Genomic DNA, 55,241 nt, shown 5'->3' on the forward strand with positions numbered 1-55,241 from the left:
TGATCCGCGAACACGTCATCCTCAGAGACCGCACCTGCGTCTTCCCCTGGTGCGGCAGGCCGGCCAGGGGTTGCGACGTCGACCACGTCATCGCGCACGACCACACCGCCGCAGACGAGGCCCGACCTCAACCCGGCCCCACGAGCACCGCGAACCTCGCCGCGCTGTGCCGATTCCACCACCGGCTCAAGACCCACACCGCCTGGCACTACCGGACGACCGAGCCAGGGGTCTTCGAGTGGACCAGCCCCCACGGCCACCGCTACCGACGCGACACCACCGGCACCACCGCGCTGGACCCACCCGACCCGCCACCGCCCCAGATCCCACAGCCCCGCCGACCCTGACCCCGCCCCGCACCCCGCCGACCCAGCATCAGCGGGGCCGCAGGCGCGTCTGGGCTGTCAACCAATGACGGCGGCGTTGATCCGGTCGACCAGCGCCCGGCCGTCCTCGACCGACAGGTACAGCCGCGCGAACGGGGCAGCGTCGAGCTCGATGACCACCGTCTGGCCGCCCCGACGGACGTTCCAGTAGGTCCGCTGCCCGTCACGGAAGAAGGTGCCGACCCACTTCACGTTCGGTAGCGCCAGGCCCGGCGCGCGCAGTCCCTTGCCGGCGTAGAAGGCTTCGGGGTCGTACGTCGCCCCGCGCACCTGCGCCAGCGGCACCTCGATACGCCGTCGCAGGCCCCACAGCTTGTCGAGGCCTCGGGGCTCCACGACCAGCCGGTCGCCGGCAAGGGTCACGTCGTTACGCATCTCAGTCGTCCTTCGTCTCGTCCAACAGGGCGCGGGTCAGCAGGCGTCGGCCCAGGTCGGTCGCGGTGACGCCGCGCCGACCCAGGTGCTCGCCGAGCAGGCCCCGGACCTCCTCGTCGCGCGGGGCCAGCTCGAGCAGCGCGACCAGCACCAGGTCGGTGGTGTCCTCGCTCTCGGGGTGCTCGGAGAGCTGCCAGCGCAGGCAGCTGACGAACAGCCCCCGCTTGCTGCCGAACGCCTGGTAGAGGCTTCCGCGGTGGAGGCCGGTTGCGCCCACCAGCTCCTCGACCGACGTGCCCTCGTAGCCCGCTCGCAGGAAGGTCGCCGCCGAGCGGTCGAGCACGTCGCCCTCGTCGTACCCTCGCTGCCGTCCCACGCCGTCAGCGTAGTTGATAACCGACCGTTCGTTCAAGTTATGAAGCCCAGGTCGACCACCACGACCGTGTGGTTGTCGGGCTCACCTGCCTCGCCCACCGCGACGGCGACGGCGTCGGCGACCGCTTGCGGTGCAGCGGCCATGGTGAGCAGCGGAGCGAGGTCGTCGACGAACGAGTGCACACCGTCCGTCGTCAGCACGAGCCGATCATCCCGGCGCAGGTCGACGACCGACTCGTCGGCCACCACCCCCGGCGTCAGGGCACGGTTGAGCAGGTTGCGGTGCGGGTGGGACCGGGCCTCGTCGACAGTCAGCTGGCCCGCCTCGAGCAGGCCCGCGACGACGGTGTGGTCGTGGGTGACCTGCTGGAGCTCGCCGTCGCGCACCAGCCAGACCCGTGCGTCGCCGATGTGGGTGATCCGCGCGGTCGCGCCGTCGAGCGCTACGGCGGTGAGGGTGGTGCCGGACGACGGCTGGTCCGGCAGGGCCGCGCCGACCCCCTGCGCGATCTCGGAGACGGCACCGGTCAGCCCCCCGACCGCGAAGGCCGCGAGCGCCGCCGGTGCGATGTCGTCCCGGTCACCGAAGCCGTCGGCGACGGCGAACAGCTCGGGCGTGGCGATGAAGGCGTCCTGCTGCAGGTCGCGGCGCCCCTGGCGGTGGCTGGCGCCGTACGCGGCGTGGAGGGTGTGGGTGGATGTGGTCATGGTGCGTGCCTCGTTCCTCAACTGGTGGACGAGGGTGGTGACGATGTGGCGGCGCGTGGCCGTGTCGGCCTCGACCTGGGCCCAGTAGGCCTCGACCTCGCGCGCCGCCGCAGCAGGCCGGAGGTCGACGAGCCGCTGGATCCGCGCGAGCGGCATCCCCAGCAGGCGCAGTGTGGCCACCAGCCGGGCGCCTTCCAGCTGGGACGGTGCATACCGCCGGTAGCCGGAGTGCGGGTCGACCTCCGCAGGAGGCAGCAGGCCCAGGTCGTCGTACAACCGCAACGCCTTCGCCGTCAGGCCCGCCGCGCGGGCGAAGTCGCCGATGGTGAGAAGCGTCTGCGGCTCGGTCATCGTCTCCATCCTCCCCGGTGGACCTCACCGGTCCGACGACCGTGGTGCCTGCCGCTGGGGCAAGGTCAAGCCCGCCGGTGACGGCCGGGCCAACAGCAGCCGAGACCTCGGCCAACCCCCCGGGCTCTCCTTCCCCAGCCGCGCGCCACCGTCGTAGGTTGGCTCGACCCCCTCTCGGAAGGTTCCAGCCATGCGCTCTCGATCCCTACGCCGTCGCCTCGCCCCCGCCGTGGCCGTCCTCGCCGCGGCGGCGCTGACCACCCCGGCGCTCACCTCCCCGGCGACGGCGGGAGGCGGCCCGGGCCACGACTACGGGCACGGACACGGACATGGGCACGGACACGGGCACGGACACGGCCACGGCACGTCCGGCGAGGTCCGCTTCGCGACCTTCAACGCCTCGCTCAACCGCAACAACGCCGGCGACCTGGTGCGCGACCTCTCCACGCCGGACAACGCCCAGGCGGCGGCCGTTGCGGAGACCATCCAGCGCACCGACCCCGACGTGCTGCTGATCAACGAGTTCGACTACGTCGAGGGCGGCCGGGCGGCCGAGCTGTTCCGTGACAACTACCTCGAGGTGCCCCACAACGGCGCCGCCCCGGTCGACTACCCCTACTACTACGTCGCGCCCGTCAACACCGGCGTGCCCAGTGGGCTCGACCTCGACAACAGCGGCACCGTCGGTGGAGGCAACGACGCCTACGGCTTCGGGCTCTTCCCCGGCCAGTACGGCATGGCGGTCTACTCCAAGTATCCGATCGCCGCCGACGACGTGCGCACCTTCCAGCACTTCCTCTGGAAGGACATGCCGGGCGCACTGCTGCCCGACGACCCGGCGACCGCAGCACCCGCGGACTGGTACTCCCCCGCCGAGCTGGACGCCGTACGGCTGTCGTCCAAGTCGCACTGGGACGTGCCGATCCGCATCGACCGCCGCACCGTGCACTTCCTGGTCTCGCACCCGACGCCGCCGGTCTTCGACGGTCCGGAGGACCGCAACGGCACCCGCAACCACGACGAGATCCGGCTGTGGGCCGACTACGTCCGCGACCGCGCCGACTACCTCTACGACGACGAGGGCACGTACGGCGGCCTGGAGCGCGGCAGCCGGTTCGTGATCGCCGGTGACCAGAACTCCGACCCGCTCGACGGCGACTCGCTGCCGGGCTCGGCCCAGCAGCTCCTGGACAACCCGGCGATCAACGCCACCGTCCGACCCCGCAGCGACGGCGCCGTCGAGGCGGCGCGGCGCGACGGTGGGATCAACCTGGAGCACCGGAGCGACCCGGCCTTCGACACCGCCGACTTCTCCGAGCCGCCGGGCAACATCCGCGCCGACTACGTCCTGCCGGACCGCTCGACGAAGATCCGCGACGCCGGCGTCTTCTGGCCGGAGTCGACCGACCCGCTGTTCCGCCTGGTCGGCACCTTCCCGTTCCCGGCGAGCGACCACCGCCTGGTCTGGATCGACGCGCGCGTCACGGGAGCGCACGGGCACTGATCACGTCCGTGCGGGTGCGACGTCCTCGTGGGCCGGACCGGCCCGCGCCAGCCGGGCGCGGAGCCGGTCCACCTCGTCCTCGAGGTCGAGCACGCGGGCGATCCCGGCGAGGTTGAGCCCCTCGGCCAGCAGGTCGCGGATGCGCAGGAGGCGGGCGACGTCGTCGGCGCTGTAGAGGCGCGTGCCACCCGCCGTACGGTCGGGCTGCAGCAGGCCGCGACGCTCGTAGACACGCAGGTTCTGGATCTCCATGGAGACCATCGCGGCGGCCACCGATATCGCGAACACCCCGCGGCTGCTGCCCGTCATCGTGGCTCCTCTCGGCTCCGCACATTTCTTGGTCGAAGGGCTTGATCCTTGCTGATTGTTTGACTATAAGAAACCTGTAACGACAAGTACAGGTCGTGGACCACTGGTCCACCGGTGAGAATCAGGAGGAGCCGATGTTGCTTCGCACCACTGACCCGTTCCGTGATCTCGATCGCCTGACCCAGCAGCTGCTCGGCACCACCAACCGTCCCGCGGTGATGCCGATGGACGCATGGCGCCAGGGCGACCGGTTCGTCATCGAGTTCGACCTGCCCGGTGTGGCACCGGACAGCATCGACCTCGACGTCGAGCGCAACGTGCTGACCGTGCGCGCCGAGCGCGTGGCGCAGAACGGCGACTGGGAGGCGCTGGCCGCCGAACGACCCAAGGGCGCCTTCAGCCGTCAGCTCGTCCTCGGTGACAACCTCGACCTCGACCGCATCGAGGCGGCGTACGTCGACGGTGTCCTGCGGCTGGTCGTCCCGGTCGCCGAGAAGGCGAAGCCGCGCAAGATCCAGATCGCACAGTCCGGCGGATCGGACAGGTCCGGCGAACCCGCTCAGCTGAGCAGCTGAGTCCCGGGGCGGGGGCAGACCCTTGCGCAGCGTGTGTGCCCCCGCCCCCTCCACCCCGGCGTCCTGACGGTCGGCCCGTGATCTGATCTCCGCATGGGCACCGACCTGCGCACCCGAGGACCGGTGCACGCCCGTCGACGGCTTCGCGTGACGCGACCGCTCGCGACCACGAGCGCGGTCGCCTTCGTCTCGGTGGCGCTGCTGGCGGTGGCTGTCGGCGAGGGCTGGCTCGGCCCGGATGTCGGTCGCGGTGCCAACTTCTGCGAGGCACCGCACGACGGCTGGATCCGCCAGCCCGCCAACACGCTCTCCAACGCGGGATTCGTCATCGCCGGGCTGCTGGTCGCCCTTCGCGCCGGTCGGGACCGGCGGCCGGACGCGGTGATGTCGACCGGGGTGGCGACCTTCTACGCCTGCGTCGTCGTGCTCCTCGGCCCCGCGTCCGCGGCGATGCACGCCACCCAGACCGAGTGGGGCGGCCACCTCGACATGCTGAGCATGTACCTCATCGCCGGGTTCGCCGCGGCGTGGGCATGGGTCCGCTGGACGCGCCGAGGCACGCTCGCCCTCGTGACGGCGTACGTCGTGTGCGTGGCGGCCTGCGAGGTCGTCGGCCTCTGGCCGGACCCCGTGCCGGTGGTCCACTACGCCGGCAACCTGGCGTTCGGGCTGCTCCTGGTGGTGGCGGTCGTGCTCGAGACCCAGCGGTGGCGCCGCGGCGAGACGGTGATCGCCTTCCGCCAGGGCGTCCTCGCTCTGGTCGCGATGCTCGTCGCGTTCACCATCTGGCTGCTCAGCAACGCCGGCTGGTGCGACCCGACGTCACTCCTGCAGGGCCACGCCGCCTGGCACCTGCTGTGCGCCGTGGCGGCCTACTGGCTCTTCCGGATGTATGCGTCGGAACGTCAGGCGTAGTCCTTCGCCACGTAGCGGCCGTCGGGGGTGACCGGGTTGTCCTCGTTGATCGCCACGACGTTCTCCCCGGGCTCCGGCAGCTCCACGGGCCGGCGGTCGAGGTGGACGCCGGCGATCATGCAGCGCACCGACCCGCCGGCCAGCTCGATGGTCGGGATGTCGACGGCGAGGATCTCGCACGACTCCTCGATCGCGGCGACCTGCTCGGGGCGCAGCGAGCGCTTCGCCCGGGCCGACATGGTCATGACGTAGCGGCGCTTGCCCTCCGGCGTACGCCCGCACATCTCGACGGCGTTGCCGGCGAACTCGCGGATCTGCTCCTCGGTCAGCTCGATGATCGTCCGCCCGGTGACGGCGAGGCGCTCGCGCACCTGCTCGCGCCGGACCTTGTCGGGGATCATCTCGAGCGCGATCATCGCGACGTGCGTGCCGACGCAGGCGATGACGTTGGTGTGGTAGACCGGCACGCCGTCGGAGTCGACCGCGTCGAAGGCCATCGGCTCGTAGGTGAAGTCGGTGCAGAAGCGCTCCAGCACGGCCACGTCGGCGCGGTGGCTGCGGGCGGTGTAGGCCACACGGGAGATGTGGTCGAGCACCATCGCACCGGTGCCCTCGAGGAAGATGCCGTCCGGCTCCAGGCCGGAGTAGTCCACGATCGCCTGCACGCGGTACTCGGACTTGAGCATCTCCAGCACGTCGGTGCGCCGCTCGTGGCGGCGGTTGGAGGCATACATCGGATAGACCGCGACGGCACCGCCGGCGTGGGTCGAGAGCCAGTTGTTGGGGAAGACGCTGTCGGGGCGCGTGTGGTCGTCGTCGTCGAAGACGTGCACGCGCACGCCGGCCTCCCGCAGGGCCGCGGCGAGGGCGTCCATCTCGGCCAGCGCGTGCGCCGACGTCGCCTCGTCGGACTGCCCGGCCGGGGCGTCGGACTGGAAGGCGTTGTCCGCGGCAGTCGCCGGGTTGGGGACGAAGCTGGTCGCGCGGATCAGGATGACAGCAGAAGGGGCCTGGGCACTCACGGGAGGAGGTTAGGGCATGTCTCCCGATGCTTCGCCGTCGCGAGTCCGCTACGTGCCGGCTGGACCTTCCCCGACGGCCGCAGCCATCAGACCGGCCACCTCGGCCGGATCGTGGCTGACTGCGGAGTCGTAGCAGGTCAGCTCGGTCTCCACCCAGCCCGGCACCTCGGCGTCGCGCCACAGGCCGGAGGGCACGATGCCACGCTCCTCGGTGAAGGCGACGACGCGCTCGTTGACCTCCTCGGCCGTGCCGGGCGCGTAGGCCAGGAAGGTGGCGATGTGCGGCACCTCGGGGAAGGTCCTGATCCCCTGCTCGTGGAGTGCGGCCGCGAGCTCGATCGCCCAGGCGCGGTAGTCGCCGAACTTCGTCGGGTGCTCACGCAGCCCCATCAGGCCGCCGACCGCTGGGGTGGTCAGCGAGAAGGGCGTGCCGCCCATCCTCGCGCGCCAGGTGCGCAGCTCGCCGGCGAGGTCCTCGGGGCACACGACCAGCGCGCCGCTCGTCCCGCCGAGGCCCTTGTAGAGCGAGACGTACATCGAGTCGACGAGGTCGGCGGCCTCGGCCAGGCTCCGGTCCCAGTGGGGCACGGACTCCCAGATGCGAGCGCCGTCGGCATGCAGGGGTACGCCGCGCTCGCGCGCCGCCGCGGAGAGCTCGACGAGCTCGTCCCAGGTCGGCAGCAGGCAGCCCGCGTCGCGCAGTGGCAGCTCGACCATCGCGGCGCCGAGCCGGCCGCCGATCCTGGCGAGCGCCTCCGCGGTCGGGGTCTCCCGACCGGTGGTCAGCCACTCCAGCTCCAGGCCGAGCACGCGGCGGGGTCCGTCCTGCTCGTAGCGGACCAGGTGGGACATGTCGGGCAGCGCGACGCGTCGGGAGCCGGACCGGTCGCACCAGGCGCGGAGTACGGCCTGCTGCGCCATGATCCCGCTGGGGAACATCACGGCGGCGGGCTTGCCGAGCAGCTCGGCGACCTCGCCCTCGAGCTGGGCGACCGCGCCGCGCTCGCCGTAGCGGTCCCACTCGACCTCGTGCTCCTCGGCGAACGCCGCGAGGTCGCGGAACATCGCCGCCGGGGTCGAGGGCGCACGCCAGAAGATCGCCTCCGCCGTCGCCTGGGCAGCGCGGAACCGGTCGTGGATCTCGGTCACCAGGGCGTCAGGCCTGGCGCTTGAACCAGTAGATCGTCTCCGGACCGGGGATCACCTGCACCAGCTCCCAGCCGTTGACGCCGAGCGTGGAGAGGAGGTCCTCCCACGACTCGGTGCCTTCCACGAGCGCCTCGGGGTCGGCGTTGTAGCCGCCGACCTCCACGTCGCCCTGGTCGTTGACGGTGATCTCGAGGTGCGCCCATGAAGCCATGCCGCGATCCTGCCACGCCGCCGGGAGGGCCGGTCAACCGCCGTCAGCGCCAGCAGCGGGTCCAGGAGCCGCGACCGAGACGCTCGGAGCGGCTCTCGACGCGACGGTAGGCGTCCGTACGCCGGAAGGGGTCGTTGCGGTAGACGTAGACCTGCGCCTGGCCGGTGGCGATCTGCACCTTCCCGACGTCGCGGCCGCGGCCCTCGACGTAGCGCAGCAGCCGGTCGTAGCGGTCGCGGTCGGCCTGGGTGGAGTCCGAGACGAGCAGCACGCGCGAGCCGACCGGTGCCAGCCGCTTCATCGCGCGGCTGGCCGCGGCGCCGCCGCACTCCGTGCGCCCGTGGACCTCCGGGGTGTCGATGCCGATGAGGCGGACGTACTCCTCGACCCCGTCGGCCATCCGCACCTTGAGCGTGTCGCCGTCGGTGACGCCTACGACGACCGCGCGGTCGCGGCGGGTGGGCCCGCTGTTGCCGGAGCCGTAGGGATCCGTGTTCGAGGTGGGCGCCGGGGTGGGCGTCGGGGCGGGCGTGGGTGTCTGGCCGACCAGCGGCACGATCGTGGACGAGCAGGGGCACGGGTTGGACTCGCACGCGCTGCCGTCCCCGTCGCCGTCGAGGAGGTGCGGGTCGCCGGGGCCGGCCGCGACGAAGAACGTCTGGGCGTCGGCCTGGGTGGGGAAGTCTCCGCAGTCCATGTCGGCGGCGGCGGCGGGCTGGGTGGTCAGCAGCGAGGCGCAGAGGAGGGCGAGGACGAGGAGGGCGATGCGACGCATGGGAGAAGCGTGGGCCGTCGAAGGCGTGAACGGAGGTGTTTTGGCCGAATCAGCCCCCGAGCCGCCACTCGTGCATGACGTGGCAGTCCCCCGACTCCCACCAGGCGAGCTGGAGGCGGTCGAGCACGCACGCGACGGGTACGACCTGGGCCAGCAGCGCCGCGGTGGTCGCGAGGTTCACCTCGTCGGAGGCTGCGTCCACGGTCAGGTGGGGCCGCACGGCGTCGCCGAACTCACCGCCGTACGGCGGCCGGTCGGGGAACGCGGCCACCAGCCGTGCGGTCAGGTCCCGCAGCCGGTCGGCGGGGTCGGGGACGAGGTGGATGATCCCGTTGGGGAACTGCGCGAGGTCCGCCAGCCGGACCGGGATCGGCGGCGTCGTCGCGGCCAGCTCGGCGATCTCCCGCAGGCGGCGGTGCGACGGCGTCGGGTCGAAGGGGCCGAGGGCCGTGACGTGCGCGTGCCCGAAGCGCGGGTCGTGCGACACGAATCCGGCGTCGTAGTGGGCGGTCCGGGCGCGCACCCAGTCCTCCAGCTCGGGCACCGGCAGCTGCAGGACGGAGTGGCCGGGCACCGGACCAGACTGGCATCTAGGCTGGCGCCGCCATGGACCTGACACGCATCGCTCCGCCCCCCGCCGAGATCGCCGCGCTCGCGCAGGAGCGTCTCGCCGGCCTGGCCACCCCGCCGGGTGCCCTGGGGAGGATCGGGGAGGTCGGGGCCTGGCTGTGTGCCGTACAGGGCGAGGTGCCGCCGCACCCGCTGGACGACGTACGCCTCGCGGTGTTCGCCGGCGACCATGGTGTCGCCGCCCACGGGGTGTCGGCCTACCCCGCCGCGGTGACGGAGGCGATGGTGCGCACGATCGTCGCCGGGCGCGCCGGGGTCTCGGCTCTCGCGAAGCAGCACGGCGTCGCGGTGACCGTGCTCGACATCGCGGTGGACGCCGACCTCGCCGACCTTCCGGCGGCGGTCACCGCCCGCAAGGTGCGGCGCGGGTCCGGCGCGATCCACCTCGTCGACGCCCTGTCCCGCGACGAGACCGAGCGCTCTCTCGCCCTCGGCGCGGACGTGGCGCGGGAGATGGTCGCGGACGGTGCCCAGCTCCTCATGACCGGCGACCTCGGCATCGGCAACACGACGCCCGCGGCCGCGCTGGTCGCGGCGCTGCTCGGCCTGCACGCCGACGAGGTGACCGGTCGCGGCACCGGCATCGACGACGACGGCTGGGCACGCAAGCGCGACGTGGTCGCGCAGGCGCTGGCGCGGGTCGAGGGCCGCACGGGTGACCCCGTCGACGTCCTCACGGCCCTGGGCAGCGCGGACCTCGCGGCCACGACCGGGTTCCTCGTCGAGTCGTCCGCCCGCGGGATCCCCGTGGTCCTCGACGGGCTGATGTCGCTCGCGTGCGCCGTGGTGGCCGAGGCGCTCGCTCCGGGCGCGAGCACCTGGTGGGTGGCCGGGCACCGCTCGACCGAGCCCGCCCAGACCCACGCCCTGAAGTCGCTCGGCCTCGACCCGCTGCTCGACGTCGGGATGCGGCTCGGCGAAGGATCCGGCGCCGTCGCAGCGTTGCCGGTGCTGCGCTCGGGCATCGCGGTGCTGCGTGACGTGGCGCTGCTGTCCGAGATCCTGCCGCCGTCGTGATGCTGCGCGACGCCTGGCTCCTGGCCGCTGGGACCCTCACCGCCGTACGCGTCCCACCACCGGCCCGGGTCGACCAACACGTCGCGGGTCTGGCGATGGTCCTCGCGCCGCTGGCCGTGCTGCCCCTCGCCGCCGCGGCTGCACTCGTCGTGCTGGTCAGCGACCTGATCGGGCTCCCGCCGCTCGCCACCGCGTACGGCGTCGTGCTGGCGCTCGCGCTCGGCACCCGCGCACTGCACTGGGACGGGCTCGCCGACACCGCCGACGGCCTCACGGCCTCCTACTCCCCCGCGCGCTCGCTCGAGGTGATGCGCACCGGCCCGGTCGGTCCGGCCGGCGTCGTCGCGGTGGTCCTCGTCACCGGGCTGCAGGCCGCCGGGCTCACCGCGGTCGTCCGCCACGACGACGCGTGGTGGGTGGTCGCCCTCCTGGTCTGTGCCTCCCGTGCCTGCCTGGCCCTCGCCTGCCTGCGCGGCGTGCCCGCGGCGCGCGCCGACGGCCTCGGCGCGAGCGTCATCGGCGCGGTGCCTGTCATCGGTGCTGCAGCCTCACTCGTCGTGGCGGCGCTCGCACTCGCCCTCGCCGGGCGCGCGCTCGGATCGGCGTGGCCGACCACGATCGGACTGGTCGTGATGGTGGCTGTGGTGCTCGCCCTCCTGCTGCGCTGCGTACGTCGCCTCGGCGGGATCACCGGTGACGTGCTGGGTGCGGCGGTCGAGATCTCGTTCGCGGTGCTGGTGCTGGCCGCTGCGACGGTCTGACCGGGGAGCTGTTGCGGGAGCTTGCGTGAACGGCGTGCCACCGGGTGCACGACGCAGTCAGGGTTGCGGAAGACCTTGTGGCGTCGCGGGTCCACGGCGAGGCAACGGTGGAGGTCGCGGCGCTGAGCCGCGACAGCCTCGGCAGCGACGCTGGATCGCTTGTACGGGCGATGCGGGCCGAACTCCGCATCGACGTGCCAGGCGCTCCGGACGAAGATTCGCCCCCGGATCGGTGCGCTCATCGCGGCATCCGGATGCGTTCCCGGCTCCCGTGGCTCGTCGTCGAATGCCTCCTACTGCGAATGACGTCTGGACGACAGGCTGCGCACCCAATCGACCGTCGCGCTCGGGTAGAGCGGGAACGGCTCATCTCGATCGTCGATCGGCCGCCAGACAACCGGCACCGCGGTGCCGTCGATCTCAGTGAGCGACGCGTCCCTCAGGGCAGGTGAGGGATCTAGTCGACCCACGTAGAGGAAGACGATCTCGTGGCCAACGTGCCATCGATGCGGAAGATGCTCTCAACAGCAGTCAGGAACGCCGGGTCCCGAATGGTTGCGCGGAGTTCTTCGTCCACCTCGCGCACGATCGCATCGTGGTGTGTCTCACCGCTTCAACCGTGAGCCACCCAGGCATGGCCGACCGACGCGGAGCTCGGTCGGCCGAAAGTACGAGACGCACAAGCTCTGGAGCCGATTCGCTCGACGTCCAAGTCAGCAATCGTGCAGTCACGGATCAGCGGACTGCAATGGAGGAGCAAGAGATGAGATCTCGGCAGAACACACCGCCACCGCGCTGGAATCCCTGCACGTGCCCGGGGGCGCGGCAACGACAGGGGCCACCGCGACCCGAGCGCTCTACCACCGGGTCGTGGGCGCGACAGCGATCGCGTTGGCGGCATCGGTGGCGATCCAGAACGTGGTGGTGGTCTGGGCCGGGGCGCCGAGCTACGGGGACCCGATCAAGGATGTGCTTGCCTTCCACGCGGAGCATCGGGTCGCGGTCGAGATCGCGGTCGGTCTGGAGGCGCTGAACCTGCCGCTGCTGCTCGGGTTCCTGACCGGTCTCCACGGCCTCGTCGGGCGTCGCGGGGGTGCGGGCGCGGACTGGTCGCGCCTCGCGCTGGCCGCGGGCGCGACGCTCTCGGCGGTCTTCGCGCTCTACGCCGTTCTGTGGAACGGTGTGGTGCTGTCCGCGGGCGAGCTCGCCGCGCCGAGCCCCGAGTTCGAGCTTGTCTGGCAACTGCATGCAGCAGCGTTCGCGCTGGCGCTTCCGGCGCTCGGCGCCACATTCATCGGCGCTGCGCTGGCGGCGCACACGAGCCGGCTGACGCCGCCGTGGCAGCGTCTGCTCGGAGTGGCAGGGGGAGGCCTGCTGCTCGCCGCCGGGGCGGCGAACCTCGCGATCGCGGACGGCTCGGCGCTCCTGTTCGTGGGGTTGCCCGGCTATGCCGCCTGGCTCGTGTGGCTGCTTGCGACCGGCGTACGGCTGGTGCGCGCTCGAACAGCTGACCGCACTGACGACGCATCGACCTCCACCGAGGAGGAATGACGGGAGCTGGTTCCTATCTGCGTCGGTGAAACCTGAGGTCGCCGTCGGGGAGGCGGTCGGCGCGGTAGCCAATGTCGTGGATCCGGTGGTGATGGTGCGAGCAGAGCAGGACCGCGTTAGCCAGGTCGGTGGGTCCGCCGGTGTGCCAGCGATCGAGGTGGTGGGCGTCACCAGGTGCCGGGGGTGTCGCAGCCCTCGGCGCGGCAGGTCTGGTCGCGGATCAGCAGTGCCTTGCGCTGCGCCGGGGAGAACAGCCGCTTCGCACGTCCGAGGTCGATCGGCAGAGAGTGGCAGTCGAGGACGGTGGGGAGGATCTTCGCGGTGCACGCGAGCCGGCGGGCCTGGGCGGCGGTGATCCGATCGCCGGTGAGGTCGTCGCCGGGAACGGGGCCGGCACCGATGAGGTCGGCGACACCCAGCTCGGCCCGCAGGGAGGCGAGCGGGACGGTGACGATGACGGTGGTCGCGTCGCCGCCGTGGATCGGCAGGCGGGGAAGATCGGATGGATGCTGGTCGGATCTGACGCCGCGGTCCTCCTCTCGTCGGGCGCTCCCCCGCTGCGGGGAGCTTGTGTCCGACACTACGCTCCATCGTGTGTTATAGAACACACGCTCGATCAATATTGGGTCATGACAGCCTCAGGCGTCGAGACGGGTCCTTGAAGGTCGCGACCGGTGCTCGTCCTGCCGCGACGTGTCAAGGGTGCGCAGGCTCCGCGCCAGCACCGGGATCATCACCGCCGCCGCAACGAGGTGCAGCACGACGAGTGCGACGCTCGTGGAGCCCGCAGCCCCGACCAGCCAGGGCGGGACCAGCGACACCGCGGTCAGCGCGACCGTCGTACGCACGAAGTGCTGCCGCGGACGAGGGCTCCACCGCTCCAGAGCCGCCGCGATGACCACCCCGGCGACCGAGAACACACCAGTCATGAACGCGATCCCCGACAGCGGGATCGTCTCACCGCCGTCGGGCACCTCGAGCTCCACGCCGATGGCCCGTGCAAGCGCCGCGGTGACCGCGGTGAGCGCCACGGCCGCGAGCGCGGCGAGGAGGCCGGTCCGCGCCACCCGGCGCATCATGCCGACTCACCCGCCGGCAGGCGCTCCGGGAGGCCGAGCCGCGGGAAGTGGTCGCGATCGAAGATCGTGACCTCGGTGATCTGCCCACCGGAGATGCGCAGCACGTCGATCGTGATCGGCATGTAGGCGCCTTCACCCTCCTGCCAGATGTAGTAGCCCACGGCGGGCTGACGGTTGACCGAGGTGACGACCGGACGCAGGCCGGCCATGTCCGGGTAACCACCTGCCACCCAGTCCGCGATGACGGCGTCGCGTCCCACGATCAGACCCTGCGTGGGCGGCATCGCGAAGCGGACGTCGTCGCGCAGCATCGTGGCGATGGTGTCGACGTCGGCGGCGGCGCTGGCCTCGGTGAAGCGGCGTACGAGCTCACGGTTGTCCGGGTCGTCCTCGGCGCCGGTCCACTCCTGGCGCTCCGCCGGCAGGTGCTCGCGCATGCCGGCGCGGGCCCTCTGGAGTGCGCTGTTGACGGAGTTGACCGAGGCGCCGAGCAGGTCGGCGACGTCCTTCGCGGGCCACCCGAGCACGTCGCGCAGGATCAGCACCGCGCGCGGTCGCGGCGCGAGGTGCTGGACCGCGACCAGATAGGCCAGCTCGATCGTCTCCCGGGCGACGGCGAGGGCCTCTGGCTCGTCGGCGCCGACGGCGGGCAACTCGTCGAGCAACCGGTCCGGGTAGGGCTGGAGCCACATCACCTCTCCCCCAGTGGCCGGCTTCGGTCGGCGCTTCTCGAGCAGGTCGAGGCAGGCGTTGGTGGCGATCCGGTAGAGCCAGGCCCGGAACGTCGAGCGCCCCTCGAAGGTCTCCCGCCGGCGCCAGGCGCGGAGGAACGTCTCCTGCACCGTGTCCTCGGCGTCCTCGAACGACCCGAGCATCCGGTAGCAGTGCACGTGCAGCTCCCGTCGGTGGCGCTCCGCCACCCCCGCGAACGTCGCCTCGTCCATCGCGTCCAGCTCGCTCACGTCCCACTCCTCCAGCCGCGTCACCGCAGTCATCGCACCCATCCTCCAGTCTCGTCGTGTCCTGTCGTAGGTATGACTGGCACGGGCGCGAGAACTCATCACCGTCCGGATGCCATCCCGGGCGGTCGTCATCCACCGCACCTGTGTGCGCCGACCCGGAGCCCCCGGTCCTCTGGGAAGATCGTCGCCATGCGGATCCTGGTCACCGGCGGCGTACGGTCCGGCAAGTCGACGCACGCCGAGGCGCTGATCGGCGACGAGGCAGCCACCTACGTCGCTGCCGGCCCGACGCCCGATGCGGAGGCCGATCCCGACTGGACCGCCCGCATCGCCGCGCACCAGGCGCGCCGGCCCGCGTCGTGGACGACCGTCGAGACCCAGGACCTCGCCGACGCCGTACGCCGTGCGGAGCAGCCCGTGCTGATCGACTGCCTCGGCACCTGGCTCACCGCGGTCATCGACGCGGAGGCCGCGTGGGAGCAGGACGCCGATGTCGTTCACGGTCTCGTGGTCGCCCGCACCGACGAGGTCGTCGCCGCCGTCCGCGCGTGCGAACACCACGTCGTCGTCGTGACCAACGAGGTCGGGCTCGGCGTGGTGCCCGAGCACCGGTCCGGCCGCCTCTTCCGCGACCTCCTCGGCACCGTCAACCAGCGGGTCGCCGCCGCCTGCGACGAGGTGCACCTCGTGGTGGCCGGTCGCGTGCTGCGGCTCTGAGCGGACGCCGGGGGCGCTGGACGGCCGCCCGGAGCGTGTGGTCGAGGCACGGCAGGGCCGAGGTCACGGCCGGGAGTTGTTCTGCGCGCCGTGCCCCGTGCACGCAGGGGGTTGTCGCCGACCGTCCACTCCACCCCTGAGGGCGAATCCGGTGAACGGGTTCGCACGTACGGTGCGGTGCGCCCGAGGTGACGGCACCGCGTGTGCACCCCTTCGGGTGGAAGGTTCCGGTTCTGCCACGACCGGCGGACAACCCGCCTATGGTCGCGGCATCGGCTCCGCCAGGGCGTCGTGATCCGTCGTGAGGACCGTGCCTTGACCCGCTCTGCCATCTCGTTGTTCCGTCGTGCCAGCGGCATTCTCGTGACGTTCGCGCTGGTCGTCGCCGGCCTCGTCGCCGGCCTCGTCGCCGTGGCACCAGCAGCCTCGGCAGCGCCGACCTGCGATGCCACCACGTGCTCGATCACCTATGGCCTCACGCGCTCGTTGCAGACCTTCACGGTCCCGGCTGACGTGACCTCCGTGACGGCGACCGTGACCGGTGCGTCGGGCGGCGGCGTCTACAGCGGCAAGGGCGGGCAGACGACGGCGACACTGGGCGTGACACCGGGGCAGAACCTGTTGCTCCTCGTCGGGGCCGGCGGTGGCTACAACGGCGACGGGGTGAACGCCCGGTCGTACGGCGGCGGTGGCGGCGTCGACCCCAACGCGTTGTACGCCTCGACCGGTGGCGGCGGTTCGTTCGTGTACAACGCCGGCGGCGGCCTGCTGCTCGCCGCGGGCGGCGGCGGTGGCTCGCAGGGTCCCCCCACCGCGGAACTGGCCCCCCAGCGTTCCGGCGGCGACGGCAACGGTGCCGCGACCCCCAGCAACGACGGCAACGGCCGCACGGGCCGCACCGACAACACCTTTGCGGGCATGGCCCCGGCCTATGGCGGCACACAGAGTGCCGGCGGGGCGGGCGGGCGGTCGATGGCGAACAGCAGCCTCGCTCATGGCACCGGAAGCAACGGGACCGGGCCGGCGAGCGGCGGTGCCCCGGGCGACGGCGGCGATGGGGCCATCGGAGGAAGCTCCCCCGGCGGCAACGGCGGTGGCGGAGGCGGCGGCTACTACGGCGGTGGCGGTGGTGGCTACATCATGGGCGCCGGCGGCGGATCGGGCTTCGCGGCGGCGTCCGCATCGGCTGTCAGCTCGGCGGTCGGCGTCAACACCGGCGACGGCTCGATCACCCTCACGTGGACCAGCTCGGTGCCCACCACGACCTCACTGTCGGCATCTTCCGCCTCCGGCGCAGTCGACGGCGACAGCGTGACACTCACGGCAACCGTCGCATCGGGCGGCGGTACGCCGACCGGCACCGTCACCTTCAAGGACGGTTCCGTGACGATCTCCGGCTGCGGTGCGGTCCCCCTGTTCGGCGGCACCGCGACCTGCGTGACGTACTTCGCGGCAGGAACGCGCTCCCTGACCGCCGCCTACGGCGGTACGGGCCTCTTCGCGACGTCGACGGGCTCCATCGGGTCCTACTCGGTGGCGGCGCTCCCGCAGGTGACGACCAGCTCCCTGGCGAACGGCACTGTCGGCAGCGCGTACTCAGTCGCACTCGCAGCCGCAGGGGGCTCCGGCGGCCCGTACACGTTCTCCTTGCAGTCCGGCTCGCTGCCCCCGGGACTCACCCTGTCCGGCGCCGGGATGATCACGGGGACGCCGACCACGGCCGGCTCCGTCGTGTTCACGATCAAGGTGACCGACAGCGCATCCCACGTCGGCACCCGCTCGCTGAGCCTGCAGGTCGAGAAGGCCGCCCAGGCGGTGGCGTTCACGCTGTCCCCGGGCACCGCGGTCGTCGACACCACCTACACGATCACCGACATCGCCTCGGGGGCCGGCACCCAGCCGGTCGTCCTCACTGGCAACGCGGTCTGCTCGGTCAGTGGGACGACCGTGAGCTTCGACCACGCCGGGACCTGCAGCGTCACCGCGACGCAGGCCGGCGACGCCAACCACACGGCCGCGGCACCCCTCACCCACACCGTCGCCGTCGGCCGGGCCGGGCAGTCGATCGCCTTCACCTCGACCGTCCCCACGTCCGCCACCGTCGACGGTGACGCGTACACGGTGACGGCCACGGGCGGCCCGTCCGGCCAGCCGGTGACCTTCACCGGCGGTGCGGGTTGCACCGTCACCACCACCACGTCCCCCACTGTCGGCGAGCATGCGGCCACGGTGTCGTTCGGCAACGCCGGGACCTGCGTGGTCACGGCCGACCAGCAGGGCAGCAGCGACTACTCCGCGGCAGCAGCCCACACTCAGCAGATCGCGGTCGGCAAGGGCGCGCAGGCGGTCAACTTCGACTCGACGCCTCCGTCCGACGCCCGTGTGGACGGCAGCTATGTCGTGGCCGCGAGCGGCGGCGCCTCCGGCCGCCCGGTCACGCTGAGGATCGCGTCGGCCAGCGCCGACGTGTGCTCACTCGTCGGCACCACGGTCACCTTCGACCACGTCGGCACGTGTGTCGTCACCGCCGACCAGGACGGCACCGCCGACTACGACGCCGCACCGCAGAACGAGCAGAGCATCGCGGTCGGCAAGGCCGACCAGGACGTCGTCATCAGCAGTGCCGCGCCTGAGTCGGCGAAGGTCGACGGCAGCTACGACGTGGTCGCCACCGGCAACACGAAGTCCGGCGTGCCGGTCACGATCACCGTGACGAGCGATCCCGCCACCGCCTGCTCACTCGCGGACGACACCGTCGCCTTCGCTCATGTCGGCACCTGCACCGTCACCGCGACGCAGCCGGGCAACGCCGACTACACCGCCGGCACGGCCCAGCAGGTCATCACCATCGGCCAGGCAACCGGGACGGTCGCCTTCAGCTCCACCGAGCCCGGCACGGCGAAGGTCGGCGGCAGCTACGTCCCCACGATCACTGCCGGGCCTGGATCGGGTACGCCCGCGCTCGCCGCCGATGGCGGCGCCGCGGCGTCCTGCGTCCTGTCCGAGGACGGCACGACGGTGGAGTTCCACCACCCGGGCAGCTGCACCGTGACGGTGTCGCAGCTCGGCGGAGCCGACTACACCGACGCTGCGACCGAGCAGGTCTTCTCGGTCGCGAAGGGGATGCAGGCGGTCGCCTTCATCCTCGATCCGAGCGCGCCGACCGTCGGTGGGACGTACGACATCCGGTCCACGACCAAGGGATCGGGCACCGCGCCCCTCCTGCTCACCGGCAACGACAGCTGCACGGTCGACGGCACCACGGTCACGTTCGTGCACGCGGGCACCTGCACCGTCACCGCGACCCAGGCCGGCGACGACGACTGGGTGAGCGCCACACCTGTCGAGCACAGTGTGGCGGTCGCCAGGCGTGACCAGGAGCTCCTGGTCACCTCCGACACCCCCTCCAGCGGCGTCGTCGACGGCGGCTACACCTTGACCGTCACCGGCGGAAGGTCCTCCGAGCCGATCGCGATCGTCCTCGGCGCGGGCAACCTCGACCCCGCGTGCACCGGTGAGGTCACCACGTCCGCGCCCGACGGCGTCCAGCGGGCGAGCGTCGCGATCACCTTCACCCGCGTGGGTTCGTGCACCGTGGCCATCACCCAGGACGGCGACGACGACCACACCGCTGCGGCCCCGTCGGCCTTCAGCATCGCGGTGCTCGGCAAGGCGACCACCACCACGCTGTCGCTGTCATCGCCCGCCATCGTGCACGGCCAGCCCGCCACGGCAACGGCGACCGTGGGTGGAACGAGCACGGGAATCGTGACGTTCTCGCTCGACGGCGCCCCCTTCGCCCGCACCGAGCTGACGAACAGCGCGGTCACCACGGTGCCCCTGCCGGGCGACCTGATGGACGTCGGAAGCCACGCCGTGGCCGCGACCTTCGCACCTGCCGACCCGAACACCTGGGCCGCTTCGGCCACCGCTGCGGACTCGACCATCGCCGTCACCCCCGCCAGGTCCTCGGTCAGCGTGAAGGTCGGCGCCACGTCGCTGGTGGCGACGGTGACGGTGGAGGCACCGAGCACCGACGTCGCGACCGGTTCGGTCACCTTCTACGTCGGTGGCGAGCCAGTCGGCACGGCCGACATCGTCGACGGCGTGGCCACCCTGGCCTACGTGCTGCCGCCCGGTGACTCGAAGGCGGTCTCGGCCGTCTACTCCGGACGTACGGGCGGCACCGGAGGCAGCGAGGTCGATGCCTCGTCAGGTTCCACCGCGCGCCGCAACCCGACGGTCACAGCCGTGGCCAGCAGCAGCACGGCCATCACGCCCTTCGGTTGGTACTCCCAGCCGGTCACCGTCCAGTTCGTCTGCTCCGGGGGTGACGGAGCGGTCACCTGCCCCGGTCCCGAGGTCGTCACCCGCAACGGCATCACGACCGTCACCGCGACCGTCGTGGCCGGCGATGGTGGGGCGACCACGGCGAGCATCACGGTCAAGCTCGACCAGACCGCGCCGAACGTCGCGATCAGGGGCGTCGCCGACGGCAGCGTCTACTCAGGCACCCTCCCCAAGGTCAGGTGCGAGGCGGATGACCGGATGTCGGGCATCGCGGAGTGCACGCTCACGCGGACCACGCGTGGGGACAAGGTCACCTACACCGCCGTGGCCGTCGACCGGGCCGGCAACGCCACGCATGCAAGCGCCACGGTCGGCCGCTCGCCGGTGCTCATCACCGGCGCCAGGCATCGAGACGGCGTCCCCGTGGTGAAGGCGGGTCGCCGCTACACGCTCGTCTTCACCGGCACTCTGCGTCCGACCTACGTCCACGCCAGGCCGTTCCCGGGCAAGCCCCGCAGCGACGGCGGCCGCTTCGTCAAGATCGGCAAGAACCGGTGGGCGCTGGGCGTCGTGTTCACGAAGGATCGTCGCGGACACAAGCTGTGGAGCTTCGGCATCAGGGTGGGGAAGAAGACCTCGGTGGTGACCGTGAAGGTCACCCCGTAGGACGTGCGACCTCCGGGTGGCCCAGCCGACGTCGGCGAGGCTGGGCGCCCGGCGCGGTGCGGGTCCGCTCCCGTGCCGTCCTCACACCAGCAGCACGTAGGACCCCAGCGCGACCAGCCACGACATGAACGACCCGAGCAGGAAGTATTCCGTCATCTGGTGGATCCGCTCCTGGTCACGGCGCGACGACAGCTCCGGGAAGCGCAGCAGACCCTTCGCCGCCACGACGACGCTGGCTGCGGTCACCTGGCCGCCGAGGGCCAGCGCGAGGATGAAGACCCGCTCGAGCGGGCCGAGCAGTCGGCCACCCTTGAGCCGGGTCGGCGGCATCGCGCCGTCCGCGAGCGGGTGGAGGGTGCCGGTGGACTTGAGCACCAGCCGGACGAGCACGTTGCCGGTGGAGAGTTGGATGCCGAAGGCGCCCGCCATCAGCAGGAATCGATCGGCGCTCACGTCCTCCAGGACCGGCAGAGTCACCGAGTCGAGCCAGCGCGACAGCGGGCCGGTGGCCTCAGGCGCCAGGCCGGAGCACGCCACTGCGGCGGACAGCGCCACCACGAAGACGCCCAGAGGCAGCCACGCCGGCCCCGGGTGTCCGAAGCCCCACGTGACGGTGAGGCCCCACAGCAGCACCACGGCGGCGATCACGAGGAGTGCGCCGACATCGCGACCGGACGTGAGCCCCGCGAGCAGGCCGACACACAGCGCCACCAGTGCACCGACGCACTCGGGAAGGAAGCGCGTGCGTCGCACGGCGTGGGTCAGGTCAGTCACCGCGAAGCCGATCAGCAGGATCCCGAGCCAGCTCATCGTCGTTGTCTCCTCACAGGTGTCGCAGCAGCTCGTCGGCCGTCAGCACGACGCCGATCCCCTCGGCACGGACCCGCTGGGAGACCGCAGAGGGACTGATCCCCAGGTCGTCGGCGATGTCCTGCTGCCGCTTGCCCCTCATCAGACCATCCAGCACCGACATCGACCGCTCCGACAAGCCGCTCACGATCTGGTCCCTCGACATCAGCGCGGCGTTGACCAGCGCCTGGTCGGGCCCGGGCTCGTCGTCGGCAGCGACGTACGCCGTGCGCACCGCGCGCAGCGCCGCCTTGCGCTCGTAGCCCTCGGCCATCTCGATCGCGGCCCGGGCTGCCCACCAGCCGGGACCGTCCTCGACGCGCGGGTCCTCGGCCAGCACCAGCACCCGTCCCCAGCCGATGCCCTGTCGCACGTCGACGTCCGGCAGCAGCGCCATCCGGAGCCGGAGCGTCGCGGTGATCGCGTCTCCGAGACCGGCGAAGATCCCCTGGAACTCGTCGCCCACCGTGATGCGCAGGGGCACCGGCGGCGCGTACGTCGTGTTGATCGCCTCGATCGCCTGCTCGAAGCGAGCGTGGGCAGCCGCCCGGTCGACGCTCCGGCGTGAACCCACCAGGTCACCGATGACCGTCACTGAAGCCTCAGTCTTCACTTCATCCATATGAAGAACATACCTTCTTCCTCACTGAGTGAAGCAAGTGTCTTCATTCCCAGAACACCCGCTCGACCACGGCGTGCGCTCGCCGGGTGGTGCGGAGGTAGTCGTTGACCATCGCGTCCGACGACCCCGACGGATAGCCGAGGACGCGGGCGACCGAGGCCCGCTCGCGGGCGTCGCGCGGGAGCTGGTCGGCCGGCTTGCCGCGCACCAGGGTCACCGCGTTGCGCACCCGGCTCACGAGCCGCCACGCCTCGGCCAGCGTCTGGGCGTCGGAGTCGGCGATCAGGCCGGCCGCGGCGGCGGCGGCGAGGGCGGGCAGGGTCTGCGGCGTCCGCAGCTCCGGATGGGTGCCGGCGTGGCGCATCTGCAGGAGCTGGACGGTCCACTCGACGTCGGCCAGCCCGCCGCGACCCAGCTTGAGGTGGGTGTGGCGGTCGGCGCCGCGCGGGAGCCGCTCCACGTCGACGCGCGCCTTGATCCGGCGGACCTCCACCACGTCGGAATCGGAGATCCCCTCCGCCGGGAACCGCAGGGGGTCGATGAGCTCGGTGAAGCGCCGGCGTAGCCCCTCGTCGCCCGCGACCGGGTCGGCCCGCAGCAGCGCCTGGAACTCCCAGACGTGCGACCACTTGGCGTAGTAGGCGGCGTACGACTCGACCGTGCGCACCATCGGACCGTTCTTGCCCTCGGGGCGGAGGTCGGGGTCGACCTCCAGGGGCGGGTCGCTCGCCGGCAGCGACAGCAGCCGCCGCACCTCCGAGATCACCGCCTGCGCGAAGGAGGCGGCCACCTGCGCCTCGGCGCCGGCGACCGGCTCCTGCACGAACATCACGTCCGCGTCACTGCCGTACGACAGCTCGAAGCCGCCGTAGCGGCCCATCGCGACCACCGCGATCCGGCTCGGCGCGGTCTCCAGGCCGCGCTGGCGGCGGACGGACTCCGTCGCGATGTCCAGCGTGGCCTGCAGGGTGGCGTCGGTGAGCCGGCTGAGGCCCTGCCCGACGACCGCGACGTCGGTGCCGGCCACCAGCTCGCCGCACGCGATCCGCAGCAGCTCGCGACGGCGTACGGCCCGCACTGCGACCACCGCTGCCTCGGGCGACTCGGCCCGCTCGACCAGCGCCTGCATCTCGGCCAGCGCAGCCTCGGCGCTGAGCGGCTCGAGCGACTCCCCCAGCATCTTCACGCCCTGGGGCTCGCGCTCGAGCAGGTCGGTGGCATAGCGGGAGGTGCCGAGGACGTACGCCAGCCGCTGGGCCACCTCGCCCTCGTCGCGCAGCATCGTGAGGTACCACGGCGTACGTCCCAGGCTCTCGCTGATCCGCCGGAAGCCGAACAGCCCGGCATCGGGGTCGGGCGCGTCCGCGAACCACTCCAGCAGCACCGGCAGCAGCGTCCGCTGGATGTCGGAGGTGCGCGAGACCCCGCTGGTCAGGGCCTCGAGGTGGCGCAGCGCCGCCTTGGGGTCGGCGTAGCCCAGCGCGGCCAGGCGCGCCTCCGCGGCCTCCAGCGAGAGGCGCGCCTCGGTGCCGGCCAGCTTGGCGACGGCGCCGAGCAGCGGGCGGTAGAAGAGCTTCTCGTGCAGCCGACGCACCTCGCGGCGGTGGTAGCGCCACAGCTTGTCGAGCTGCACGGCCGGCTCCGAGAAGAGCCCGATGGACCGGCCCAGGCGGCGCAGCGACGCCTCGTCCTCGGGCAGCACATGCGTGCGCCGGAGCTGGTAGAGCTGGATCCGGTGCTCGAGCGTGCGCAGGAAGGCGTAGGCCTCGTGCAGCTTCTCGCCGTCCGCCCGACCGACGTAGCCGCCCTGGGTGAGGCTGGTCAGGGCGCTGAGGGTGGCGCCGTCGCGGAGCGAGGGGTCGGCCCGGCCGTGCACCAGCTGGAGGAGCTGGACGGCGAACTCGACGTCGCGCAGGCCGCCCGAGCCCAGCTTGATCTGGCGCTCGGCCTCCTGGGCGGGGATGTGCTCGATGACGCGGCGCCGCATCGCCTGGACGTCGGTCACGAAACCGGTGCGCTCGGCGGCGCTCCACACCATCGGCTCGATCGTCTCGAGGTAGGCGCGCCCGAGCGCGAGGTCGCCGGCGACCGGCCGGGCCTTGAGCAGCGCCTGGAACTCCCAGGTCTTGGCCCACTTCTCGTAGTAGCCGCGGTGGCTGGCGAGGGTGCGCACGAGCGGGCCCTGGCTGCCCTCGGGACGCAGGTTGGCGTCGACCGGCCAGATGGTGCCCTCGCGGGTGTGGTCGGAGCAGATCCGCATCAGCTGCGAGGCGAGCTGGGTCGCGGCCCGGAGCGCGGTGCCCTCGTCGGCCCCGTCGGTCGGCTCGTAGACGAAGATGACGTCGACGTCGGAGATGTAGTTGAGCTCGTGCCCGCCGCACTTGCCCATCGCGACCACCGACAGCCGCGCGGACGTCGCGATCTCGCCGACCCGGGCGCGGGCCACGGCCAGTGCCGCCTCGAGGGTCGCCGCGGCGAGGTCGGAGATCTCGGCGGCCGCGTCGTCGATGCCGACGTGGTGGGCCAGGTCGCGCGAGGCGAGGCGCAGCAGGATGCGGCGGTACTCCACGCGAAGGGCGTCGACGGCCTGCGCGTCGGGCAGCGTGGCCACCGGGGCCTCGACGTGCGGGTCGGCGCCGACCGCGGTCAGCATCGCCTCGCGCACGGCGTACGCCGCAGCCCGCGTGCTGCCCAGCGTCGGGTCGGTGAGCTCGCACCAGTGCTCGGGGTGCCGCACCAGGTGGTGGGTCAGCGCGACGCTGGCACCCAGCACGCTGCACAGTCGCATCGCGGTGCCCTCGTCGTCGGCGACCTCGGCGAGCATCGCCGGACCCGCGCCGGCCTCCTGCTCGTCGAGGGAGTCCGCGAGCCGGAGCAGGCCCTCCAGGGCGGCGTCGGGGTCCGCTGACGCGGCGAGCTTGGCGGTGAGCGGGGCACCCGCCGGACCGAGCCGTTCGATGCCGCGCGCGGCGGCGGCACCGTCGACGAAGCCGAGCCGGACGAAGGTCCCCGACGAGGTCACCCCCGCACCTCCCCGGCGACGGCGGCGAAGCGCGCGACCAGCGGCTGCCAGTGCGACGCGAGGTCCGGAGCCACCTCGTCGATCGCGGCGAGCACGGCGTCCTGGTCGAGGCCCAGCGCGAGGTGGTCGTCGCGGTCGGACTCGGCCCAGTGGCGTACGACGTCGGTGTCGACCTCGGGATGCGCCTGGATCCCCCAGGCGCGGGGACCGAAGCGGGCCACCTGGACCTCGCCGCCGGGGCTGCGCGCCAGCACGACCGCGTCCTCGGGCAGGCGCACCACGACGTCGTTGTTCCAGTGGACCGCGACCTCGGCGCCGCTGCGTCCGCCGACCCAGGCGTCGTCCGCGGCGGCCTCGCTCCAGCCCACCGGCTGCGGTCCGACGGCGGGTCCGAGCGGGTTGCGCCCGACCTGCCCGCCCAGGGCCGCGGCGACCACCTGGTGGCCCAGGCAGATCCCCAGCAGCGGGGTGCCGGCCGCGACCGCGTCGCGGACGCCGTCCTTCAGCGGAGCCAGCCACGCGACGGTGTCGTCGTCGTGCGCGCCCATGTCGCCGCCCAGCACCAGCACCCCGTCGTACGACGTCAGCGCGGGCAGCTCGTCGCCGGCGTAGGGCCGGCAGACCTCGAGCGTGCAGCCGGCCTCCGACAGCCAGGTCCCCACGAGGTGCGGCGGGCAGGACGCCTGGTGCTCGACGGCCAGGATGCGCGGCCCCGCCATCTCAGAGGACCGGCAGCATCCGGTCGCGCTCGTAGGCGGAGACCTGGATGCGGTACTCCTCCCACTCCGCGCGCTTGTTGCGCAGGAAGAAGTCGAAGACGTGCTCGCCGAGGGTCTCGGCCAGCAGTTCGGAGTCCTCCGCGATCCCGATCGCCTCCCACAGGCTCTTGGGCAGCGGCGAGATGCCGAGCGCCTTGCGCTCGCGCTCGGTCAGGCTCCAGACGTCGTCCTCGGCCTCGCGCGGCAGCTCGTAGGCCTCCTCGATGCCCTTCATGCCCGCGGCCAGCACGACGGCGTAGGCGAGGTAGGGGTTGCAGGCGGGGTCGACGGTGCGCAGCTCGATGCGGGTGGACTGACCCTTGTTGGGCTTGTACATCGGCACCCGGATCATCGCCGAGCGGTTGTTGTGGCCCCAGCAGATCGACGAGGGCGCCTCGCCGCCGCCGAGCAGGCGCTTGTAGGAGTTGACCCACTGGTTGGTGACGACGCTGATCTCGCTGGCGTGGCGCAGGATGCCGGCGATGAACTGCCGGCCCGTCTTGGACAGCTGGTACTGCGCACCGGCCTCGAAGAAGGCGTTGCGGTCGCCCTCGAAGAGCGAGACGTGCGTGTGCATGCCCGAGCCGGGGTGGGTGGTGAAGGGCTTGGGCATGAACGAGGCCCAGATGTCCTGCCCCAGCGCGACCTCGCGGACCACGGTGCGGAAGGTCATGATGTTGTCGGCCGTGGTGAGGGCGTCGGCGTAGCGCAGGTCGATCTCCTGCTGGCCCGGTCCGCCCTCGTGGTGGCTGAACTCCACCGAGATGCCCATCGCCTCGAGCATCGTGATCGCCTCGCGACGGAAGTCCGAGCCGCGCGACTGCGCGGTGTGGTCGAAGAAGCCGCTGCGGTCGACCGGCACCGGCTCGTCGCCCTTCCCGGGCACGTTCTTGAAGAGGTAGAACTCGATCTCGGGGTGGGTGTAGAAGGTGAAGCCCTTGTCGGCCGCCTTGCTCAGTGTCCGCTTCAGCACGTGGCGGGGATCGGCGTACGACGGGCTGCCGTCGGGCATCACGATGTCGCAGAACATGCGCGCGGTCGCCGGACCGTCGTCGCCACCGCGCCAGGGCAGGATCTGGAACGTCGAGGCGTCGGGGTGCGCGAGCATGTCGGACTCGTAGACACGGGCGAAGCCCTCGATGGCCGAGCCGTCGAAACCGATGCCCTCCTCGAAGGCGTTCTCGAGCTCGGCCGGGGCCACGCTCACGCTCTTGAGGAAGCCCAGCACGTCGGTGAACCACAGCCGCACGAACCGGACGTCACGCTCCTCGAGCGCGCGGAGTACGAAGTCCTCTTGCTTGCCCATGGGCCCAGCCTAGGGGTCGCCCTCCGGCGCAGCGCGCTCCCGCCGCCGGTTGAGCAGCGAGCGCCCGCCGCCGGTTGAGCAGCGCGCTCCCGCCGCCGGTTGAGCAGCGAGCGCAGCGCGCGTGTCGCCCTGGCGCAACGAGGACGGCGGGTTCCTGCCCGAGTGACCCCTCCTGGACTCCACCGTCTTCATCGTCTTCGTGCTGTTCCTCGGCCCCGCGCTGGCCTTCGACTTCGTGAGCGGCTCCCTGCGGGAGGCCGGCGACGTCCCGAAGGTGATGGGGCTCGGCATCAAGGACATGTCGGCCTTCATCGTCCTGGGCCTCATGCTGGGCCAGTTCATCGCGCTCTTCAACTGGACCAACGTGGGCTCCGCGCTGGCCGTGGCGGGCGCCGATGGGCTGGAGTCGATCGGGCTCATCGGCTATCCCGCGATCATCGGCTTCATCCTGCTCGCGTCGGTGCTCAACCTGTTCATCGTCAGCGGGTCGTCGATGTGGACGTTGATGGGCGCGGTCTTCGTCCCGCTCTACGCGCTGCTCGGCTACGAGCCCGGTTTCGTCCAGGCGGCGTTCCGCGTCGGCGACTCGGCCACCCAGGTCATCACCCCGATGAACCCCTACATCTGGATCTTCCTGGTGATGCTCAAGCGCCACGAGCCGGAGGCGGGACTCGGCACGGTGATTTCCCGGATGCTGCCGTTCGTGGTGCCCTTCTGGATCTCGTGGGTCGCGGTGCTGACCGTCTTCTACGTCACCGGCGCCGACGTCGGGCCGGGCGTCGGCATCCGGATCGAGTGACCCCGGGCCCGTCCCTGATCGCGCGTCAGCGGCAGAGGTTGACGTCCTGCGAGCCGAGCACGCCGTCCCAGACCTCGCGCATCGGGCCGAGCCAGCTCTGCGTGGTGGGCACGAACGCGATGCTCCCCGGCACGCGCTCGTGCACGCCGTCCACCTCGACCTCCTCCACGACGAGCGGGATCGTCACGTCGCGACGTCGGGTGCCCTCCCAGCAGGCGGACGCCCTCTTCTTCGTCACGGCCTCCTCGAGGGTGACGGTGTCGCCGACCTGCTCGCCGTTGTAGCGCCAGGCGACGGTGGTCAGGTAGCCGGTGTGGCCCTCCCACGGCGCGATGACGGTCGCGGACAGGCCGCTGGTGCGCCTGGTCGCGACGTCGAAGGTGACGGTGCCGTCCTCGACGCGGCGTCCCCTGGACTGCCACACGAGGATGTCCTCGGCGGCGTCGTACCAGCCGCGCGTGCTGACGAGCCGGATCCGGCAGCCCTCGCAGCCGTCGACGGCGAAGGTGAGGCGGGTGCGCGGCTCGGCGGAGCGCCGGGCCGCGCCCGGGGCGTCGGCCGTGGCGTCGGCCGTGGCGTCGGACTGGACGCATCCCGCCCCCGGGAGGTTGCACCCGTGACGTCAGTCGTCGCCCAGGGTGTTGCGCTCGAGCTCGGCCAGGGTGGGCCGGCCGCGGTTGCAGAAGACCTCGAGGTCGACGGAGTTGCGCCCGTCGCTGAAGACCGCGTCCACGTCGTCGTCGGGCCCCTTCTCCCAGCTCACCACGCGCCATCCGGCGGACCTGTCGGGGCGCGCCGCGATGCCGTACGCCCAGGTGTCGCGGCACTCGACGACGAAGGCGCCCCACTCACCGGCGACCTCGTCCTCCACGGCCGGGCCGTCCGGCGCGGTCGTCGGCGGCTTGACCGTGTCGTTGCGCTGCACCTCGTCGCCGACCGGTCCACGGTCGCGGATGGTGGCGCCCACGGTGGACACGGCGAACACGCCGACGAGCACGGCGACGGCCGTGGTGGCGGCCCACAGGCCGATCAGCAGCATCCGACGTCTCACCCGCCCATCGTGCCCGTGGCCAGGTCAGCGTGGGGCCATGAGGTGGTTAACGTGCGGTTAAGGCGGGCGCCCGGCTGCGTGCCGGGCGGTACGGTCACGGCGTGGCCGAGGTGCTGATCATCGAGGACGACGACCGGATCCGGCCGTTGCTGGTGCGGGGCCTGCGCGAGCTCGGGCACACCGTGACCTCCGCGCCGACCGGGATGGCCGGGCTCCAGCTGGCCGTCGACTCCTCCCCCGACCTCGTCGTGCTCGACCTCGGGCTGCCCGACGTCGACGGCACGCAGGTGCTGTCGATGCTGCGCGCCGTCAGCACCGTGCCGGTGATCATCGCCAGCGCCCGTGACGACGACCCCTCCCTGGTGGGCGCGCTGAACTCCGGGGCCGACGACTACGTCGTGAAGCCGTTCACCAGCGCCCAGCTCGACGCCCGCGTGCGGGCGGTGCTGCGCCGCGTCGCGGCCGGGCGCGAGCGACCCGTCACCCTCACCGTGGGCGGGCTCTCCGTCGACCTGGCCGGGCGCCGGGTGCACCTCGACGGGCAGGAGGTCGACCTGACCCCCCGCGAGTTCGAGCTGCTCGCCCACCTCGCCCAGCGGCCCGGCGAGGTGGTGACCAAGCGCGACCTGCTGGTCGAGGTGTGGCGCCAGCCGTGGGGAGGTTCCGACAAGACCGTCGACGTCCACCTGTCGTGGTTGCGCCGCAAGCTCGGCGAGACCGCGGCCGCCCCGCGCTACCTCACCACCGTCCGCGGGGTCGGCGTACGACTCACCGCCCCCGATCCCTCCCAGGCGGGCTGACGTGCGGCGCAGCCTCCTGGTCACCGCTGCCGCGGCGATCTCGATGGTCCTGCTGGCGATGCTGGTGCCGATGGCGATCCTGGTCCGCAGCTATGCGCTGGAGGACCGGCTGGCTCGGGCCGCCCTCGAGGTGCAGGCGGTCGAGACGGTGGTGTCGGGGCAGGACAAGGGCGCCGTCGCGGTCTACGTCGACCGGCTCAACGACGCCGAGGGACCCTCGCAGGTGACCGTGCTCTATCCCGACGGCGAGGGCATCGGCCCCCAGCCCGGGGAGGACGACAAGGTCCTCGACGCCCGCAACACCGGCCGCGCCCGCGTCGACGACGTCGCCGGCGGCTCGCAGATCCTGGTGCCGGTGTCGCGCGGCGGCAACTCCGGCCTGCCGGAGCAGACCCCGGTGATCCGGGTCGTGGTCGACGAGCCCGGCCTCGCCTCGGCGGTCGGCGTCGCCTGGGGCCTGCTGGGCGTGCTCGGTCTCGTGCTGCTCGCCGGATCGCTCCTGGTGGTCGACCGGCTCGGCCGGTCCTTCGTGCAGCCGATCCGCCAGCTCGCCGAGCACACCCAGTCGCTGGGCCGGCCCGGAGCGGTCGCCCCCCTGCCCGCGATCGAGGGTCCGCCGGAGGTGCAGGAGCTCGCCGGTGCCGTCGACCGGCTGGTCGGGCGCATCGAGCTGCTGCTGGCGCGCGAGCGCGAGTCCGTCGCCGACCTGTCGCACCGGCTGCGCACGCCCGTCACGGCGCTGCGCCTGCGCGTCGAGGCCGTCGGCGACCTGGACCTCCGCGGCCGGCTCGGCTCCGACCTCGACGCCCTGCAGGCCACGGTGGACGAGATCGTGCGGGACGCCCGTCGCTCCGAGCGGGAGGGCCTCGACCCCCGCACCGACGCGGTCGCGGTGATCGCCGACCGGGTGCGCCACTGGGAGCCGCTCGCCGAGGACCTGGGCCGCCCCTACGACGTCGACCTCGCCGGCTCGGGGCCGCTCCTGCGTGCCAGTCGCGCCGACCTGGAGGCGCTCGTCGACGTGCTGCTGGACAACGTCTTCTCCCACACGCCCGACGACGCCGCCGTACGCATCACCCTCACGGCCGCCGACGACCGGATCGACCTCGTGGTCGAGGACGCCGGCCCCGGGCTGCCCGCCGGTCTCGACGCCACCGGCCGGGGGGCGAGCGGCGCCGGGTCCACCGGCCTCGGCCTGTCGATCGCCGCCCGCACCGCGGAGGACTCCGGCGGCCAGGTGACCACGGGCTCCTCGGACATGGGAGGAGCCCGGGTCGCCGTCACGTTGCGGACGGCCTGACCCGGGCTCCAGGGGTGTCGCAGCTCAGCGCACGGTGACCTTCAGCGAGCAGGCGCTGCCGCCGACCGGCTTCACCGACAGCGTGAAGGTGTCGGTGCCGGCGGTGTTGCGGCGGAAGGTCTCCAGGTCGAGCTCGCCCTCGTCGTCGGCCCGCAGGACCCGCGAGGTGGCGACGGTGCCGTCGTGGCGGAGGACGACCCGCCACTCGCTGCCCACCCGTGCGTTGTCGAGGTCGGCCCCGACCTCGAACCCGCCTCGCTCGCGGTCGACGTTGAGCTCGAAGGTCGCGCCGGCGCAGGTGCCGCGCCGCTCGACGTCGGCGTGGGCCGGGGCGGCCACCAGGACGGTCGTGCCCGCGGTGGCGAGCAGGGCGGTGGTGGCGATCAGGGTCTTGTTCATGGTGTGTCTCCTGTGCGTTGCGGTGCGGGTGGGTGGATCAGGAGCCGAGGGTGGCCGTGCAGGGCTCACCGTCGGCGGGGGTGAACGTGACGGAGTACGTCGCGTCGCCGGGGTTGCCGGAGCTGAACGCGTCGACGTCGATCTCGCCGTCCTCGTCCGTGGTGCGGGCGCCGGTCAGCAGGGAGGTGTCGCCGCGCAGCAGCGCGACCTCCCACGCTTCGCCGGGACCGGAGGACTGGAGCTCGGCACTCACCTCGGTGCCGCCGTCCTCCGCCTCGGCGCTGAGCTCCCAGGTCGCGGAGCCGCAGGTGCCGCGCTCCGTCGCCTGGGCCTCGACCGACCGGTCGATCGCCCAGCAGGCGCCGAGCCCGATCACGACCGCGGCTGCGGCGGTGCCGCCGATGACTGCCTTCTTCTGCACGATTCCTCCTCGTCGTACGACGCCGGGTGGCGTCATGACCAGAAGGTTCGTCGGAGGGGGCCTAACCGCGCTCCAGCCCAGGGCTAAGGGCAGGCAAAGGCCCTCGGGGGCCGGGGCGTCGGGGTGTCGCCAACTCACCAGTTGGCGCGCCAACTCACGAGTTGGCAAGCCGGGCCGCGCCTCAGCCCCGCGGCACGTCCCGCTCGATCTCGGCCAGCCAGGCCGTGCCCTTGGCGTCGCTGGGCATCCGCCAGTCGCCGCGCGGGCTCATCGTGCCGATGGCGCTCACCTTGGGGCCGTTGGGCAGCGCGGAGCGCTTGAACTGGTTGGCGAAGAACCGCTTCACGAAGACCTCGAGCCAGCGCCGTACGGTCGGCAGGTCGTAGGCGACGCGCGCGTCGTCGGGATAGCCGGGCGGCCACTCCCCCACCTCGACGTCCTGCCACGCGTGCCAGGCCAGGAAGGCGATCTTGCGCGGCCGGTAGCCGAGGCGCACGACGTGGGCGAGGGTGAAGTCCTGGAGGTTGTAGGGGCCGACCGAGTCCTCGGTGGCCTGCGGCTTCTTGCCGTCCTCGGTCGGGATCAGCTCCGGGGTGATCTCCTGCTGGAGGATCTCGCCGAGGACGACGTTGGCGGCCTGCTCGAACTCGCCGTGGCTGATCACCCAGCGGATCAGGTGCTGCACGAGCGTCTTCGGCACCCCGGCGTTGACCGTGTAGTGCGACATCTGGTCGCCCACGCCGTAGGTGCACCAGCCGAGCGCGAGCTCGGACAGGTCGCCGGTGCCGACGACGATGCCGCCGCGCTGGTTGGCGAGGCGGAAGAGGTAGTCGTAGCGCAGCCCGGCCTGCACGTTCTCGAAGGTGACGTCGTAGACCTTCTCGCCGTCGGCGTAGGGGTGGCCCATGTCCTTCAGCATCTGCTCGGCCGCGGGCCGGATGTCGAGCTCCTCGAAGGTGACGCCGAGCGCCTCGCAGAGCCGGGTGGCGTAGGCCTTGGTGGTCGCACCGGTCGCGAAGCCGGGCATGGTGAAGGCCAGCACGTCGCTGCGCGGCCGACCCAGCCGGTCCATCGCCTTGCAGGCGACGATGAGCGCGTGGGTGGAGTCGAGGCCGCCGCTGACGCCGATGACGGCCTTGGGCGAGCCGATCGCGGCGAGACGCTGCTCGAGGCCGGAGACCTGGATGTTGTAGGCCTCGTAGCAGTCGAGCTCGAGCCGGGCCGGGTCGTCCGGCACGAACGGGAACCGGTCGACCTTGCGCAGCAGGCCGATGTCGCCGGCAGGCGGCTCGAGCTCCCACTCGACCGTGCGGAAGCGCTGGACCCGCTCGTGGTGGGTGCGACGGTTGTCGTCGAAGGACCCCTGGCGCAAGCGCTCCTGGCGCAGCCGGTCGAGGTCGACGTCGACGACCGTCCGGCGCGGGCCGTCGGGGAACCGCTCGCCCTCGTCGAGCAGGTCACCGCACTCGTAGACCAGCGTCTGGCCGTCCCAGCTGAGGTCGGTGGTCGACTCCCCCTGCCCCGCCGCGGCATAGACGTACGCCGCCGCGCACCGCGCGCTCGCGCTGCGGACCAGCAGACGACGGTCCTCCGCGCGGGCGACGGTGATCGGTGAGCCGCTGAGGTTGGCGAGCACGGTCGCTCCGGCGAGTGCGGCCTCGGCACTCGGCGGCACCGGCACCCACATGTCCTCGCACACCTCGACGTGCAGGTCGAGCCCGGGGACGTCGAGGCACCGGAAGATCAGGTCCGGCCCGAAGCGCACGTCCTGACCGGCGACGGTGATCCACTCGAGCTCGCGGTCGTCACCCGGGGCGAACCAGCGGCGCTCGTAGAACTCGCGGTAGTTGGGCAGGTAGGACTTCGGCGCCGCGCCGAGGACCTGCCCGCGGTGGATGACGACCGCGCAGTTGTAGACGCGGTTGCCCTGCACCAGCGGCGCGCCGACCACGAGCGCGGTCATCAGGTCACCGCTGGCCGCGACGATCTCCGCGATCGCGTCCTGCACCCCGGCGAGCAGCGTGTCCTGGAGGAAGAGGTCGTCGACGGAGTAGCCGGTCAGGCAGAGCTCCGGGAAGACGGCGACGGCGACGTGGTCGTCGTGGCACGCGCGGGCCTGCTCGATGACGGCGGCCGCGTTGGCGGCGGGATCGGCCAGGTGCACCGGCAGGGTGCACGCAGCGATGCGCGCGAAGCCCTGGGCGTAGGCGGAGTAGAAGTCCACGCGCTCACTCTAGGGAAGTGCCGAGCGCACCATCGGTCGAGGATGGACGAAGCGATGTCCTGAGGAGGCCGCCGGCGGCCGTCTCGAAGGGTCCTGTCACGAGAACCCCAGCAGCACCACGAGGGCGCCACAATTCGCTGGCGCGGACCACCCCCACCTCGCCTACGGTGCCGACATGGACATCACTCCGTGCACCACCGACGCGGACTACGAGGAGTGGCGGCAGGTGCGGATCGCGGTCCTGCCCTACGAGCGCTGCGACTCCGTCGAGGAGCTGCGCCGGCAGGACGAGAGCGAGACGCGGCTGATGCTGCTGGCCCGCGAGGGTGGCGTCGTCGTGGGCTCCGGGTTGGCCGACCGGTCGGACTCGGCGGCCATGGGGTCGCTCGCCCCGCGGGTCGTGGCCGAGCACCGGCGACGCGGCATCGGCACCGCACTGCTGCGACGGCTGGGTGAGCACCTGACCGGGCTCGACCTGCCCCGCGCGCGGGCCACGGTCGACGACGAGGAGTCGCTGGCGTTCGCGCACTCCTGCGGGTTCGAGGACACCGACCACGAGGTCGAGCAGACCCGTGCGGTGCAGGACGCCCCGCCGCCGGATCGCGCGCCCCACGGCATCGAGGTGGTGCTCGAGTCGCAGGTCCCGGGACTCTGGGCAGCCAGCCTCGACACCTTCGGACGCGAGGTGCTCGCCGACTTCGCGCTCTCCACGACGATCGACGTCACGCCCGAGCGGTGGGTGACCTCGTGGCTCGGCGACCCGATGTTCCTGGCGGTCCACGACGGCCAGGTCGTCGGGTGCGCCGGGCTGATCGTCGACACCGACGTGCCGGGCCGCGCCGAGAACGCGTTGACGGCTGTGCGCCGGGACTGGCGCGGCCGCGGCCTGGCCGTCCACCTCAAGCTCCGGACGCTTGCCTGGGCCCGCGATGCGGGGATCTCCGAGGTCTACACATGGACCCAGGACGGCAATGCCGCGATGCGCAGCCTCAACGAGCGCCTCGGGTACGCCACCACGCGTCGCAGCACGATGGTGGCGCGCGCACTCCCGCTGGACTAGCGTCGCCGACGTGCGCCGCCACCTCCGCACCACCTCGTTGTCCCTGTCCCTCGCCGCCCTCGCGGGTGGCCTGCTCGCCGGCCTGCCGCCGTCGGTGGCCGACTCCGGCGGCGCGTCCGAGACCCGAGCCGGGACCCGTGCCGAATCAGGTGTCGAGGCCCGCGTCCCGCAGCTCCGCGTCAGGGCGGCCGCCCGCGGCCTGGAGCACCCGTGGGACGTCCAGCAGGGCCCCGGCGGACGGCTCGTCGTGACGGAGCGCGACCGCGCCCGCATCGACGTCGTACGCAACGGCAGGCGGCGCACCCTCGCCCACCTGGCGAAGCTGGTGTGGGTCTCCGGCGAGACCGGGCTGATGTCGGTCGCCGTCGACACCGGCTCCCGCACGCTCTGGGCGTGCCACGGCGCCACCACCGACGGCGGCCACGAGGTGCGCGTGACGCGCTGGCGCGTCGACGCGACGTGGCGCCGGCTCTCCCACCGCACGGTCGTCCTCTCGGGCCTGCCGTCATCCTCCGGTCGGCACGGCGGCTGCCGCCTGCTGCTCGAGCGCGAGGGCGACGGCCTCGTCGTCGGCACCGGCGACGCGGCGATCGGCACCAACCCGCGTGACCTCGACTCGCTGGGCGGCAAGGTGCTGCGGGTCCACCGGCGCACGGGCGCGCCGATGCCCGACAACCCCTACGCCGACGCGTCGTCCGCCCGCCGTTTCGTGTGGACCTACGGCCACCGCAACGTGCAGGGCCTCGCCCAGCGCGCGGACGGGTCGCTCTGGTCGGTGGAGCACGGCAGCTACCGCGACGACGAGGTCAACCTCCTCGTGCCCGGTGGGGACTACGGCTGGAACCCGGTCCCGGGGTACGACGAGTCGGTGCCGATGACCGACCAGGGCCTGCCCGGGGTGCAGCAGGAGGCCGCCTGGTCCTCCGGTGACCCGACGATCGCGACCTCGGGCGCGGCCTGGGTGCGCGGCTCCCAGTGGGGCAGCCTCGAGGGCACGCTCGCCGTCGCCGCCCTCAAGGGCTCGGAGGTGCTCTTCATGCGCTTCGACGCCGCCGGCGCCCTCGTCTCGGTGACCCGGCCCGCACGACTGCAACGCTTCGGCCGGCTGCGCTCGGTCACCTCGGCGCGCAACGGCGACCTGCTGCTGACGACCGACAACGGCACCGACGACCGGGTCCTGCGGGTCTCACCCCGATGACGGGAGGGTGCCGACGTGACCCTCGACACAGCGCCACGACCCCTGGTCGGCACTAGCCTGAGACGTGGTCCGTGGACTCCACCAGGGAGCCGCGAGATGACGAGGAGCGACCCATGTCAGGACAGCCCGAGGAGACGGCGCCCTACGGCTCCGGCCCCGCCGCCGCCCCGGCCCCGGCCCCGGCCAGGCGCGTACGCACCCATCACCTGCGGGAGATGAAGGAGCGCGGCGAGAAGATCACCATGCTCACGGCGTACGACATGTACACCGCCGCCACCTTCGACGAGGCCGGCATCGACCTCCTCCTGGTCGGTGACTCGGCGTCCAACTACGTCTTCGGCAACGAGACCTCGCTGCCCGTCACGGTCGACGAGCTCCTCCCCCTGACGCGCGCCGTGGCGCGCTCGGCGAAGCGGGCGATGGTCGTCGGCGACCTCCCGTTCGGCAGCTACCAGGCCTCGCCCGAGCAGGGCTACCTCACCGCCGTGCGCTTCATGAAGGAGGCGGGCGCCCACGCCGTCAAGCTCGAGGGCGGCGCCGAGATGGTGCCCGTGATCGAGAAGTGCACGCAGGGCGGCATCCCCGTGATGGCGCACATCGGCTTCACGCCGCAGAGCGAGCACACCCTCGGCGGCTACCGCGTCCAGGGGCGCGGCGAGGCCAGCGACCGGATCGTCGCCGACGCGCTCGCGGTCCAGGAGGCCGGTGCGTTCGCCGTCGTCATGGAGATGGTGCCCGGCGACGTGGCCGAGCAGATCAGCAAGGAGCTCACCATCCCCACCATCGGCATCGGCGCCGGCGCCGGCTGCGACGGCCAGGTGCTGGTGTGGCAGGACGCCTTCGGGCTGCGCACCGGCAAGATGGCGCGCTTCGTCAAGCAGTACGCCGACGTGCACGCGGTCCTGCTCGACGCGGCCCGGGCGTACGCCGACGACGTCCGCGGCGGCACCTTCCCGGGCGCCGAGCACACGTTCTGACGCCGCGCCGTCAGGTCCAGCCGAGGAACCTGGCGCCGCCCAGCACGGTCGCGATCCACACGAGGCCCAGCACCACCGGGACCATCGCGACGGTCCGCGGGCGGGTGGTGAACCACGCGATCGCGAGCAGCATCGCGGCCAGCCACAGCAGGGCCAGCAGCGTGATCGCCCACCACGGTGCACCGACCGCGACCGGGGTGGCGCCGATCAGGAAGGCCGCGCACGCCAGGCCCACGAGGCCCACGAACGGCCACGGCGACAGGGGCTCGCGGACCGGGGGTTGACGCACGCCGACACGCTAGCCGGTGACAACGGCACCGGGGCGGGGCAGGATCAGGCATCCACCGACGCGAGGAGTGAGCTGTGAGCGAGACCCCGGTCAAGAAGACGGCGGCCAAGAAGGCCCCCACCCAGAAGGCTCCCGCGAAGAAGGCGGCGGCCGCGAAGGCTCCCGCGAAGAAGACGACTGCCAAGAAGACGACCGCCAAGAAGTCCCCCACCACGAAGACGACCGCCACGAAGACGACGGCGAAGAAGACGACGGCGAAGCAGGCTCCCGCGAAGCGGACGACGGCCAGGCGGACGACGCCCACCCGGACCGCACCCCCGGCCCCCAAGCCGGTGGCGACGGCGGCCCGGAAGTCGCCCACCGAGCGCGCCGTCGACGCCGGTGCCCAAGCCCTCAGCACCGCGGCACTCATCCAGAAGGTCGCCCAGGAGACGGCCGAGCGTGTCGCCGCCGAGACCGCGGCCCGCGTCAGCCAGCAGTACGAAGCGGCGATCGCCGAGCTCACCAAGAGCCTCGACAAGAACACCAAGCGGGCGCTGAAGAGCGTCCGCACCGCCGCCGACCTGGCTCAGTCGGTCTCGCCCCTCAAGGGCAAGAAGCGGAGGAAGTGATCAGCTGTCGGGCGTGCCGTCGGTGAGGCCGTCGCCCGAGCCGGAGCCGTCGTCGTTCCAGGCCGGGTCGTTGTCCCAGGCCTCGTTGCGCTCCTGCACCTTCTCCAGCGCGCGGGAGGCCTCCTCCGACGAGGCGTAGGGGCCGAGCCGGTCGGCGTTCTTGCAGCCGTCGGTGCCCTCGACCGTGTGGTGCTTCAGGCAGAACCAGTATTCGTTCTCGCTCATACCTCGAAACTACACTCGCGCACGTGTCTGCCGTCGCCCCTGCCCTGATCTCCCCGCGGCGCGTCGTGCCCGCGCACGTCGTCCGCCCCGAGTACGTCGACCGACCGGCGCCGCAGCGCTTCACCGGCGAGGAGGTCAAGGACGCCGAGACGATCGCCCGGATGCGGGTCGCCGGCCGGCTGGCCGCCCAGGCCCGTGAGCTGGTCGGTTCGCACGTGGTGCCCGGCGTGACCACCGACGAGCTCGACCGGATCGGCCACGAGTTCCTGTGCGACCACGGCGCATACCCCTCGACCCTGGGCTACCGCGGCTTCCCCAAGTCGCTGTGCTCGAGCGTCAACGAGGTCATCTGCCACGGCATCCCGGACTCCCGCGTGGTCGAGGACGGCGACATCGTCAACATCGACATCACCGCCTTCATCGATGGCGTCCACGGCGACACCAACGCCACCTTCCTCGCCGGCGAGGTCGACGAGGAGTCGCGCCTGCTCGTCGAGCGCACCCGCGAGTCCCTCGACCGAGCCATCAAGGCGGTCAAGCCGGGCCGCCGGGTCAACATCATCGGCCGGGTGATCGAGGCCTACGCGCGGCGCTTCGGCTACGGCGTGGTCCGCGACTTCACCGGCCACGGCATCGGCACGTCGTTCCACTCCGGCCTGATCATCCCCCACTACGACGACGAGCGCTTCGACGACGAGATCCGCGTCGGGATGACCTTCACCATCGAGCCGATGCTCAACCTCGGCACCCCCGACTACGACATGTGGGACGACGGCTGGACCGTCGTGACGAAGGACCGCCGGCGCTCCGCGCAGTTCGAGCACACCCTGCTCGTCACCGAGACCGGCGCCGAGGTCCTCACCCACCCCTGACCGGGACACACACCCGATCGGCATCCCGGCCCGCTGCGTCTACCTCCACCCCAGGTCGACGCGCGGATCGCGTGGGTCGGCCCCGGCAGCGCTAGGCTTCCGTCCCGAGTGGGTCGGCCGGGCGGCCGCGGTCCGCCGTCCTGGGCTTCGGCTCTGGGCGGCTGGTCGAGGAAGGTCCGGGCTCCACAGGGCAGGGTGGTGGCCAACAGCCACCCGGGGAAACCCGCGGGACAGTGCCACAGAGAACAGACCGCCTCTCCCTCACGGGAGCGGTAAGGGTGAAACGGTGGTGCAAGAGACCACCAGTGCGCCGGGCGACCGGCGCAGCTAGGCAAACCCCACCCGGAGCAAGATCAGACAGGATGCGTTCGAGGGCGGCCCGCCCGAGCATCCGGGTAGATCGCACCAGGCGGCCGGCAACGGTCGTCGCAGATGGATGGTCGCCCCCGCGCCTGAGCTACTTTTCAGGTGAGGGACAGAACCCGGCCTACAGGCCGACCCACTCCCAACAAGCCTCTGACCTGCACCGGAGCCATCAGACGGCCCCGCCAGTCCGCACAGAGTCCGCACGAGCGCCGAGAACGGCGTCAACGGCGTCCCTGGTGCGGTCGTCAGAGTCCGGCCAGAGGTGCGAGTAGGTGTCCAGCGTCTCCGCGGCCGAGGCGTGCCCCAGCCGCGCCTGGACCGTCTTCACGGACTCGCCGTGGCGGATCAAGAGCGAGGCGTAGTAGTGCCGCAGCGCGTGCAGGCCCTGACCGGCTGGGATGCCCGCTGCTCGAGCCGCTGGGCGCCACTGGTGGCCGAACGCCTGCCGAGAGATCGGGAGACCAGAGAGCGTGAACAGCAGGCCACCCGGTTCGACGTCGTACGCCGCCAGGTGTTGCTGCAGCGCCTCGAGCACGACGTTCGGAACCGGGATGGTCCGGTAGCTCGCCTCCGTCTTCGGAGGGCCCCACACGGGGGTCGTGCCGGTACCGACCAGCTGGCGATCGATGGTCACCTCACGGCGCAGGAAGTGCACCCGGTCGAGCGTCAGGCCGCGCAGCTCCCCGCCACGCACCCCGGTCCCGGCTGCGAACGTCACGAGCGCCCGGAGCTCGGCCGGCATGGCCGCCGTCAACGTCTCGACCTGGTCTGTCATGATCGGGACGACCTTCGACCGCTCACGCTTCGGCAGCCGCGTGCCCTCGCACGGGTTGGCCGGGATGCGGCGGTCGCGCACGGCGGCCTTGAAGACCGACGACACGATCGAGTGCACGACGGACACGGTTGACGGCGCCAGAGGGCGCTGGTCCGCTCCCCCGACACTGAGCCGCTTCACCCACGCCTGGACCTCGCTGGGCAGGATCGTGGACAGCGGCCGGTCGCCGAGAGTCGGGTAGGCGTGCCGGCGCAGCATCGTCTCGACGTGCGCCTGGCTCGAGGGACGGTGCACCTGCGCGTCGCGCCACTTCTCGGCGTACTCACGGAAGGTCATGCGACCGGCGTTGGGGTCGACGTACTGTCCGGTGACGACGGACGTGGTGACTTCGTCGAGCCACCGCTGGGCATCGACCTTCCGGGGGAAGTGCTTGGAGTGTTCACGACCGGCGGAGTCCCTGTAGCGAGCCCTCCACTGGCCATTCGGGCGCTTGGCGACACTGGCCATCAGACGATCCTTCCCTTGCTCTTGGCAGGCAGCATGAGGCCGCGCTTGCGCGCCTTGTAGATCCACGACTGCGCGGTCTTCTTGGTGACGCCTGCCAGATCCGCGATCGTCACGGCCGGCGGCAGGCCTCGAGCGATGGCTGCGTCGTACGCCTTGCCGACGTCCGAAAGAAACCCATCCGTCAGCCCAGCCTCAGGTGCTTGCAGACGCAGCGGTGGCAAGACGAGCTCCGTAGGAGCTGCGTTGCGCGACCGGTCTCCCATTCTTGGCTGGCGGATGTCTGACTTCGGGTACTGGGCAAACCACGACAGCGCGACCCAGTTGTGGATGGTGGCCTGCCGATCTCCCCAGGTTGTTCCGAAGTGCGACGCCAGCCGGCTCAGATCTGGGCCTGCCACTCCGCGGCGTGCCTTGCTCGACCAGGTTGAGAGCCACTGCTCCAGCACGGCCAGCGGAAAACGGCGGATCGCGCCGGGCTGGATCGCCTCGCCCCTGCCGTCGATATAGATCTCAGTGACCCGGTCTATCCCGTCAACATCCGACAATCGCACATAGGTGCGACCAGGAAGACCAAGGTCGTCGTCCTCGACCTCGACCCAACCTCCGTTGCCTTCGCTCGCTCGCAAGGTAGTACTTCCTTCGCCGTCGGTGGTACTTCCAACTATGTACCTCGCGGCCAGAGTAGTCCACGGTGGTAGTACCTGACAAGTACTACCCGGGAGCGAAGATGCCTGATTACATGACCACCACCGAGGTCGCTGACCTGCTGCGCACCCCAGTCGAGACTGTTCGCTACTGGAGGCACGTCAGCAAGGGCCCCAAGTCCTTCAAGGTGGGCCGTCGCGTGCTCTACGCCCGCGAGGACGTCGAGGCCTTCCTCGCCGAGGCGCGAACCGGCGTCGGCCCGGACGCAGTCTGATGGGCCGCCGGGTGCTCGAGGTCGAGTTCGCCGGCGTTGGCTCCCTGGTCCGGGGCTACGGCTCCCGCGACATCGTCATCTCCGTGACCGGTCGAGCGCCGCTCTGGTCCTCCGTTCGCCGTGGCTGGAGCCTGCAAGAGTCATCTGCTAGGGACGTCGTCGCGGCAGCCGAGGCGCTGAACTACGACGTCGTCATCACCGGTCGACGCGCTGTGGAGCGGAACCCGGCCAACACCCCGCGGGCGGCTGCACCTGACCCGGGCGGTCTCTGGTGACCCCGGAGAAGATCGATCGGATCGCCCAGCTGCTCATCATCGATCTGCTACTCCAGGGCTCGGCCCGGTACTGGCTCAAGCGCGCGGACGACTTCGCCGCGGTGGGCACGCCGGCCTGCGACGAGATCGCCCGGGCGTGCCGCAACAAGGCCGTGATGTGCCGCTCGGAGGACGAGCGGAACGAATGGGTCGAGCTGCTGGCCCTCGAGCTGGGTGACGTCGCATGACCTGGACCAAGACTGGCGATGAGTTCGCCGACGACTGCGCCAACGTCGACCTGTCAGACGCTGCCTACCGCACACACCACGAGGCGATCAGCTGGCTCTACCGAGTGGAGCGGATCGACTGCCGGGTTCCCACTCGGCTGGTGCCCAGGTTCGCCGGCTCACCCCACGTCGAGCTCGCGATCCAAGAGCTGGTGAACCACGGATGGTGGCGGATCAACCAGCAGGACTACGAGATCGTCCACCACTCCGACGTCATCCGCAGTTCGATCGTGGCACAGCAGAACAACCGCGCCAAGAACAAGCGGAACCAGGCTGCCTACCGTGCTCGAGCCAAGCCATCTGTAAGCGATGACGTAACCGGTTACCCAGACAGACAGACAGACAAACAGGCAGCTACGACGGAGGCACCAACAACCGGGTGGCCGGACACGATGGAGGTCACGCCATGACGATCACTACGCGCTGCGAGCACTGCCACTCGCCGGCCGTCGAGCACGCCGGCATCGTGCGAGTCGTGCACCTGAGCTGGTGCCCGAGGGCACCGCGTTCGGTCTCCATACCGCTGCTCCCCCCCGGGGAGGGGCCAGCACGTCCAGACGCTGGCCCATCCACCCCAGCTCCAAACTCCGCATCTCTCTCTCCGCACCCCCCCCTCCCCCTCCCCCTCCCAGCGAGAGGCGAGGTGCTGGCATGACCAGCGACAACCCGCTGAAGGGCATGGACCCGGGGGGCCCTCAGTCACGGCGAGGCACGTCTCCTGGGACCTCTGCCCCGCTTTTCGGCGTCTCTCCCCGGCAGATCGTTGGACGCATCCCCGGGGGGAGGGGTCGACACGTAGGCCCCGCAGGCCATCCACCCCAGCTCGCTTCCTTTCGTCTGTCCCTGAGCTTTTTTTCGGTGGAGGTGGATCGCGATGGCTGGCCGCAAAACCCGACTGCGCTCCGTCGCTCCAGACGAGCAGCCCGCCAAGGTCAAGCCGAAGACGTTGGCTGAGGCCGTCGAGGGCGACGACTACCTGATGATTCTGATCGCTCAGCGTCGCGAGGTCTCAGGGGGTTTTTCAGTGCGCGGAGAGAGAGATCCGAGGAACGGAGCTGGGGTGGACGGGGGTCGTGCATCACGTCCGACCCCCACCCCCGGGGGGTTGTGGTGAGCGCGCTCTCTCCCCGTCTCCGTCGGTTCCTGACGAACGCGGTCATGGCGCACGGCAACGCACTGGCTCGAGCTGGGCAGATGGATCCGGCCCTGAAGGCAGAGGTGCGCGACCTGATCGCTGAGCTGGTGCTGACCCCTGAGGAGGACTGGAAGGGACTGGAGGGGACATCGGATGCGCCGGCCGCTGGATCCGGCGACGCTTCTGGTGGGACAGGTGGTCGCTCCACGGCGGTGAGTCGGTCCGAGGCGGCCGAGCTGCTTCAGATCTCGACCAAGCACCTCGACCGGCTCATCGCTGCCGGCCACCTCCCCAGCCAGAAGGCAGGCCGTCGCAGGTTGATCGCCCGCGAGGACATCGAGACGTACATGCGGGAGGCATCGTGACCCAGACCAAGAACTTCTCGGACGTGGTCGTTAAGAACGCGGCCAAGGGCGAGGTGTCGGCCGTCTTCTCGACGTTCAACCACCTCGACCTGGACGGCGATGTCACGCTGCCTGGCGCGATCAAGGACGGTGCCGAGGTCGTCATCTCGGCGTACGGCCACCAGTCGCACTACGGCGCACTGCCGGTCGGCCGCGGGAAGATCCGCACGACGCCCACCGTGGCCATTCTCGAGGGCCAGTTCTTCATGAGCACCGAGTCCGGCCGCGACACGTTCGAGATCGTCAAGGAGCTCGGCGAGCTGGGTGAGTGGTCCTACTCGCTCCACGACGTGGTGTCGGAGCGCGGGACCTGGCAGGGAGAGCCGGCGAACCTGCTGAAGTCGATCCGGGTCAAGGAGGTCTCACCCGTTCTCCTCGGCGCTGCGGGCCCGGGGGCCACCCGGACTCTCGTCGCCAAGGCCGCCAGCCACGTCGACCCAGACCTCCACAGCATCGCCACCGCGCTCCGCATCCGCACCGGGATGCAGGCGCTCCAGAGCAAGTACCTGAAGGAGACCCCGTGAACACCTGCACCTGCTGCGCCGTCCACAACCAGGGTGTGCACCGGACAGGCGACCTCGTCAGTCCGTCCGACCATCTCAAGCCCGCCAGTACCCCTGGGATCGTCCGGGCAGAGGCGGCCCTGGACAGGGCGATGGAGCGCGAGGCCAAGGCCCGGGCCGAGTGGAGCCGCCTGGAATTGGCGCGGCGTGCGCACGAGAACCAGCTCATGGTCACCTGGCGAAACCACCCCGGAGGCATCAAGGCCGCGCCGGCGCACCTCCTCGCGGAGATGGAGGGGATGGCCGACCAGTCCAAGAAGCAGCTCGAAGAGCTCCACCGACTCGGCCTCGAGACCGTGGCCGCGCGGGCGCGCGTGGCCCACGAGAACCACAAGGCCACCCAACTCATGATCGCCAACTGGTGAAGGGATCCACCATGAAGAGCAAGAGCATCGGACAGGCGTTCGTCGACGGAGGCGGCGCCACCAAGCCCCTGAAGGGGTGCAGCGGCCCCGAGATCGAGGTGAAGGGGGTCGACGTCAAGACGCTGATGACCACCTCGACGTACGTCCCGGATACCGGCCGGGATGGCGCGGTCAGCGTCTCCATCGCCACCCGCACGCCGACCCTGATGGACCTGGTCACGGCCACGCCCACCGACTCGGACCCCTACACGTTCATGGAGGAGACCACCTTCACGAACAACGCGCTTGAGGTCGCCGAGGGGGGCACGTACGGGGAGGCGGCCCTGGGCTTCACCGAGCGCACGGTCGACGTCTCCAAGGTCGTGGTGTGGCTGCCCGTCACCGACGAGACGCTGGAGGACACGGCCGGCCTTCCCGGCTACATCGACCAGCGCCTCGGCTTCATGCTGCGTCAGCGGACCGAGCTGCAGATGCTCGTCGGCAATGGCACGGCGCCGAACATGCGCGGGATCCTGAACACGGCCGGCATCCAGACCCAGCCCAAGGGTGCCGACACGATCGCCGTGGCCGTCCGCAAGGCGCGGACCAAGGTCAAGACGCCCGGCTACGGCAACGCGGACCTGCTCGCGCTCAACCCGGCCGACTCCGAGGACATCGACGTGGCCGCCGCGGTCGACCTCCAGGCGCCGTTCATCGACACGTCGAAGATGTGGAACGTCCCCCGCTACGAGAACGACGGACTCACGGCCGGCACTGGGCTCATCGGCGACTTCGCCAACTACACGGCGCTCAAGGTGAAGAAGGCGATCACGCTCAAGGTCAGCAACAGTCACGGCACGTTCTTCGTCGAGGGCAAGCAGGCGATCCGCGCGGAGATCCGGGTCGCGTTCGTCATCTTCCGCCCGGCCGCCTTCGTGACCATCACCGGGATCTGATGATGAGCCCCGCGGAGAAGGTGCTTGTGGTCGCCACGGCGATCGTGGAGGCCGAACTCGACCGCCTGCTCGAGGTCGCCGAGGGACCGAACTACGTCACCATGCGGGAGCAGCCGTGACCGACGCCGACCGTCCCCTGGCCTGACCACTAGAGAAGACCAGTCGAATGAACCGTGCCGAGGAGTATGCGCAGTGGCGGGACAGCCCTGAGCGCGCCCGTGCGCTCTCCGTGAGCCGGTGGGAGCCTCCCGCCGAGGTTCGGGTGTACCGGACCCGAGCACCGGAGCGTGAACCGGTCGAGTGGACCGAGGCCGGCTGGCGAATGTGGCGGATCGACCCGACCACCGGGTTGCTGCGGAATCCGTGGACGAACAGTGGCACCTGCTGGCTGTGGTCCCCCGCGGTGATCCAGGAGGCCGAGTGCTTCTGGAACACCGGGTGCCGGGGTCTGGTCGCCAAGGACTGCAGCTGTGGGATTCGGAGCATGCGAGCGGTGTCGCACCTGGCTTCGTTCTTGGCGCGCGACTCTCAGCTTGGCCGGCACCCAGACAAGGCGGCCGTCGTCGGCCGGGTCCGGCTCGGAGGAAGAGTGCAGTACGGCTTGCTCCCGGGCTTGGGCTCCATCCCGGGCTACCAACGATCACAGTTCGCCGAGATCGACGGACCGCTCTATGTAAGCCCGCGCGCGGCCGAACACTTCGAGACCATCGCGGGCCACTACGACTCCGCACGGACGCCCGTGGTGGGACCGGACTTCGTCACCGGTGCGAGCGGACAGCAAGACTGGCTCGAGCGTCTCGCAGGCGAGTTGCCAAACGATGCGACCGACGGCCAGCTCGACTCGACGTACGTGCCTGACGACCGCCGACTTCCTCGATGCTCCTAGCCGTTCCCGGTCTTGTGCCATAGTTGGCCCACTGACTACACGCGACGAACACAACGGCTCGGGGGTGAGCTTCCTCGTGGGCCGTTACTGGCAGAAGGCCAAGGACAAGCACATAGGGGTGTTGCTCGAGGCATTCGACGAGGCGGGCTGGAAGATCGATGATCCTCCTACCTACTACAGGGTGCGTTGCCCATGTGGAAAGCACATGAGGTGGATTCACCTGACACCCTCGGGAGCAAACTACGTGCGTAACGCGTTGAAGTGGCTAGAGCGACAGCCATGCAGTCGAAAGGAGGAGACAAAGTGATCTCGATTGACGTAACCGTGGACCTCAATGTTCGGATCGACGAGGACGCTGAGCCAATCGACGAGCAACTCGGTGCCGTTATGGAGGAGCTCGTCAAGCTGGCGGACAGTGATTGCGGCATCTCCGACCCGGCGGTCTCCTATGACAGCGACCTCCGGCTTGTGACCATCGAAGTGGTCGCAGAGAGTGATGACTTCGACGACGCCGTGGTCACCGCTGACTCCTGCATTCGGTCTGCCATCCACGCTGCCGGAGGCGCTACTCCCGGATGGACCGTCGAGAGACTGTCGCAGAAGGCCGAGCTAGCTGACGCCTGACACAAGGGTTTCCAGAAACGCAGACCACCCCCGGCGATTGTCGCGCCGGGGGTGTTGTCTGTCGTGCTCGCGCTCTGAGGCGTAGCGTGCGGCGCATGGCCGCACCCATCAGACCCGCCAAGCGCGAACCCTGCCCTGAGTGCAGCGGGACCGCATTCCACGTAGACACGATCAGCCCGGACCGCCTAGGCGACGGGCTGGAGCGGGTCACGTGCGATCAATGTGGGCACGTCGTCAGCAACAGATGACGACCCCCGCCCCGATGCCTGAGCGCCTGACCAAGGCCGCCGACCTGGCCGCCGAGTGGGACATGTCCGAGGGCGAGCTGAAGCGTCTGGTGCGTCGCAACGGCTGGCCGTACGTGCGCCTCACGCGGACCGACTGGCGTTTCACCGATGAGCAGTTGGCGCAGATCATTCGGACGCAAACGACGTCGGCGAGGGCTCCCGAGAAGCCCTCGCCGACGGGACAGAGCAAGCTCAGCCGCGCACGCTCCTACTGATGAGCCGGCGGGGGTCAGGCCATCAGGACGCCGCCGATGTGTCGGGCCATCTGCCCCACCTCGGCTACCGACAACGGCGGGATCATGCCGAGGTCGCCGGCAACGGTCTCGACGGTGTGGTGCGTGCCCCGAGCGGCGTTGATCGCGTCCAGCGACACGGTGAGGGCTCGCAGTGCGTCGGGTGACGCCGTGACGAGTTCGTCGACGTCGAAGGTCTCGTCAGCCCCGGGTGCTCGGGTGCCCCACTTCGACGGGTCCGGGATCGGCCCGCGACCACCCGGAGCCACGAGCTCCCGCACGCGGATGTCGAGGGCGACTGAAACCGCCCACAGCTCGTTCATCGTCATGCTGCTCGCGTCACCGGCGTACGACGTGAGCCTGTGCAGTGAGAGGCCGGCTGCGTCCGCGAGCTGCTCGTAGTCCCAGCCGCGGCGGCTCAGCTCCTCAGCGATGTTGCCGGCGACGACCTCTCCGGCGTTGATGGTCTCGGTGGTCTGCATCTGGTCTGATGTGTTCATGGGGGGTGCCTTCTAGGTGGGTGCTGCTCCTAGGCCTCGGCTCGGTGTTCGTAGCACCGACCGGGGCCGACTTACGTGGGCGGCGGTCCGCAGATAGTCCGCAAGACAGCCGCATGAGGTCACCGCCTGCCAACGGTCGGCAGGACGTTTGCGCAGGTCAGTGGCACATAGCCACCGCCAACCAACGCAAGCACTCAGGCGGGGCCCGTTCCCGGCCTACAGGCCGACCCACTCCCTGTCCCGGCTGCTCGCGGCCAGGACCTCCCCCAGCCCGTCGTGCACCTCGAGGACCGTCGGACGGTCCGCGGGGTCCGTGGCCAGGCACGCGGCCACGAGCTCGCTGAACGGCGCCGGCACGCGCAAGCGCAGGGAGGCGATCGGCGGGGCCGTACGCACCAGCTGCAGGAAGTCGCCGCGGCCGAACGCCTCGCGCTCGTCCTCGTCGCGAGGAGCGAAGGGCGCGACTCCCGTCGTCGCCTCGTGGAGCGTCGCCCCCAGGCCCCACACGTCGGACGCGGCCGAGACGACCTCGCCGAGCGCCTGCTCGGGGGCGAGGTACTCCTGGGTGCCGGTCCCGCGACGCACCGGGCCAGGCGGGCGGGCGATGCTGAGGTCGATGAGGGTCGCCGTGCCCCCGTGGGCCATGACGTTGCCGGGGCGGATGTCCAGGTGCAGGTAGCCGTGACCGTGCAGATAGCGGACGGCGGAGGCGAGCTGCCGGCCGAGGTGGCACAGGTCGGTCACCGGGAGTCGTCGCTGCCGCATGTCGATGATCTCCTCGAGGGTCAGGCCGACGTCGGTCTCGAGGATCACCACCGGGGCGTCGCCCTCGACCGTCTCGAAGGCGCGGGGCAGGTGCGGGTGGGCCAGCTCCTTCAACAGCCAGCCCTCCTGCAGCAACCGGCTCCGCACACGCAGCACGTCGGCCCGGTCGGGCCGCACGGTCTTGGCCACGCAGCTGCACAGCCGCTCCTCGGACCACACCTCGTAGACGTCGAGCGCGGAGCCGCGCGACAGGAGCCCGACCACTTGGTAGCCGGGTGCGATGAGCGCGCCCTCCTCGAGCACCGGTGGCTCCGCCCGGCCCACGCTCATCACACGCCCACCGGCTCGGCCGGCACGGCGTCACGCCCGGTGACGACCTGGGCGTGCCACAGCTCGGCGTATCGGCCGTCGCGCTCCAGGAGCTCGTCGTGCCTGCCGCGCTCGACCACCTCGCCGCGGTCCATGACCAGGATCAGGCTGGCCTCCCGGACGCTGGCGAGGCTGTGCGAGATCACGACGGTGGTGCGCCCGGCCATCAACCGGCGCAACGGCTCGGTGACCCGCCGCGCCGACAGCACGTCCAGGCCGGTCGTGGGCTCGTCGAGCAGCAGCACCGGGGCGTCGCGCAGCAGGGCGCGGGCGATGGCCACCCGCTGGGCCTGACCGCCCGACAGGCGGCGCCCGCGCTCCCCCACCCGGGTGTCGTAGCCGTCGGGCAGGGCGGTGATGAAGGCGTGGGCGTCGGCGTCCCGCGCGGCCTGCTCGACCTCGGCGCGGGTGGCGGACGGTCGTCCGAAGACGATGTTGTCGAGCACGGTGCCGTCGACGAGCAGGGTCTCCTGCAGCACCACCGCCACGTGACGGCGTACGGACGCGCGCGTCAGGTCGCGCAGGTCGCGGCCCCCCATGCGGACACAGCCGGTGTCGGGGTCGAGGCTGCGCCTCAGCAGCCCGGCCAGGGTCGACTTGCCCGCCCCGCTGGCGCCGACGACGGCGACCACGTCGCCCGGCGCGGCGGAGAAGGTGAGACGGCGCACGGCGGGGACGCTCGACCCGGGGTAGGTGAAGCCGACGTCCTCGAAGGACAGCTCCCCGCGACCCGCGTCGAGGCTGACGGCTCCGGGCCGGTCGGGGGGCAGGGTCGGCTCGTCGAGGAGCTCGATCACGCGCTCGGCCCCCGCGGAGGCGGAGAAGGCGTTCGTGATGGTGCTGCCCAGCCCGCGCACCGGGCCGTAGAGCCGGCTGAGGAAGGTCAGGAAGGCGAGCAGGCCACCGACGGTGAGGCGGTCCTGCGACAGCAGCCACGCGCCCGTGCCGATGACCACGAGGGCGCCCAGGAGCTCGATGAAGTCCAGCGTCGGGCTGTAGAGCGAGCGCAGGCGTGCCGAGGCCATCTCGGCGCGGTACTTGCCCTCCGCCTCGGCGACGTAGCGCTGCACCTCGCGACCGCCCTGGTCGTAGGCCTGCACCAGCGGCAGCGTGCTCAGCGTCTGCTCGAGGGAGGTGTTGAGCGTGCCCGAACGGCGCTGCTTCTCCCGGGAGATCTCCTTGAGCCGGCGGGCGAAGTAGCGCGACGTGGCCCAGAACAGGGGCGTCACCACCAGCGCGACCAGCGCGAGGAGCGGCTGCAGGACGAAGAGCGCGGCGGAGAAGAAGACGAGCTGCAGCAGGCTCGAGACCGCGCTGCTCGCCCCGGACACCAGGAAGGACTCGATCGCGGACACGTCTCCCGACACCCGGCTCATGACGTCGCCGAGGCGGCTGCGGGAGAGGAACTCCAGCGGCAGCCGCTGCAGGTGCTCCAGCAACGCGGTGCGTACGTCGACGAGGAACCGCTGGCTGAGCCAGGTGGACAGCAGGCGGTCGGCGCCGTCGCAGACCGCCTGGACGAGCGTGAGGCCGACGTAGGTCGCGGCGACCAGGGGGAACAGGCCGAAGTCGCGCGGGATGAGCACGTCGTCGACGACCACCTTGAAGAGCCAGATCTCCACCGACAGCAGGGCCGGGCTGATGGCTGCGAGCAGCAGGGCGACGAGCATCCAGCCCTTGCGAGGAGCGGCGTAGGGCCAGAAGCGGCGCACCACGTCGCGCACCCGCAGGCCCGACCGCGCGGGCCGGGTGGGGGTGCGCGACATCGGGTCTCCTGGGGTGAGTTGCAGGAACGGGGAGGGACGGGCGAGGTGGGGGCCTCGCCCGTCCCAGGGAGCTCCGGTCAGTGACCGGTGCGGGTGCGGGTGCTGGTGCCCGTGTTGGTGTTGGTGTTGGTGTTGGTGTGGGTGCCGGTCGAGTTGCGGCCGCGGCCACGACCACGGCCCCGCGTCTGGTAGGCGCTGAATCCCATGGCTCCTCCTTCCATCGATGGTTCGTCCCGGTCCTGCGAGGTGTCTTCCTGGGACCGGCTGATGGCTCGACGCTATGAGGCAGCGGGTCCAGTTGGGCAGATGTCCGTTGGTACTAGGACCCCCCGGCGCCGCCGTGCGGCAGGTCGTGCGGGCTCTCCTCGAAGCGCGACGAGAGGGCGTAGCGCAGGAGCACCACGTCACCGATCTGCAGCGTCTCGGCGAGGCGCGCGCGGTGCCCCGGGTTCCAGGGGAAGGCACCGTCGCCCACGAAGCGCCGGGCCTGCGACGTGCCGACGAAGAACGGGGCGACCACGAGGTGGAGCTCGTCCGCCGCCGCCGCGGTCAGGAACTGGGTGTGCACGTGGCCGCCGCCCTCGACCATGAGCCGGCGCACGCCGCGGTCGTAGAGGTCCTCGGTGAGGCGGCCGACCTCGACCCGGGCGCCGCCGTCGACGACGGTCGCCACCCCGTCGAGGCGGCGGCGGGCGGCAGCGACCGAGCCGCGCGGGCAGTAGACGATCTTCTCGGTGTCGCCGGTCGCGAAAAAGTTGCTGGCCACGTCGAGGTGCCCGTGGCGGGTCAGGGTCACCTTCGTGGGCGACTCCGCGAGGCCGCGCTGGCGGCGCTGCGCGCGACGGGCGGGGTCGCGGACCAGCAGCCGCGGGTTGTCGTCGCGCACCGTCCCGGCGCCCACCAGGATCGCGTCGCACTCGGAGCGCACCCGGTCGACGCGGTCGAGGTCGGCCTCGTTGGACAGGACGAGGCGCTCGTCGGTGCCACTGCCGAGGTAGCCGTCGAGCGAGATGCTGCAGCTGAGGATCGTGTAGGGCCGCTCAGGCATGCGACCCGCCTCCTGCGGCCGCGACCTCGGCGGTGGGCGCGGGCGCCGGGGTGCGCCACGCCACCGCCAGCACGACGGCACCCGGCAGGTTGGCGACCAGCACCATCGCGCCGTAGGCCACCGCCGTCGCCAAGCCCGTGGCGGCACCCAGCCCGGCCGCCGCGAACACCCAGGCGGCCATGCCCTCACGCGGTCCCCACCCGGCCAGGTTCAGCGGGATGCCGGCGGCGACCAGCACCACCAGCGCCAGCGGCACCAGGCTCGCGACGGGAGCGTCCACCCCGACCGCGCGGGCCGCCACGACGTAGGTGGCGACGTAGCCGACCGTGGCGACGCACGACGCCGCGACCACCCCCGGCCACGACCGCCGCACCAGGAGAGAGAGCCGTACGTCGTCGCGCACCGTGCGCGCCACGCGACACCACCACGCGTCACTGCTCGGCGCGAGCAGCACCAGCGACACCAGGATCGCGGCCGCCCCGGCCACGATCGCGAGCACCCAGGGCAGCAGTGGGCGCACGGGCGACGGGAGCAGCACCAGGACGACCACGGCCAGGGCCGCCTGCACGACCTGCCCGGCGAACCGCTCCCAGGCGACCGTCCGGAGCGCCCGCCCGGTCTCCCGGGTCGGTCGGCCGAGCCGCAGGCCGCGGTGGACGTCGCCCAGCACACCGCCGGGCAGGACCGTGTTGAGGAACTGCGCCCGGTAGCAGGCCGCCACCGCCGTCGGCAGCGGCACGTCCATCCCGAGCTCCCGCGCGACCAGGTGCCAGCGCCAGGCACACGCCAGCGTCGTGACGGCGGCGATGCCCGTGCCGAGTGCGAGGGGCCCGACGTCGACGGCTCGCAGGCCCGCCAGGACGGAGCCACCACCCACCCGGTGCACGACGTACGCCAGCACGCACGCGCCCGCCACCCACCGCCAGGACGTCCTCATGCCGCCACGTCCCGAACGACGTCGGCCACGAGCGCCGCGGTGGCCGGCCACCCCGCGAGCCCGCGTCGCCTCTCGCGAGCCGTCGCGCGCAGGTCCTCGCGGAGCGAGGCGCCCGTGAGCCACAGGCGCAGCGCCATGGCCAGCGCCGGGCCGTCGCCGGCGGGCACCAGGATGCCGGGGTAGCGCCCGCGGGCGGTCTCCCCCATCGCCTCGCGCACGCCCCCGACGTCGGCGGCAACGACCGGCAGTCCGCGAGCGAGCGCCTCGGTCACGACCATGCCGTAGGTCTCGGTGCGGCTGGGCAGCACCAGGAGGTCGGCCCGTGCATAGGCCTCGTCCAGGTCGGGCCCACCCAGGGCGCCCGCGAGCGCGACCCGGTCCCCCAGCCCGAGCTCGTCCGCCGTGTGCCGCAGGTGTGCCGCGGCGGCGGGCTCCACCGACGTCGAACCCGCGCAGGTCCAGCGCCACCGGAGGTCGGCGAGGCCGGCGAGAGCCGCCAGCAGCCGGTCCTGGCCCTTGACCGCACAGATGCTGCCCACAGTGAGCAGCGAGCCGCCGTCCGCCGACCCGCGGGCGGTGGGAGCCCGGTCGACGCCGGGGTGGGCGACGTGCACGCGCGCCGGGTCAAGGTCGTACTCCTCGACCAGCCAACCGCGACACCACGCGCTGGGCGTGAGCACCGAGGCGGCGGCCGCCGCCACCTCGCGCTCCGCGCGCCGGGCCCCCCGGTCGTCGACCCCCGCCGGCAGGTGCATCAGCAGCACGATCCGGAGCCGGCGGCTCGCGGACGTCATGACCTTCGGCAGTCGCGACGCCAGCAGGCCGTCGACCACCACCGAGGCGTGGTCCGGGATCCCGTCCAGGGCCCGCTCGAGGTTCGTCGCGCCGGGCCCCGGCTGCCACGGCCAACCACCGTCGACCTCGACGACGCGCACCCGATGGCCCTGGTCGCGCAGGGCTGCGCACAAACGGCGGTCGTAGGTGTTGCCGCCGCTCGCCCGCGTCGGGTCGTCGATGCCCGCCGGGACGACGAGGTGCAGCACGGCCGGCGTCACAGCGCCCGCTCGTAGCTGGCCCACGCGACGTGGGACTCGTGGAGGGTGACGACGACGGCGCTGACGTGCGGCACCGGCCCCAGCGCGCCGGCCGCGACCTGCTCGGCCAGCCGGTCCGCCACGTGGCGGGCGAGCACCTCGGTCGTGGTGTTGCGCCCGGCGAACGCGGCGACGTCGTCGAGGTTGCGGTAGGACAGCTCCGCCACGACCCGCCTCAGCTCGTCGGTCGCGCGCCCGATGTCGACGAGGATGCCGTCGTCGTCGAGCGCGTCGCCGCGGAAGGTCGCATCGACGACGAAGGTCGCACCGTGCAGCCCTTGCGCGGGCCCGAACACCTCGCCGCGCAGGCTGTGCGCCACCATCATGTGGTCGCGGACCGTCACGCCGAACACGCCGCCACCTCCTCGTAGGTCACCGCGTGGCACAGCGCCGGCAGTGCGCCCGACACGAGTCGCGGCATGACCTCCGGCAGTGACTCGAAGGGCGACTCCCCCGTCAGCAGGCAGTCGAAGGCGTCGTCGTGCAGCAGGTCGAGGGCGAGGGCGAGGCGCTGGGCAGTCGTACGCCGGTCCCGGCGCGCCGGCGCCACCCGGCCCACCTGGCTGGCCCGGAGCGTGAGCCGGCCGGAGTGGAAGCTGCCCCCCAACGACACCGTGGTCGGCGCGTCGCCGTACCAACTGAGCTCGAGCACCGTCCCCTCCGCCGCGAGCAGGTCGAGCGAGCGCTGCAGGCCGGCCGAGGTGGCGCTGGTGTGGAGCACGAGGTCGGCGCCCGCCTCCGCGTCCTCGGGCAGGGAGAAGTCCACGCCGAGAGCGGCGGCCACCGGCGCCCGGGACGGGTCCACGTCGACGAGCGTCACGCTCGTGCGCGGCACGCGCGAGGCGAGGCGGGCGACCGTGCAACCGAGGACCCCCGCGCCCACGACCACGATCCGGTCGCCGACCAGCGGGGGCGCGTCCCAGAGGGCGTTGACGGCCGTCTCCACCATCCCGGCCAGAACGGCGCGGGCCACCGGCACCCCCTCGGGCACCGGCGTGACCGCCGCGGCCGGCACGACGTACGCCGTCTGGTGCGGGTGGAGGCAGAAGACGTGGCGCCCGAGCAGCGGGTCGGGCCCCTCCTCGACGAGGCCGACGCTGAGGTAGCCGTA

Annotated in this window: 63 protein-coding genes and 1 other RNA gene (1 of these 64 running past the window's edge); 29 read left to right on the forward strand and 35 right to left on the reverse strand. The window is 71.7% G+C overall.

Annotated features, from left to right (window positions below):
• The coding region (locus tag JWN97_RS03515) for an HNH endonuclease signature motif containing protein (protein WP_297618332.1) at window positions 1-347 on the forward strand (347 nt) is incomplete at its 5' end.
• A 57-nt stretch (window positions 348-404) separates the two neighbouring features.
• Here the strand turns inward: JWN97_RS03515 and JWN97_RS03520 are convergent.
• Genes JWN97_RS03520 through JWN97_RS03530 form a run of 3 tightly spaced genes read right to left on the reverse strand, consistent with a single transcriptional unit; the run spans window position 405 to window position 2,195 of the window.
• Window positions 405-761: a hypothetical protein gene (locus JWN97_RS03520; RefSeq protein ID WP_297618335.1), complete on the reverse strand. Its 357-nt coding sequence runs from the start codon at window positions 759-761 to the stop codon at window positions 405-407.
• Between the two features lies 1 nt (window position 762).
• Window positions 763-1,137: a helix-turn-helix domain-containing protein gene (locus JWN97_RS03525; RefSeq protein WP_297618338.1), complete on the reverse strand. Its 375-nt coding sequence runs from the start codon at window positions 1,135-1,137 to the stop codon at window positions 763-765.
• 32 nt (window positions 1,138-1,169) lie between these two features.
• Entirely contained in the window at window positions 1,170-2,195 is a 1,026-nt protein-coding gene (locus tag JWN97_RS03530) for a MerR family transcriptional regulator (RefSeq protein ID WP_297618341.1), read from the reverse strand.
• 190 nt (window positions 2,196-2,385) lie between these two features.
• On the opposite strand from JWN97_RS03530, the gene JWN97_RS03535 reads away from it, so the two are divergent.
• Complete coding sequence (locus tag JWN97_RS03535) at window positions 2,386-3,699, forward strand: endonuclease/exonuclease/phosphatase family protein (protein ID WP_297618344.1); 1,314 nt, start codon at window positions 2,386-2,388, stop codon at window positions 3,697-3,699.
• On the opposite strand, the gene JWN97_RS03540 is transcribed toward JWN97_RS03535, so the two are convergent.
• Window positions 3,700-4,008, reverse strand: coding sequence for a MerR family transcriptional regulator (locus JWN97_RS03540; protein WP_297618347.1), 309 nt, complete (start codon window positions 4,006-4,008; stop codon window positions 3,700-3,702). It abuts the gene before it with no gap.
• Between the two features lie 134 nt (window positions 4,009-4,142).
• On the opposite strand from JWN97_RS03540, the gene JWN97_RS03545 reads away from it, so the two are divergent.
• Entirely contained in the window at window positions 4,143-4,583 is a 441-nt protein-coding gene (locus JWN97_RS03545) for an HSP20 family small heat-shock protein (RefSeq protein WP_297618350.1), read from the forward strand.
• A gap of 93 nt (window positions 4,584-4,676) precedes the next feature.
• Window positions 4,677-5,498, forward strand: coding sequence for a ceramidase domain-containing protein (locus JWN97_RS03550; RefSeq protein WP_297618354.1), 822 nt, complete (start codon window positions 4,677-4,679; stop codon window positions 5,496-5,498).
• Here JWN97_RS03550 and ctlX read toward each other — a convergent pair.
• From ctlX to JWN97_RS03575, 5 genes are read right to left on the reverse strand one after another with little or no spacing between them, the layout of a single operon-like run.
• Window positions 5,489-6,520, reverse strand: coding sequence for a citrulline utilization hydrolase CtlX (ctlX, locus tag JWN97_RS03555; RefSeq protein WP_297618357.1), 1,032 nt, complete (start codon window positions 6,518-6,520; stop codon window positions 5,489-5,491). The two genes, JWN97_RS03550 and ctlX, sit on opposite strands and share 10 nt — an antisense overlap.
• A gap of 48 nt (window positions 6,521-6,568) precedes the next feature.
• Window positions 6,569-7,669, reverse strand: a complete 1,101-nt coding sequence (locus JWN97_RS03560; RefSeq protein ID WP_297618361.1) for a beta-eliminating lyase-related protein — start codon at window positions 7,667-7,669, stop codon at window positions 6,569-6,571.
• 7 nt (window positions 7,670-7,676) lie between these two features.
• Window positions 7,677-7,880, reverse strand: a complete 204-nt coding sequence (locus JWN97_RS03565; protein WP_297618364.1) for a hypothetical protein — start codon at window positions 7,878-7,880, stop codon at window positions 7,677-7,679.
• A 43-nt stretch (window positions 7,881-7,923) separates the two neighbouring features.
• Window positions 7,924-8,655 carry a thermonuclease family protein gene (locus JWN97_RS03570; protein WP_297618367.1) on the reverse strand — a complete coding sequence of 244 codons (732 nt, stop codon included), beginning with the start codon at window positions 8,653-8,655 and terminating at the stop codon, window positions 7,924-7,926.
• A 49-nt stretch (window positions 8,656-8,704) separates the two neighbouring features.
• On the reverse strand, window positions 8,705-9,229 hold the full coding sequence (locus JWN97_RS03575) for a 2'-5' RNA ligase family protein (protein ID WP_297618370.1): 525 nt from the start codon (window positions 9,227-9,229) through the stop codon (window positions 8,705-8,707).
• 32 nt (window positions 9,230-9,261) lie between these two features.
• On the opposite strand from JWN97_RS03575, the gene cobT reads away from it, so the two are divergent.
• The 3 genes from cobT to JWN97_RS03590 all read left to right on the forward strand — a co-directional run bounded on the left by cobT (window position 9,262) and on the right by JWN97_RS03590 (window position 12,614).
• Window positions 9,262-10,302 carry a nicotinate-nucleotide--dimethylbenzimidazole phosphoribosyltransferase gene (gene cobT / locus JWN97_RS03580; RefSeq protein ID WP_297618373.1) on the forward strand — a complete coding sequence of 347 codons (1,041 nt, stop codon included), beginning with the start codon at window positions 9,262-9,264 and terminating at the stop codon, window positions 10,300-10,302.
• Complete coding sequence (locus tag JWN97_RS03585) at window positions 10,302-11,063, forward strand: adenosylcobinamide-GDP ribazoletransferase (protein WP_297618591.1); 762 nt, start codon at window positions 10,302-10,304, stop codon at window positions 11,061-11,063. Before cobT ends, JWN97_RS03585 begins: the two co-directional genes overlap by 1 nt.
• Window positions 11,064-11,933: 870 nt before the next feature.
• Window positions 11,934-12,614: a hypothetical protein gene (locus JWN97_RS03590; protein WP_297618376.1), complete on the forward strand. Its 681-nt coding sequence runs from the start codon at window positions 11,934-11,936 to the stop codon at window positions 12,612-12,614.
• 167 nt (window positions 12,615-12,781) lie between these two features.
• Here JWN97_RS03590 and JWN97_RS03595 read toward each other — a convergent pair whose 3' ends face one another.
• Genes JWN97_RS03595 through JWN97_RS03605 form a run of 3 tightly spaced genes read right to left on the reverse strand, consistent with a single transcriptional unit; the run spans window position 12,782 to window position 14,688 of the window.
• The gene (locus JWN97_RS03595; protein WP_297618379.1) at window positions 12,782-13,195 is read right to left on the reverse strand and encodes a DUF222 domain-containing protein; all 414 of its coding nucleotides are present in this window, start codon (window positions 13,193-13,195) and stop codon (window positions 12,782-12,784) included.
• 57 nt (window positions 13,196-13,252) lie between these two features.
• Complete coding sequence (locus tag JWN97_RS03600) at window positions 13,253-13,681, reverse strand: DUF6069 family protein (protein WP_297618381.1); 429 nt, start codon at window positions 13,679-13,681, stop codon at window positions 13,253-13,255.
• A gap of 8 nt (window positions 13,682-13,689) precedes the next feature.
• Window positions 13,690-14,688, reverse strand: coding sequence for an RNA polymerase subunit sigma-70 (locus tag JWN97_RS03605; RefSeq protein ID WP_297618384.1), 999 nt, complete (start codon window positions 14,686-14,688; stop codon window positions 13,690-13,692).
• Window positions 14,689-14,844: 156 nt separating this feature from the next.
• On the opposite strand from JWN97_RS03605, the gene cobU reads away from it, so the two are divergent.
• Window positions 14,845-15,372: a bifunctional adenosylcobinamide kinase/adenosylcobinamide-phosphate guanylyltransferase gene (gene cobU, locus JWN97_RS03610; protein WP_297618387.1), complete on the forward strand. Its 528-nt coding sequence runs from the start codon at window positions 14,845-14,847 to the stop codon at window positions 15,370-15,372.
• Window positions 15,373-15,687: 315 nt separating this feature from the next.
• The gene (locus JWN97_RS03615) at window positions 15,688-20,328 is read left to right on the forward strand and encodes an Ig-like domain repeat protein (RefSeq protein WP_297618390.1); all 4,641 of its coding nucleotides are present in this window, start codon (window positions 15,688-15,690) and stop codon (window positions 20,326-20,328) included.
• A gap of 81 nt (window positions 20,329-20,409) precedes the next feature.
• Here JWN97_RS03615 and JWN97_RS03620 read toward each other — a convergent pair whose 3' ends face one another.
• From JWN97_RS03620 to JWN97_RS03640, 5 genes are read right to left on the reverse strand one after another with little or no spacing between them, the layout of a single operon-like run.
• A complete protein-coding gene (locus JWN97_RS03620; protein WP_297618392.1) occupies window positions 20,410-21,138 on the reverse strand; it encodes a hypothetical protein in 729 nt (242 codons plus the stop codon).
• Between the two features lie 13 nt (window positions 21,139-21,151).
• Window positions 21,152-21,799, reverse strand: coding sequence for a SatD family protein (locus JWN97_RS03625; protein ID WP_297618395.1), 648 nt, complete (start codon window positions 21,797-21,799; stop codon window positions 21,152-21,154).
• 43 nt (window positions 21,800-21,842) lie between these two features.
• Entirely contained in the window at window positions 21,843-24,821 is a 2,979-nt protein-coding gene (locus tag JWN97_RS03630; RefSeq protein ID WP_297618398.1) for a bifunctional [glutamine synthetase] adenylyltransferase/[glutamine synthetase]-adenylyl-L-tyrosine phosphorylase, read from the reverse strand.
• Complete coding sequence (locus JWN97_RS03635) at window positions 24,818-25,540, reverse strand: type 1 glutamine amidotransferase (protein ID WP_297618402.1); 723 nt, start codon at window positions 25,538-25,540, stop codon at window positions 24,818-24,820. Before JWN97_RS03635 ends, JWN97_RS03630 begins: the two co-directional genes overlap by 4 nt.
• 1 nt (window position 25,541) lies before the next feature.
• On the reverse strand, window positions 25,542-26,885 hold the full coding sequence (locus tag JWN97_RS03640; RefSeq protein WP_297618405.1) for a glutamine synthetase family protein: 1,344 nt from the start codon (window positions 26,883-26,885) through the stop codon (window positions 25,542-25,544).
• 172 nt (window positions 26,886-27,057) lie between these two features.
• Here JWN97_RS03640 and JWN97_RS03645 point away from each other — a divergent pair, with 172 nt between their 5' ends.
• Complete coding sequence (locus JWN97_RS03645) at window positions 27,058-27,684, forward strand: AbgT family transporter (RefSeq protein WP_297618594.1); 627 nt, start codon at window positions 27,058-27,060, stop codon at window positions 27,682-27,684.
• A gap of 25 nt (window positions 27,685-27,709) precedes the next feature.
• Here the strand turns inward: JWN97_RS03645 and JWN97_RS03650 are convergent, their stop codons facing one another.
• Entirely contained in the window at window positions 27,710-28,108 is a 399-nt protein-coding gene (locus JWN97_RS03650; RefSeq protein ID WP_297618408.1) for a hypothetical protein, read from the reverse strand.
• Between the two features lie 198 nt (window positions 28,109-28,306).
• Complete coding sequence (locus JWN97_RS03655) at window positions 28,307-28,735, reverse strand: hypothetical protein (protein WP_297618411.1); 429 nt, start codon at window positions 28,733-28,735, stop codon at window positions 28,307-28,309.
• Window positions 28,736-28,836: 101 nt separating this feature from the next.
• Here JWN97_RS03655 and JWN97_RS03660 point away from each other — a divergent pair, with 101 nt between their 5' ends.
• The gene (locus JWN97_RS03660) at window positions 28,837-29,535 is read left to right on the forward strand and encodes a response regulator transcription factor (protein WP_297618414.1); all 699 of its coding nucleotides are present in this window, start codon (window positions 28,837-28,839) and stop codon (window positions 29,533-29,535) included.
• A 1-nt stretch (window position 29,536) separates the two neighbouring features.
• The gene (locus tag JWN97_RS03665) at window positions 29,537-30,835 is read left to right on the forward strand and encodes a HAMP domain-containing sensor histidine kinase (protein WP_297618417.1); all 1,299 of its coding nucleotides are present in this window, start codon (window positions 29,537-29,539) and stop codon (window positions 30,833-30,835) included.
• A 24-nt stretch (window positions 30,836-30,859) separates the two neighbouring features.
• Here JWN97_RS03665 and JWN97_RS03670 read toward each other — a convergent pair whose 3' ends face one another.
• From JWN97_RS03670 to JWN97_RS03680, 3 genes are all read right to left on the reverse strand, one after another.
• Entirely contained in the window at window positions 30,860-31,234 is a 375-nt protein-coding gene (locus tag JWN97_RS03670) for a hypothetical protein (RefSeq protein WP_297618420.1), read from the reverse strand.
• A gap of 37 nt (window positions 31,235-31,271) precedes the next feature.
• Window positions 31,272-31,691, reverse strand: a complete 420-nt coding sequence (locus JWN97_RS03675) for a hypothetical protein (RefSeq protein ID WP_297618423.1) — start codon at window positions 31,689-31,691, stop codon at window positions 31,272-31,274.
• A gap of 145 nt (window positions 31,692-31,836) precedes the next feature.
• Window positions 31,837-33,879, reverse strand: coding sequence for an NAD(+) synthase (locus tag JWN97_RS03680; protein WP_297618426.1), 2,043 nt, complete (start codon window positions 33,877-33,879; stop codon window positions 31,837-31,839).
• Window positions 33,880-34,054: 175 nt separating this feature from the next.
• Between JWN97_RS03680 and JWN97_RS03685 the strand changes: the two genes are divergently transcribed.
• From JWN97_RS03685 to panB, 3 genes are all read left to right on the forward strand, one after another.
• Window positions 34,055-34,939: a GNAT family N-acetyltransferase gene (locus JWN97_RS03685; protein ID WP_297618429.1), complete on the forward strand. Its 885-nt coding sequence runs from the start codon at window positions 34,055-34,057 to the stop codon at window positions 34,937-34,939.
• A 10-nt stretch (window positions 34,940-34,949) separates the two neighbouring features.
• Window positions 34,950-36,137, forward strand: coding sequence for a PQQ-dependent sugar dehydrogenase (locus JWN97_RS03690; RefSeq protein ID WP_297618433.1), 1,188 nt, complete (start codon window positions 34,950-34,952; stop codon window positions 36,135-36,137).
• Window positions 36,138-36,250: 113 nt separating this feature from the next.
• The gene (gene panB / locus JWN97_RS03695) at window positions 36,251-37,114 is read left to right on the forward strand and encodes a 3-methyl-2-oxobutanoate hydroxymethyltransferase (RefSeq protein WP_297618436.1); all 864 of its coding nucleotides are present in this window, start codon (window positions 36,251-36,253) and stop codon (window positions 37,112-37,114) included.
• 10 nt (window positions 37,115-37,124) lie between these two features.
• Here the strand turns inward: panB and JWN97_RS03700 are convergent, their stop codons facing one another.
• A complete protein-coding gene (locus JWN97_RS03700) occupies window positions 37,125-37,403 on the reverse strand; it encodes a hypothetical protein (protein WP_297618439.1) in 279 nt (92 codons plus the stop codon).
• Window positions 37,404-37,477: 74 nt separating this feature from the next.
• Here JWN97_RS03700 and JWN97_RS03705 point away from each other — a divergent pair, with 74 nt between their 5' ends.
• Complete coding sequence (locus JWN97_RS03705; protein ID WP_297618442.1) at window positions 37,478-38,014, forward strand: hypothetical protein; 537 nt, start codon at window positions 37,478-37,480, stop codon at window positions 38,012-38,014.
• Here JWN97_RS03705 and JWN97_RS03710 read toward each other — a convergent pair whose 3' ends face one another.
• Complete coding sequence (locus JWN97_RS03710) at window positions 38,015-38,239, reverse strand: hypothetical protein (RefSeq protein WP_297618445.1); 225 nt, start codon at window positions 38,237-38,239, stop codon at window positions 38,015-38,017. It abuts the gene before it with no gap.
• 23 nt (window positions 38,240-38,262) lie between these two features.
• Between JWN97_RS03710 and map the strand changes: the two genes are divergently transcribed.
• Both map and rnpB read left to right on the forward strand, forming a co-directional pair.
• Window positions 38,263-39,111: a type I methionyl aminopeptidase gene (map, locus tag JWN97_RS03715; protein ID WP_297618448.1), complete on the forward strand. Its 849-nt coding sequence runs from the start codon at window positions 38,263-38,265 to the stop codon at window positions 39,109-39,111.
• 109 nt (window positions 39,112-39,220) lie between these two features.
• An RNA gene (gene rnpB, locus JWN97_RS03720) (RNase P RNA component class A) lies at window positions 39,221-39,617 on the forward strand.
• Window positions 39,618-39,646: 29 nt separating this feature from the next.
• Here the strand turns inward: rnpB and JWN97_RS03725 are convergent.
• Together JWN97_RS03725 and JWN97_RS03730 are read right to left on the reverse strand one after the other, a co-directional pair.
• Window positions 39,647-40,759 carry a site-specific integrase gene (locus JWN97_RS03725; protein WP_297618451.1) on the reverse strand — a complete coding sequence of 371 codons (1,113 nt, stop codon included), beginning with the start codon at window positions 40,757-40,759 and terminating at the stop codon, window positions 39,647-39,649.
• Window positions 40,759-41,385 (reverse strand): hypothetical protein, encoded by a 627-nt coding sequence (locus JWN97_RS03730; protein WP_297618454.1) that lies wholly within the window; start codon window positions 41,383-41,385, stop codon window positions 40,759-40,761. The genes JWN97_RS03725 and JWN97_RS03730 overlap by 1 nt, the downstream gene beginning before the upstream one ends.
• A 101-nt stretch (window positions 41,386-41,486) precedes the next feature.
• Between JWN97_RS03730 and JWN97_RS03735 the strand changes: the two genes are divergently transcribed.
• The 11 genes from JWN97_RS03735 (at window position 41,487) to JWN97_RS03785 (ending at window position 47,633) form a co-directional block, all read left to right on the forward strand.
• Window positions 41,487-41,678, forward strand: coding sequence for a helix-turn-helix domain-containing protein (locus JWN97_RS03735; RefSeq protein ID WP_297618457.1), 192 nt, complete (start codon window positions 41,487-41,489; stop codon window positions 41,676-41,678).
• Window positions 41,678-41,953, forward strand: a complete 276-nt coding sequence (locus JWN97_RS03740) for a hypothetical protein (RefSeq protein ID WP_297618460.1) — start codon at window positions 41,678-41,680, stop codon at window positions 41,951-41,953. Before JWN97_RS03735 ends, JWN97_RS03740 begins: the two co-directional genes overlap by 1 nt.
• Window positions 41,950-42,180: a hypothetical protein gene (locus JWN97_RS03745; RefSeq protein ID WP_297618463.1), complete on the forward strand. Its 231-nt coding sequence runs from the start codon at window positions 41,950-41,952 to the stop codon at window positions 42,178-42,180. The genes JWN97_RS03740 and JWN97_RS03745 overlap by 4 nt, the downstream gene beginning before the upstream one ends.
• On the forward strand, window positions 42,177-42,629 hold the full coding sequence (locus tag JWN97_RS03750; protein ID WP_297618466.1) for a hypothetical protein: 453 nt from the start codon (window positions 42,177-42,179) through the stop codon (window positions 42,627-42,629). The genes JWN97_RS03745 and JWN97_RS03750 overlap by 4 nt, the downstream gene beginning before the upstream one ends.
• Before the next feature lie 784 nt (window positions 42,630-43,413).
• Window positions 43,414-43,719, forward strand: coding sequence for a helix-turn-helix domain-containing protein (locus tag JWN97_RS03755; protein WP_297618478.1), 306 nt, complete (start codon window positions 43,414-43,416; stop codon window positions 43,717-43,719).
• A complete protein-coding gene (locus tag JWN97_RS03760; protein ID WP_297618481.1) occupies window positions 43,716-44,282 on the forward strand; it encodes a hypothetical protein in 567 nt (188 codons plus the stop codon). The genes JWN97_RS03755 and JWN97_RS03760 overlap by 4 nt, the downstream gene beginning before the upstream one ends.
• Window positions 44,279-44,686 carry a hypothetical protein gene (locus JWN97_RS03765; RefSeq protein WP_297618484.1) on the forward strand — a complete coding sequence of 136 codons (408 nt, stop codon included), beginning with the start codon at window positions 44,279-44,281 and terminating at the stop codon, window positions 44,684-44,686. The genes JWN97_RS03760 and JWN97_RS03765 overlap by 4 nt, the downstream gene beginning before the upstream one ends.
• An 11-nt stretch (window positions 44,687-44,697) precedes the next feature.
• Window positions 44,698-45,621: a phage major capsid protein gene (locus tag JWN97_RS03770; protein ID WP_297618487.1), complete on the forward strand. Its 924-nt coding sequence runs from the start codon at window positions 44,698-44,700 to the stop codon at window positions 45,619-45,621.
• 166 nt (window positions 45,622-45,787) lie between these two features.
• Window positions 45,788-46,507 (forward strand): hypothetical protein, encoded by a 720-nt coding sequence (locus JWN97_RS03775; protein WP_297618490.1) that lies wholly within the window; start codon window positions 45,788-45,790, stop codon window positions 46,505-46,507.
• A gap of 303 nt (window positions 46,508-46,810) precedes the next feature.
• Window positions 46,811-47,131, forward strand: coding sequence for a hypothetical protein (locus JWN97_RS03780; RefSeq protein WP_297618493.1), 321 nt, complete (start codon window positions 46,811-46,813; stop codon window positions 47,129-47,131).
• Window positions 47,132-47,393: 262 nt separating this feature from the next.
• Window positions 47,394-47,633: a hypothetical protein gene (locus JWN97_RS03785; protein WP_297618496.1), complete on the forward strand. Its 240-nt coding sequence runs from the start codon at window positions 47,394-47,396 to the stop codon at window positions 47,631-47,633.
• A 14-nt stretch (window positions 47,634-47,647) separates the two neighbouring features.
• Here JWN97_RS03785 and JWN97_RS03790 read toward each other — a convergent pair whose 3' ends face one another.
• From JWN97_RS03790 to JWN97_RS03830, 9 genes are all read right to left on the reverse strand, one after another.
• The gene (locus tag JWN97_RS03790) at window positions 47,648-48,151 is read right to left on the reverse strand and encodes a helix-turn-helix transcriptional regulator (protein ID WP_297618500.1); all 504 of its coding nucleotides are present in this window, start codon (window positions 48,149-48,151) and stop codon (window positions 47,648-47,650) included.
• Between the two features lie 216 nt (window positions 48,152-48,367).
• Window positions 48,368-49,219 (reverse strand): serine/threonine-protein kinase, encoded by an 852-nt coding sequence (locus JWN97_RS03795; protein ID WP_297618503.1) that lies wholly within the window; start codon window positions 49,217-49,219, stop codon window positions 48,368-48,370.
• 26 nt (window positions 49,220-49,245) lie between these two features.
• Window positions 49,246-51,051, reverse strand: a complete 1,806-nt coding sequence (locus JWN97_RS03800; protein ID WP_297618505.1) for an ABC transporter ATP-binding protein — start codon at window positions 51,049-51,051, stop codon at window positions 49,246-49,248.
• A 77-nt stretch (window positions 51,052-51,128) separates the two neighbouring features.
• Window positions 51,129-51,257 carry a hypothetical protein gene (locus JWN97_RS03805; RefSeq protein WP_297618509.1) on the reverse strand — a complete coding sequence of 43 codons (129 nt, stop codon included), beginning with the start codon at window positions 51,255-51,257 and terminating at the stop codon, window positions 51,129-51,131.
• A gap of 113 nt (window positions 51,258-51,370) precedes the next feature.
• On the reverse strand, window positions 51,371-52,099 hold the full coding sequence (locus JWN97_RS03810) for a dihydrofolate reductase family protein (protein WP_297618512.1): 729 nt from the start codon (window positions 52,097-52,099) through the stop codon (window positions 51,371-51,373).
• Complete coding sequence (locus tag JWN97_RS03815) at window positions 52,092-53,036, reverse strand: lysylphosphatidylglycerol synthase transmembrane domain-containing protein (RefSeq protein WP_297618515.1); 945 nt, start codon at window positions 53,034-53,036, stop codon at window positions 52,092-52,094. The genes JWN97_RS03810 and JWN97_RS03815 overlap by 8 nt, the downstream gene beginning before the upstream one ends.
• On the reverse strand, window positions 53,033-54,091 hold the full coding sequence (locus JWN97_RS03820) for a glycosyltransferase family 4 protein (protein WP_297618518.1): 1,059 nt from the start codon (window positions 54,089-54,091) through the stop codon (window positions 53,033-53,035). The genes JWN97_RS03815 and JWN97_RS03820 overlap by 4 nt, the downstream gene beginning before the upstream one ends.
• Window positions 54,088-54,483 (reverse strand): 6-carboxytetrahydropterin synthase, encoded by a 396-nt coding sequence (locus JWN97_RS03825; protein WP_297618521.1) that lies wholly within the window; start codon window positions 54,481-54,483, stop codon window positions 54,088-54,090. Before JWN97_RS03825 ends, JWN97_RS03820 begins: the two co-directional genes overlap by 4 nt.
• A protein-coding gene (locus tag JWN97_RS03830; RefSeq protein ID WP_297618524.1) for a zinc-binding alcohol dehydrogenase crosses the window boundary here: on the reverse strand, window positions 54,471-55,241 show its 3' portion. Its footprint extends 225 nt past the window's final position; 771 of the gene's 996 nt are visible here — the last part of the coding sequence; the start codon falls outside the window, past its right edge — the gene reads right to left on this strand; the stop codon is at window positions 54,471-54,473. The genes JWN97_RS03825 and JWN97_RS03830 overlap by 13 nt, the downstream gene beginning before the upstream one ends.

Origin of the sequence: Nocardioides sp. (genome assembly GCF_025965415.1) — a bacterium.
GTDB lineage: Bacteria > Actinomycetota > Actinomycetes > Propionibacteriales > Nocardioidaceae > Nocardioides.

Coding starts and splice junctions, on each gene's coding strand:
- JWN97_RS03520 (WP_297618335.1), bottom strand. CDS start 761: ATGCGTAACGACGTGACCCTTGCCGGCGACCGGCTGGTCGTGGAGCCC.
- JWN97_RS03530 (WP_297618341.1), bottom strand. CDS start 2,195: ATGACCGAGCCGCAGACGCTTCTCACCATCGGCGACTTCGCCCGCGCG.
- JWN97_RS03535 (WP_297618344.1), top strand. CDS start 2,386: ATGCGCTCTCGATCCCTACGCCGTCGCCTCGCCCCCGCCGTGGCCGTC.
- JWN97_RS03540 (WP_297618347.1), bottom strand. CDS start 4,008: ATGACGGGCAGCAGCCGCGGGGTGTTCGCGATATCGGTGGCCGCCGCG.
- JWN97_RS03545 (WP_297618350.1), top strand. CDS start 4,143: ATGTTGCTTCGCACCACTGACCCGTTCCGTGATCTCGATCGCCTGACC.
- JWN97_RS03550 (WP_297618354.1), top strand. CDS start 4,677: ATGGGCACCGACCTGCGCACCCGAGGACCGGTGCACGCCCGTCGACGG.
- JWN97_RS03565 (WP_297618364.1), bottom strand. CDS start 7,880: ATGGCTTCATGGGCGCACCTCGAGATCACCGTCAACGACCAGGGCGAC.
- JWN97_RS03570 (WP_297618367.1), bottom strand. CDS start 8,655: ATGCGTCGCATCGCCCTCCTCGTCCTCGCCCTCCTCTGCGCCTCGCTG.
- cobT (WP_297618373.1), top strand. CDS start 9,262: ATGGACCTGACACGCATCGCTCCGCCCCCCGCCGAGATCGCCGCGCTC.
- JWN97_RS03585 (WP_297618591.1), top strand. CDS start 10,302: ATGCTGCGCGACGCCTGGCTCCTGGCCGCTGGGACCCTCACCGCCGTA.
- JWN97_RS03605 (WP_297618384.1), bottom strand. CDS start 14,688: ATGACTGCGGTGACGCGGCTGGAGGAGTGGGACGTGAGCGAGCTGGAC.
- cobU (WP_297618387.1), top strand. CDS start 14,845: ATGCGGATCCTGGTCACCGGCGGCGTACGGTCCGGCAAGTCGACGCAC.
- JWN97_RS03620 (WP_297618392.1), bottom strand. CDS start 21,138: ATGAGCTGGCTCGGGATCCTGCTGATCGGCTTCGCGGTGACTGACCTG.
- JWN97_RS03625 (WP_297618395.1), bottom strand. CDS start 21,799: ATGGATGAAGTGAAGACTGAGGCTTCAGTGACGGTCATCGGTGACCTG.
- JWN97_RS03635 (WP_297618402.1), bottom strand. CDS start 25,540: ATGGCGGGGCCGCGCATCCTGGCCGTCGAGCACCAGGCGTCCTGCCCG.
- JWN97_RS03640 (WP_297618405.1), bottom strand. CDS start 26,885: ATGGGCAAGCAAGAGGACTTCGTACTCCGCGCGCTCGAGGAGCGTGAC.
- JWN97_RS03670 (WP_297618420.1), bottom strand. CDS start 31,234: ATGAACAAGACCCTGATCGCCACCACCGCCCTGCTCGCCACCGCGGGC.
- JWN97_RS03675 (WP_297618423.1), bottom strand. CDS start 31,691: ATGACGCCACCCGGCGTCGTACGACGAGGAGGAATCGTGCAGAAGAAG.
- JWN97_RS03685 (WP_297618429.1), top strand. CDS start 34,055: ATGGACATCACTCCGTGCACCACCGACGCGGACTACGAGGAGTGGCGG.
- panB (WP_297618436.1), top strand. CDS start 36,251: ATGTCAGGACAGCCCGAGGAGACGGCGCCCTACGGCTCCGGCCCCGCC.
- JWN97_RS03710 (WP_297618445.1), bottom strand. CDS start 38,239: ATGAGCGAGAACGAATACTGGTTCTGCCTGAAGCACCACACGGTCGAG.
- JWN97_RS03725 (WP_297618451.1), bottom strand. CDS start 40,759: ATGGCCAGTGTCGCCAAGCGCCCGAATGGCCAGTGGAGGGCTCGCTAC.
- JWN97_RS03735 (WP_297618457.1), top strand. CDS start 41,487: ATGCCTGATTACATGACCACCACCGAGGTCGCTGACCTGCTGCGCACC.
- JWN97_RS03740 (WP_297618460.1), top strand. CDS start 41,678: ATGGGCCGCCGGGTGCTCGAGGTCGAGTTCGCCGGCGTTGGCTCCCTG.
- JWN97_RS03750 (WP_297618466.1), top strand. CDS start 42,177: ATGACCTGGACCAAGACTGGCGATGAGTTCGCCGACGACTGCGCCAAC.
- JWN97_RS03755 (WP_297618478.1), top strand. CDS start 43,414: ATGGATCCGGCCCTGAAGGCAGAGGTGCGCGACCTGATCGCTGAGCTG.
- JWN97_RS03770 (WP_297618487.1), top strand. CDS start 44,698: ATGAAGAGCAAGAGCATCGGACAGGCGTTCGTCGACGGAGGCGGCGCC.
- JWN97_RS03775 (WP_297618490.1), top strand. CDS start 45,788: ATGAACCGTGCCGAGGAGTATGCGCAGTGGCGGGACAGCCCTGAGCGC.
- JWN97_RS03785 (WP_297618496.1), top strand. CDS start 47,394: ATGCCTGAGCGCCTGACCAAGGCCGCCGACCTGGCCGCCGAGTGGGAC.
- JWN97_RS03790 (WP_297618500.1), bottom strand. CDS start 48,151: ATGAACACATCAGACCAGATGCAGACCACCGAGACCATCAACGCCGGA.
- JWN97_RS03800 (WP_297618505.1), bottom strand. CDS start 51,051: ATGTCGCGCACCCCCACCCGGCCCGCGCGGTCGGGCCTGCGGGTGCGC.
- JWN97_RS03805 (WP_297618509.1), bottom strand. CDS start 51,257: ATGGGATTCAGCGCCTACCAGACGCGGGGCCGTGGTCGTGGCCGCGGC.
- JWN97_RS03810 (WP_297618512.1), bottom strand. CDS start 52,099: ATGCCTGAGCGGCCCTACACGATCCTCAGCTGCAGCATCTCGCTCGAC.
- JWN97_RS03815 (WP_297618515.1), bottom strand. CDS start 53,036: ATGAGGACGTCCTGGCGGTGGGTGGCGGGCGCGTGCGTGCTGGCGTAC.